Origin of the sequence: Rhodococcus aetherivorans, assembly GCF_011058165.1 — a bacterium.
GTDB lineage: Bacteria > Actinomycetota > Actinomycetes > Mycobacteriales > Mycobacteriaceae > Rhodococcus > Rhodococcus aetherivorans.
In genome coordinates, this window is the sequence record NZ_JAALEG010000045.1 from 1 (window position 1) to 47,517 (window position 47,517).

At 71.1% G+C, this 47,517-nt stretch carries 31 protein-coding genes; 13 read left to right on the top strand and 18 right to left on the bottom strand.

Annotation, left to right across the window (positions count from 1 at the left end):
* Together G6039_RS17785 and G6039_RS17790 are read right to left on the bottom strand one after the other, a co-directional pair.
* Positions 1–10,131: non-ribosomal peptide synthetase (locus tag G6039_RS17785; protein WP_164528091.1), on the bottom strand; the 10,131-nt coding region annotated here is incomplete at its 3' end.
* Positions 10,132–10,265: 134 nt separating this feature from the next.
* A complete protein-coding gene (locus G6039_RS17790) occupies positions 10,266–10,757 on the bottom strand; it encodes a TIGR00725 family protein (protein WP_029544130.1) in 492 nt (163 codons plus the stop codon).
* Positions 10,758–10,863: 106 nt separating this feature from the next.
* Between G6039_RS17790 and G6039_RS17795 the strand changes: the two genes are divergently transcribed.
* Entirely contained in the window at positions 10,864–11,766 is a 903-nt protein-coding gene (locus G6039_RS17795; protein WP_029544132.1) for an alpha/beta fold hydrolase, read from the top strand.
* An 8-nt stretch (positions 11,767–11,774) separates the two neighbouring features.
* Here the strand turns inward: G6039_RS17795 and G6039_RS17800 are convergent, their stop codons facing one another.
* The 3 genes from G6039_RS17800 to G6039_RS17810 form a co-directional block, all read right to left on the bottom strand.
* Positions 11,775–12,395, bottom strand: coding sequence for an FHA domain-containing protein (locus G6039_RS17800; protein ID WP_006943787.1), 621 nt, complete (start codon positions 12,393–12,395; stop codon positions 11,775–11,777).
* A gap of 21 nt (positions 12,396–12,416) precedes the next feature.
* Positions 12,417–12,737: a chorismate mutase gene (locus G6039_RS17805; protein WP_006943785.1), complete on the bottom strand. Its 321-nt coding sequence runs from the start codon at positions 12,735–12,737 to the stop codon at positions 12,417–12,419.
* Positions 12,738–12,830: 93 nt separating this feature from the next.
* The gene (locus tag G6039_RS17810; RefSeq protein ID WP_029544134.1) at positions 12,831–13,820 is read right to left on the bottom strand and encodes a magnesium transporter; all 990 of its coding nucleotides are present in this window, start codon (positions 13,818–13,820) and stop codon (positions 12,831–12,833) included.
* A 93-nt stretch (positions 13,821–13,913) separates the two neighbouring features.
* Between G6039_RS17810 and G6039_RS17815 the strand changes: the two genes are divergently transcribed.
* Complete coding sequence (locus G6039_RS17815; protein WP_082120248.1) at positions 13,914–14,321, top strand: YchJ family protein; 408 nt, start codon at positions 13,914–13,916, stop codon at positions 14,319–14,321.
* Between the two features lie 32 nt (positions 14,322–14,353).
* On the opposite strand, the gene G6039_RS17820 is transcribed toward G6039_RS17815, so the two are convergent.
* From G6039_RS17820 to G6039_RS17830, 3 genes are all read right to left on the bottom strand, one after another.
* A complete protein-coding gene (locus G6039_RS17820; RefSeq protein WP_006943781.1) occupies positions 14,354–14,584 on the bottom strand; it encodes a DUF6480 family protein in 231 nt (76 codons plus the stop codon).
* 101 nt (positions 14,585–14,685) lie between these two features.
* Positions 14,686–14,937 (bottom strand): hypothetical protein, encoded by a 252-nt coding sequence (locus G6039_RS17825; protein WP_006943779.1) that lies wholly within the window; start codon positions 14,935–14,937, stop codon positions 14,686–14,688.
* Between the two features lie 850 nt (positions 14,938–15,787).
* A complete protein-coding gene (locus tag G6039_RS17830) occupies positions 15,788–16,846 on the bottom strand; it encodes an alpha/beta fold hydrolase (RefSeq protein ID WP_235194107.1) in 1,059 nt (352 codons plus the stop codon).
* Here G6039_RS17830 and G6039_RS17835 point away from each other — a divergent pair.
* Positions 16,751–17,725 (top strand): AraC family transcriptional regulator, encoded by a 975-nt coding sequence (locus G6039_RS17835; protein WP_051446154.1) that lies wholly within the window; start codon positions 16,751–16,753, stop codon positions 17,723–17,725. The genes G6039_RS17830 and G6039_RS17835 overlap by 96 nt on opposite strands.
* A gap of 15 nt (positions 17,726–17,740) precedes the next feature.
* Here the strand turns inward: G6039_RS17835 and G6039_RS17840 are convergent, their stop codons facing one another.
* Positions 17,741–18,409, bottom strand: a complete 669-nt coding sequence (locus G6039_RS17840) for a TetR/AcrR family transcriptional regulator (RefSeq protein ID WP_006943771.1) — start codon at positions 18,407–18,409, stop codon at positions 17,741–17,743.
* A 23-nt stretch (positions 18,410–18,432) separates the two neighbouring features.
* Between G6039_RS17840 and treZ the strand changes: the two genes are divergently transcribed.
* Positions 18,433–20,244 (top strand): malto-oligosyltrehalose trehalohydrolase, encoded by a 1,812-nt coding sequence (gene treZ, locus G6039_RS17845; RefSeq protein WP_080688615.1) that lies wholly within the window; start codon positions 18,433–18,435, stop codon positions 20,242–20,244.
* Positions 20,245–20,308: 64 nt separating this feature from the next.
* Here treZ and G6039_RS17850 read toward each other — a convergent pair whose 3' ends face one another.
* The gene (locus G6039_RS17850) at positions 20,309–21,832 is read right to left on the bottom strand and encodes an MFS transporter (protein ID WP_043801900.1); all 1,524 of its coding nucleotides are present in this window, start codon (positions 21,830–21,832) and stop codon (positions 20,309–20,311) included.
* A gap of 94 nt (positions 21,833–21,926) precedes the next feature.
* On the opposite strand from G6039_RS17850, the gene G6039_RS17855 reads away from it, so the two are divergent.
* Positions 21,927–22,463 carry a TetR/AcrR family transcriptional regulator gene (locus G6039_RS17855; protein ID WP_006943765.1) on the top strand — a complete coding sequence of 179 codons (537 nt, stop codon included), beginning with the start codon at positions 21,927–21,929 and terminating at the stop codon, positions 22,461–22,463.
* 135 nt (positions 22,464–22,598) lie between these two features.
* On the opposite strand, the gene ilvA is transcribed toward G6039_RS17855, so the two are convergent.
* The 3 genes from ilvA to G6039_RS31120 all read right to left on the bottom strand — a co-directional run bounded on the left by ilvA (position 22,599) and on the right by G6039_RS31120 (position 24,658).
* Positions 22,599–23,921, bottom strand: a complete 1,323-nt coding sequence (ilvA, locus tag G6039_RS17860) for a threonine ammonia-lyase IlvA (RefSeq protein WP_037200948.1) — start codon at positions 23,919–23,921, stop codon at positions 22,599–22,601.
* A gap of 115 nt (positions 23,922–24,036) precedes the next feature.
* Positions 24,037–24,471 (bottom strand): nitroreductase family deazaflavin-dependent oxidoreductase, encoded by a 435-nt coding sequence (locus G6039_RS17865; protein ID WP_006943762.1) that lies wholly within the window; start codon positions 24,469–24,471, stop codon positions 24,037–24,039.
* Between the two features lie 55 nt (positions 24,472–24,526).
* The gene (locus G6039_RS31120) at positions 24,527–24,658 is read right to left on the bottom strand and encodes a hypothetical protein (protein WP_255326746.1); all 132 of its coding nucleotides are present in this window, start codon (positions 24,656–24,658) and stop codon (positions 24,527–24,529) included.
* Between the two features lie 1,477 nt (positions 24,659–26,135).
* On the opposite strand from G6039_RS31120, the gene G6039_RS17870 reads away from it, so the two are divergent.
* The 7 genes from G6039_RS17870 (at position 26,136) to G6039_RS17900 (ending at position 35,592) form a co-directional block, all read left to right on the top strand.
* A complete protein-coding gene (locus G6039_RS17870; protein WP_029544144.1) occupies positions 26,136–27,809 on the top strand; it encodes a thiamine pyrophosphate-binding protein in 1,674 nt (557 codons plus the stop codon).
* Between the two features lie 20 nt (positions 27,810–27,829).
* Positions 27,830–28,486, top strand: a complete 657-nt coding sequence (locus G6039_RS17875) for a hypothetical protein (RefSeq protein ID WP_006943756.1) — start codon at positions 27,830–27,832, stop codon at positions 28,484–28,486.
* Between the two features lie 2 nt (positions 28,487–28,488).
* The gene (locus G6039_RS17880) at positions 28,489–29,544 is read left to right on the top strand and encodes a 3-oxoacyl-ACP synthase III family protein (RefSeq protein ID WP_029544146.1); all 1,056 of its coding nucleotides are present in this window, start codon (positions 28,489–28,491) and stop codon (positions 29,542–29,544) included.
* Positions 29,541–30,572 (top strand): aminotransferase class I/II-fold pyridoxal phosphate-dependent enzyme, encoded by a 1,032-nt coding sequence (locus G6039_RS17885; protein ID WP_037201743.1) that lies wholly within the window; start codon positions 29,541–29,543, stop codon positions 30,570–30,572. The genes G6039_RS17880 and G6039_RS17885 overlap by 4 nt, the downstream gene beginning before the upstream one ends.
* Positions 30,573–30,582: 10 nt before the next feature.
* The gene (locus G6039_RS17890) at positions 30,583–31,983 is read left to right on the top strand and encodes a cytochrome P450 (RefSeq protein ID WP_029544150.1); all 1,401 of its coding nucleotides are present in this window, start codon (positions 30,583–30,585) and stop codon (positions 31,981–31,983) included.
* Positions 31,984–32,236: 253 nt separating this feature from the next.
* Entirely contained in the window at positions 32,237–34,432 is a 2,196-nt protein-coding gene (locus G6039_RS17895) for an MMPL family transporter (RefSeq protein ID WP_029544152.1), read from the top strand.
* A gap of 875 nt (positions 34,433–35,307) precedes the next feature.
* Positions 35,308–35,592 (top strand): chorismate mutase, encoded by a 285-nt coding sequence (locus tag G6039_RS17900; RefSeq protein ID WP_029544154.1) that lies wholly within the window; start codon positions 35,308–35,310, stop codon positions 35,590–35,592.
* Positions 35,593–36,359: 767 nt separating this feature from the next.
* Here the strand turns inward: G6039_RS17900 and G6039_RS17905 are convergent.
* A complete protein-coding gene (locus G6039_RS17905) occupies positions 36,360–39,188 on the bottom strand; it encodes a helix-turn-helix transcriptional regulator (RefSeq protein ID WP_080688616.1) in 2,829 nt (942 codons plus the stop codon).
* Between the two features lie 1,856 nt (positions 39,189–41,044).
* Positions 41,045–41,557, bottom strand: coding sequence for a transposase (locus G6039_RS31290; RefSeq protein ID WP_306430601.1), 513 nt, complete (start codon positions 41,555–41,557; stop codon positions 41,045–41,047).
* A gap of 431 nt (positions 41,558–41,988) precedes the next feature.
* On the opposite strand from G6039_RS31290, the gene G6039_RS17915 reads away from it, so the two are divergent.
* Positions 41,989–42,216 carry a hypothetical protein gene (locus G6039_RS17915; RefSeq protein WP_006933441.1) on the top strand — a complete coding sequence of 76 codons (228 nt, stop codon included), beginning with the start codon at positions 41,989–41,991 and terminating at the stop codon, positions 42,214–42,216.
* 52 nt (positions 42,217–42,268) lie between these two features.
* Here the strand turns inward: G6039_RS17915 and dnaE are convergent, their stop codons facing one another.
* From dnaE to G6039_RS17930, 3 genes are all read right to left on the bottom strand, one after another.
* A complete protein-coding gene (gene dnaE / locus G6039_RS17920) occupies positions 42,269–45,805 on the bottom strand; it encodes a DNA polymerase III subunit alpha (protein ID WP_043801910.1) in 3,537 nt (1,178 codons plus the stop codon).
* Between the two features lie 101 nt (positions 45,806–45,906).
* Positions 45,907–46,830: an EamA family transporter RarD gene (gene rarD, locus G6039_RS17925; protein ID WP_006933438.1), complete on the bottom strand. Its 924-nt coding sequence runs from the start codon at positions 46,828–46,830 to the stop codon at positions 45,907–45,909.
* Positions 46,831–46,876: 46 nt separating this feature from the next.
* A complete protein-coding gene (locus G6039_RS17930; RefSeq protein ID WP_043801901.1) occupies positions 46,877–47,440 on the bottom strand; it encodes a LemA family protein in 564 nt (187 codons plus the stop codon).
* Positions 47,441–47,517: the final 77 nt, after the last annotated feature.

Sequence of the window (47,517 nt, forward strand, 5' to 3'; positions counted from 1 at the left end):
GTGATAGCCCCGCGCCAGCCCGTCCCCGGCCAGGTACAACTCCCCCACCACGCCCACCGGGGCCGGCCGCAACCGCCCGTCGAGCACCAGCGGCGTCACTCCGCGCACGGCCGATCCGATCGTCACCGCCCGTCCCGGCGCCAGCGGTCCCGCCGTCGCCCAGATCGTCGCCTCCGTCGGCCCGTACAGGTTCAGCATCGTCCGCCCCCCGGCGAACCGCTCGACCAACTCGGCTCCGACCGCCTCCCCGGCCACCGCCAGCACCTCGACCGACGTCAATGCCGCCGGCTCCAGCGTCGAGAGCACCGACGGCGTGAGGACCATGTGCGTCACCTGCTCGGCATCGAGCAGCGTGGCGAGTTCGGCGCCGCCGACGACGCCGGCCGGAACCGACACCAGGCAGCCCCCGGAGCCGAACGCGGCCAGTTGTTCGAAGATCGCCGCGTCGAAGCTCGGCGAGGCGAAGCCGAGGACCCGCGCGTCCGGTCCGACCGCGAGCGAATCATCCTGGGCGCGAACGATGTTCGCCAACCCGCGGTGGGTGACCGTGACGGCCTTCGGGGTGCCGGTCGAGCCGGAGGTGTAGATCAGGTAGGCGGCGTGGTCGGGATGCAGCGGCCGGGTCCGGTCCGCGTCGGTCAACGGCGCGGCGGATTCGGCGGCGGATGCGGCCCGCAGCGCCGGGTCGTCGAGCTCGAGCCAGGTGAGCGCGCCGGGCAGCGCGGACCGGTGCGCGGTCGTGGTCAGCCCGAGCGTGGCACCGCAGTCGCCGAGCATGTGCGCGATGCGCTCGGCCGGATACGCCGGGTCGACGGGCACGAAGGCGCCGCCGGCCTTGGCGACCGCCCACACGGCGAGCACCGACTCCGCCGAGCGGGGCAGCGCGAGGGCCACGCGCACGTCCGGGCCCACCCCGGCGGCGACGAGCAGGCGGGCGAGCCGGCCGGCGGCGGCATCGAGTTCCCGGTAGGTCCAGGTGGTGCCGTCGGCACGCACGGCCGGGCGCTCGGGGTGCGCCGCGGCGGCGGCCCCGAGCAGCGTGGGCAGCAGCCACGGCCCGACACCGGCGGGACCCGCCGTCGCGTGCAGGGCGGCGGACTCGGCGGCGTCGAGCAGATCCACGTCCCCGACGGGCACGGCCGGGTCGGTGGTGACGGCGGTGAGGAGCCGCACGAACCGCGCGGCGATCGTGCGCGCGGTGGCCTCGTCGAACAGGTCGGTGGCGTAGGTGAGGGTGGCGTCCAGCCCGGCGGGCCGGCCGTCGTCGCCGGTGTGTTCGCGCAGCTCGAGCCCGAGGTCGAACTGCGAGGAGCCACGCTCGACGTCCTCGACGGCGATCTCGAGCCCGTCGATCTCGAGGGTGGGTGCCGCGAAGTCGGCCAGCGCGAGGGAGACCTGGAACAGCGGGTGGTGCGCGGTGGACCGGGCCGGGCGCACCGCCTCGACCACCTGATCGAAGGCGACGTCGGCGTGGGCGAACGCGGCCAGGTCGGCCTCGCGCACCTGCGCCACCAGGTCGGCGAACGTGGCGTCGGGCCGCACCGCGGTGCGCAGGACCACGGTGTTGACGAACATCCCGACCAGGTCGTCGAGTTCGGCGGCGCCGCGGCCGGCCACCGCGGTGCCCACCGCGATGTCGTCGCCGGCGCCGAGACGGGACAGCAGCGCGACGAGCGCGGCGTGCAGGGTCATGAACACGGTGGCGTTCTCGGCGCGGGCGAGGCGGCGCAGCGCGGCGTGGACGCCGGCGTCCACGGTGAAGGCGACGTCGGCGCTCGCGCCGGACTGCACCGCGGGTCCGGGCCGGTCGGTGGGCAGGACGACCCGATCCGGCAGGCCGGCCAGGGTGCGGGTCCAGAAGTCCAGTTGCCGGGCGGTGGTCGAGTCGGGGTCGTCGGGCTCGCCGAGCACCTCGCGTTGCCACAGCGTGTAGTCGGCGTACTGCACCGGCAGCGGCGCCCACGCCGGGGCCGCACCCGCGGTCCGGGCGGCGTACGCGGCGATCAGGTCCCGGGCCAGCGGCGCCACCGACACCCCGTCCGCGGCGATGTGGTGCAGCACCAGCACCAGCACGTGCTCCTCCGCGCCCAGGCGCAGCACCCGGGCCCGCACCGGCAGGTCCACGGTCAGGTCGAAGCCGGCCCCGGCGAAGCCCGCCACGGCGGCATGCACGGCGTCCGCGGGGACGTCGACAAAGTCCGGACCGGTGGGCGCCGCGTCGACGATCACCTGGCGGGGGCCCTCCGCGTCGGCGGGGAACACGGTGCGCAGGCTCTCGTGCCGGGCGGTCAGGTCGCCGAAGGCGGCGGCGAGCGGGGCGATGTCGAGCCGGCCCCGCAGGCGCAGCGCCACCGGGATGTTGTAGACGCCGGACGCGGGGTCGAGCTGGTTGAGCACCCACATCCGGTGCTGCGCCGGGCCGAGGGGCAGGCGGGCCGGCCGCTCCCGTCGCCCGAGTGCGACGGCGGCACCGGTGCGGCCCGCGGCGCGGGTGGCCAGCGCCGCGGGGGTGGGCGCCTCGAACAGATCGCGCACCGCCAGGGCGGAGCCCGCGGTGGCGTTGATGCGGGCGATCACCCGGGTCGCGTCGAGGGAGTTGCCGCCCAGGTCGAAGAACGAGTCGTCGGCGCCGAGCCCGTCCAGGCCGAGGACGTCGGCGAAGGCGGCGGCGGCGGCGGTCTCGACCGGTCCACGCGGTGCGCGGGCCGGGCGCCGGCTGCGGCCGAAGTCCGGCTCCGGCAGCGCCGTCCGGTCCAGCTTGCCGACCGGGGTGAGCGGAACCTCGTCGAGGACGACGACCGCGGCGGGCACGAGATGGGCGGGCAGCTGTTCGCCGAGCCGGTCCCGCAGCCGGTCCGGGTCCAGCCCGCGGCCCGGCACGGGCCGCACGTAGGAGACGAGGACGGCCGAGCCGGTGGGACCGGGACGGCCGAGCGTGGCCGCGAAGTCCACGTCGGCGACGGCGGCGAGGGCCGCGTCGACCTCCCCGAGCTCGACGCGGATGCCGCGCACCTTGACCTGGAAGTCGGTGCGGCCCAGGTATTCCAGCACCGGGCCGCCGTCGGCGGCGCGGGTCCAGCGCACGAGGTCACCGGTGCGGTACATGCGCTCCCCGGGCCGTCCGGGATGCGCGACGAACCGGCTCGCGGTCAGCTGCGGACGGCCGTGGTAGCCGCGCGCCAGCCCGGGACCGGCCAGGTACAGCTCTCCGGCGGTGCCGAGCGGCACCGGCCGCAGCCAGCCGTCGAGGACTTCGGTTTCGGTGCCGGGCACACCGGCGCCGAGGGTGACGGGCGCATCGGCGGTGAGGGGGGCGACGGTGGCCCAGATGGTGGTCTCGGTGGGGCCGTAGAGGTTGAACATCGTGCGGCCGGGCGCCCACCGGCGCACCAGGTCGGTGGGGACGGCCTCACCGCAGACACCGACGACCCGCACGGTGTGCGCGGCGGCCGGGTCGAGGGTGGCCAGCACCGCGGGGGTGAGGACGAGGTGGGTGACGCCCGCGTCGGCGAGCCGGTCGGTCAGTTCGTCGCCGCCGACGACCGTCGGGGGTACGACGACGAGCCGGGCGCCGGCGGCGAACGCGGCGAGCTGTTCGAACACGGACGCGTCGAAGCTCGGCGACGCCACGTGCGCGACCCGTGCCGACGGGGTCGGCTCCAGCACGGCGAGCAGTGCGTCGACCAGGTTGCCGAGGCCCCGGTGGGTGACCGTGACGGCCTTCGGCGTCCCGGTCGAGCCGGAGGTGTAGATCAGGTAGGCCGGGTCGTCGAGCCGGGCCGGTGACGGCACCGCGGGGCCGGCCGGGGTGCGGCGGGCGGTCGCGGGATCGTCGAGCACCAGCCACGTCGTCGCGGAGCCGGGCAGCCGGTCCCGGTGGGCGGTGACGGTGACGCCGAGGCGGGCGCCGGAATCGGTGAGCATGTGCTCGATCCGGTCCAGGGGGTGGCGCGGGTCGACGGGGACGAACGCGGCGCCGGTCTTCGCGACCGCCCACACGGCGAGGACCGATTCGAGCGAGCGGGTCAGCGCGAGCGCGACCAGCGTGCCGGGTCCGGCGCCGTGCGCGGCGAGCAGCCCCGCCAGGGCGGCGGTCCGGTCGTCGAGTTCGCGGTAGGTGAGCTCGGCGGTGCCGGCGACGACGGCGACCGCATCCGGGTGACGGGTGGCGGTGCCGGCGAGGATGTCGGCGAGGGTGACGGCCCGGTCGCGGGCCGGCACGAACGGGGCGTCGACGCCGGGGGCGCCGAGCGCGGCGATGCGGCGGTCCGGGGTCCGGGCGAGCGCACCGAGCAGCTCCGCGCACCGCTCGAGGATGCGGCGCGCGACGCCGTCACCGACCGAGGCGGGGCGGTAGCGCACGCTCAGCTCCGGCCGGGCGCCCGGCTCGACGATCAGGCTCACGGGGTACGGGGTGGCTTCGGCGCCGGTGACGCCGAGGACCCGCATTCCGGCGCCGTCGGCGGTCGCGGACAGGGCGTCGCGGTCGAGCGGGTAGGACTCGACGACGGCGAGGGTGTCGAACAGTTCGGTGACGCCGGCCGCCCGGTGGATCTCGGCGAGCCCGAGGTGCTGGTGCTCGAGCAGCGCCGCCTGTTCGGCCTGGAGGCGGCGCAGCAGGTCGGCGCCGGTGTCGGTGGGCTGCAGGCGCACCCGCACCGGCACGGTGTTGACGAACAGGCCGAGCACGGCGTCCACGCCGGGCAGCTCGGGCGGGCGGCCGGAGACGGTGGAGCCGAACACCACGTCGGTGCGGCCGGTGAGCTCGGCCAGGGTCAGCGCCCACGCCGCCTGCACGACGGTGGCGAGGGTGACGTCGTGGGCGCGGGTGGCAGCGTCGAGGGCGGCGGCGGTTTCGGCGCTCAGCGCGACGGTGTGGGCGGCGCCGCCGGTGTCGGCGGGGTCGTCGTGCGGGGCGACGAGGGTGGGGGCGTCGATGCCGTCCAGGGCGCGGGCCCACGCGGTCCGCGCGGCGACGAGGTCCCGGCCGGCAAGCCAGGCCAGGTGGTCCCGGAACGACGGCGCCGGTCCGGGCACCGCCGCGCCCGCCGCGTAGGCGGTGAGCAGTTCGGCGACGAGCAGCGGGGTGGACCAGCCGTCGAGGACGAGGTGGTGGTTGGTCAGCAGCAGCCGGTACCGGTCGGCGGCGGTGCGGACCAGGTGGACGCGCAGCAGCGGCGCGGCGGCCAGGTCGAACCGGTCGGCGCGGTCCGCGTCGAGGATGCGCGCCAGCTCGCCGTCGGTGTCGGCACGGCCGCGCAGATCGGTTTCCCGCCAGGTCACGTCGGCCGTGCGGAGCACGACCTGGAGCGGGCCGGCGGCCGTGTCGCGGAAGGCGGCCCGCAGGCTGTCGTGCCGGTCGACCACGGACTGCGCCGCGGCGCGGAGCCGGGCGGGGTCCACGGTGCCGGCGAGTTCGAGCACGGTCTGCACGGTGTAGTCGTCGGGGGCGTCGGTGGCGGCGTACCCGGTGTGGAACAGCAGCCCGGCCTGCAGCGGGGACAGCGGCCACACGTCGGCCAGGCCTCCGCGGTCGCGCTCCCACGCGTCGATCCGGTCCTGGTCGACGGCGACCAGCGGGAAGTCGGAGGGGCTGTGACCGCCGGCGGCCGGGTCGCCGACGTGCCAGGCGAGCGCGGCGAGCGCGGCCACCCACAGCTGCGCGAACTCGTCGACGGCGTCCTCGTCGAGCAGGCCGGTCGCGTAGGTGAAGGTGGCGGCGAGGCCGTCGGCCTCGACGGCGGCGTCGATGTCGAGCACCGCGGGCAGCGGCATCTGCGGTTCACGGGTGGCGGCGGTGCCGAGCGGCAGCCACGGTCCCTCGACCGTGGTGTCGATGCGGCCGAGGAAGTTGAACGCGATCTGCGGGGCCGGATGCGCGGGCAGGGTGCCGGCGACGTACCGGAGCAGGCCGTAGCCGATGCCGTGGTCGGGAACGGCGGCGAGCCGTTCCTTGACCGACCGGATCGCCGCGCCCGCCGCGGCACCGCCACCGAAGGCGTCGTCGACGTCGATGCCGGTGAGGTCCACGTCGAGGGGGTGCACGGTGGTGAACCATCCGACGGTGCGGGACAGGTCGGCTCCGGGGACCGCCGCCTCCTCGCGGCCGTGGCCCTCGACGCCGACGAGCGTCGCGGGGGCGGTGCGGCCGCGGTTGCGGCGCCACCGCTCGGCCGCCAGGCCGAGCGCGGCGAGCAACGCCTCGGCGGTGCCGCAGTGGAAGCGCTGGGGCACGGCGGTCAGCACGGCGTCGGTGACCTCGGCGGGCACGTGCACGCGCAGCCGGGCGGAGGTGGCGACGGTGTCGCGCGCCGGATCGAACGGCCGCTCCCCCAGTGCCGGGTCGGGCGTCGCGAGAATCCGCTCCCACAACGGCAGTTCGTCGCTGCGGTCGGCCTCGGTCAGGCCGTGCGCCCACCGGCGCAGCGACGTGCCGACCGGGGCGAGGGCGGGCGCGGCACCGCCGGCGAGGTCGGTGTAGGCGGCGGCCAGGTCGGGCAGCAGGATGCGCCAGGACACCGCGTCCACGGCGAGGTGGTGGACGACGGCCACGAGCAGGTCGTCGCGGCCGTCGGGCGAGGCCAGCCACTCGAACTGCGCGACGATCCCGGCGGCCGGATCGAGTCGGTCCGCCGCGGCCTCCAGCGCGGCCGCGGCGGCGCCGCGTGGCTCGTCGACGGCGGCGCGGCGCAGCACCGCGTCGGCGGCGACCGCGCCGACGGGGAGCACCTCGAGCGTGCGGGCAGCGGTCAGCCGCATCCGCAGCGCGTCGTGCCGATCGAGCAGCGCCTGCACGGCCCCGGCCAGGTGCGCCGGGTCGGGATGCTCGGGCAGCCGGATCAGCACGGCCTGCCCGTACCGGTCGACGGGCCCGCCGCCGGCCAGCAGTTCGGCGACGATCGGGGTGGTGTCGACCGGACCGGTGCCGCCGCCGGGGAGTTCGGCAAGGACTGCGCCGGCTCCGGTGTCCGCCACCGCGACGGCGGCCAGAGCGGCGACGGTGCGGCGCTCGAAGACGTCGCGCGCGGTGAACCGCAGTCCGGCGGCGCGGGCGCGGGAGACGAGGGTGATCGCGACGATGCTGTCGCCGCCGAGGGCGAAGAAACTGTCGTCGGCGCCGACTCGTTCCACGCCGAGCACCTGGGTGAACAGGGCGGCGATCACTTCCTCGCGGGCGCCCTCGGGGGCGCGGCCGGCGGTGGGGGTGCCGAAGTCCGGGGCGGGCAACGCGGCGCGGTCGATCTTCCCGACGGGGGTGAGCGGCAGTTCGGGCAGCACGGTGATCGCCGCGGGCACGAGGTAGGCGGGCAGGGTGTCGGCGAGTTCGCCGCGCAGGGCGTCGACGTCGACGGCGGCGCCGGCGTGCCCGACGACGTAGGCGGCGAGGACGGTCGCGCCGGCGGGCGTGGTGGCGCCGACGGTGACGGCCCGGGCAACGGTGTGGTGCCGGAGCAGCGCGGCGTCGACCTCGCCGAGTTCGACGCGGAACCCCCGGATCTTGACCTGGTGATCGGTGCGGCCGGCGAACTCGAGCGCGGCGGCTGCGCCGCCGGTGTGTCCTTCGGGCTCCCCTGGCAGCCCAAAGGACGCACCGCGCCAGCGCACCAGGTCACCGGTGCGGTACATGCGTTCTCCGGGCGCGTACGGGTCGGCCACGAAGCGGGCGGCGGTCAGGTCGGGGCGGCCGAGATAGCCGCGGGCGATCCCGGCGCCGGCCAGGTACAGCTCGCCGGTGACCCCTGCGGGCACGGGCTGCAGCCGGCGGTCCAGGACGAGGGCGCGCATGCCGCGGATCGGGGTGCCGACCCCGACCCGGTCGCCGCGGTGGTGCGGAGCCGCGAAGGTGGCGGTGACGGTGGCCTCGGTGGGGCCGTACGCGTTGAGGAACGCCCGGCCCACCGACCACCGATCGGCCAGGTCGGGCGGGCAGGCGTCGCCACCGACGACGACCGTGCCGATCTCGGGGTGGTCGTCGGGGTCGAGGGTGGCGAGCACGGCCGGGGTCGCGTCGAGGTGGGTGACTCGTCCGGCGCGGAGAACCTCGGCGAGCTCGGTGCCGCCATAGGCCTGCGGCGGCACCACCACCAGGGTGGCGCCGGCGGTGAAGGTCACCAGCAGCTCCTCGATCGAGGAGTCGAAGGCCGGCGAGTACAGGTGGGTGGCGCGCGAGCCGGCGGCGACGGCCAGACGCGCGCGGGCGTCGTCGGCGAGGTTCGCCAGGCCGGCATGGGTGACGACGACCCCCTTGGGGGTGCCGGTGGAACCGGAGGTGTAGACGACGTAGGCGGCGTGCTCGGGCCGCAGCGGGATTCCCCGCTCCGCGTCGGTGACCGGGCCGGCGTCCGCCGCCGTGACCGCGGCGACGGTCGCGGGGTCGTCCAGGGCGATCCAGTCGGTGTCGTCGGGCAGTCCGTCCCGGTGCGCGGCGACGGTCAGGCCGATGCGGGCGCCGCTGTCGCGCAGGACGTGCTCGAGCCGGGCCCGGGGGTGACCGGGGTCGACGGGCACGAACGCGGCTCCCGTCTTGGCGACGGCCCACACGGCCTGCACCGATTCGACGGACCGCGACAGCGCCAGCGCCACCGTGGTCTCCGGGCCGGCGCCGCGGGCGAGCAGCAGCCGGGCGAGCCGGTCGGTGGCGGCGTCCAGGTCGGAGTAGGTCACGGTGCGCGCACCGTCGATCACCGCGACGGCGCCGGGGTCGAGGGCCGCCCCGGCGGTGAGCAGGTCGGCCAGGGTGCGGGGCGGCACCGGATCGGCGCCGCGGGCCGGGACGAGGGCGGCGCGCTCGTCGTCGCCGAGCAGGTCCAGGTCGGCGAGACGCCGGTCGGGTGCGGCGGTGGCGAAACGGTGCAGGAACGCGAGGAACCGCCGGTGGTGCGCGGCGAGCTCGTCCCGGTCGTACAGGTTGGGGTTGGCCTGGAAGTCGAGGTGCGTGCTGTGGCCGCCCGGATAGAGGTTGACGAACAGGTCCTCGATGAGCCCGGAGGTGAGCACGTGGACCCGCCCGGTGAGCGCGCCGAGCCGGACCCGGTGGTCGAACAGCATGAGGTTGACCGAGGGGCCGAACCCGGCGGCGTGATCGCCGGTGAGACCGAGGTCGCGGGCGATGTCCTCCTGCCGGTACCGCTGGCGGCGCAGTGCCCCGGTCAGCTCGAGTTCCGCCGCGGCGATCACGGCGGCGACGGTGGCGGCGTCGGTGCGCAACCGCAGCGGCACCACGTTGGCGAGCATGCCCCCGGAGCGGCGCAGCGTGGCGGTGGTGCGGGCCGAGACGGGCAGGCTGAGCATCACCTCGTCGTGGCCGGTCATCCGGGCGAGGTAGGTGCCGAACGCGGCGACCACCAGCGGTGCGAGGCTCGACCCGCGCCGGGCCGCGGCGTCGCGCAGGGCCTGCTCGGTGTCGGCGGGCAGCTCCGCGCCGACCAGCAGCGGGTGCGCGTCGGCGGGGGCGGCCCGGCCGGCCAGCGACACGGGATCGCTCAGCCCGGCCAGGTGCTCGGTCCAGTACGCACGGTCGGCCTCGAACCGCGGGGAGCGGCGGTAGGTCTCGTCCGCGGCGACGATGTCGGGCAGCGCGGCGGTGCGCGGCGTGTGCACCGCGGTTCCGGTGACGGTGGCGGTGTAGAGCTCGGCGGTGCGCGCGACGAGGGTCATCGCGCCGACGCCGTCGAGGGCGATGTGGTGGATCCGGGCGTACCAGAACCAGCGGTCCTCGGCGATGCGGAGCACGGCGGTGACGGCGAGCCGGTCGGTGCACATGTCGACCGGGGCGGTGTAGTCGCGCTCCATCCATTCGCGGGCCGCGGCCACGGGATCGGCCTCGCCCCGCAGATCGACCACCGTCAGCCGCTCGCCGGTGTGCACGACCGTCTGGAACGGGTGGCCGTCCTCCTCGACGATGCGCAGGAAGCCGGTGCCGAACTCGCGTCCGACGGCACGGGCGGCACCTTCGAGGGCGTCGAGGTCGAGGTCCCCGGCGATGTCGACGTACTGGGCGATGTTGACGGGCGTGGCGCCGGCCAGGTGCTGTGCGAACCAGATCCCGCGCTGGGCCGCCGAGAGCGGGAACGCGCCGGCGGGCTGCGGGGCAGCGAAATGTTCTTGGGCGACCGGGCTTTCGTGCAACACGGGGGTACTCCTGACGACCGGTGGACTGTGCTGCTTCCACGGTCGTCCGCAGACCCCGGTGCCGATACCGACCCCAGCGGTGGGCGCGGCACCCGCAGGGGTGGTCGAGAATCACCCTCGGGTGCGAGAACTCCTCAGCCGGTCCAGCCCGCGGTGGGATCGCGCCGCCACAACAGGTCGTGGATGGCGTCGACGGCGTCCCCGGCGGAGGTCACGGCGAGCACCCCGGCGGCGGGCAGCGGCCACCCCCCGATCGAGATCACCGGGACGCCGGTGCGGACGGCGAGCGCGATCTCGCTGAGCGTGCCCCAGCTGCCGCCGACCGCGATGAGCGCCTCGCAGGTGCGTACCAGCAGGGCGTTGCGCATCTCGCCGAGACCGGTCGGGATCGACACGGTGAGGTACGGGTTGGCCTCCGCGCGGTCGTCGCCGGGCAGCAGGCCGAGGGTGGTGCCGCCGGCCTCCGCGGCTCCGCGCGATGCCGCGGCCATCACCCCGCCCAGTCCCCCGGTCACGACGACGGCGCGTCGCGCCGCGAGCAGCCCGCCGACCTGACGGGCGATCCGGCGTTGTTCGGCCGTGGCCTCCGCGGGCCCGACCACGCCGACATACCGCTGCGCATCCATGACGCGATTGTCCACCACCCAGGGTGCAGAAGTGGCCCCCTGAGGTGAAATCCACCACCACCGGGGTTGCTCGCCCGGCACCGGCATCCGGCGGATCCTTGTCCGCATGTCCACCCTCCGCACCGAGCGTCTCGTACGCCGCCATACGGTGATCGCCGACGACGGCGTGCCGCTCGCGGTCCACGAGATCGGCGCGGCCGGCGCACCGCTCACCGCCGTGTTCGTCCACGGGCACTGCGGCCGCACGGAAACCTGGTCGCCTCTTCGGGATTCGCTGCTCCGGCGCCGCGGAGCGACGCTGCGGATGGTGTTCTTCGACCACCGCGGTCACGGCGCGTCCGGCACCGCCGGGCCGGAGACGTACACCGTCGAGCAGCTCGGGCGCGATCTCGCGGCGGTGCTGCGCGCGGTCTCCGCCGGTCCGGTGGTGCTGGTCGGCCACTCGATGGGCGGCATGACGATCCTGTCCTACGCCCGTCAACATCCGCACGAGATCGGCACCCGGGTCGCCGGGATCTGCCTGATCGGCACCGCCGCCGGTGATCTCGGCCGGTCGGGGCTCGGGCGGTACCTCGAGAGCCCCGCGGTCGAGTTGTTCCACCGCGCGGTGCAGCACGCACCCGGCGCCGTGCAGCACGCGCTGCACCTGGGCGGACGGGCGGTGCGGCCGCTGAGACGGGCGGCGCAGCGACGCGCCCCCGGTTCCCGGTGGGCGGCCCTGCTGGCGGTGCTCGCGAACGACACGCCGGTGGTGACGATGGCGGCGTTCCTGCGATCGTTCGCCGTGCTCGACGAATCCGCCGCGTTGGCGGTGCTCGCCGCGGTCCCCGCGCTCGTGCTGTGCGGGTCGGCGGACGAGTGGACCCCGTTCGAGCTGTCCGCCGGTCTCGCAGCGCGGCTGCCGCGCGCCGAGCTGGTGCGGGTCGACGGCGCCGGGCACTCGGTGATCGCCGACCGCCCCGCGGAGGTCGCGCGGGCCCTCGGCAGGTTGCTGCAGCGGGTGGGGTGAGCCGCAGGTCAGAGGTCGCGTTCGGTGATGACGCCGCTGTGCAATGCGAGCTCGGCGAGCCGGACCCGCTTCTGGTTCTGCGGCAGATCCTCGACACCGAACTTCGCGAACAGCGCCCGCAGATGCGTCTTGACGGCGTCGACGCTGAGGAACAGCTCGGTGGCGATGTCCTGGTTGGAGGCGGGGGTGGCGAACGCGGCGCCGTGCTTGTAGGGCCGGCACAGCGCGAGCAGGATTCCGCGTTGCGTCTCCGTGAGCGAACGCACCGTCGGCAGCTCCGACGCGACGCGGGTCGCCTCGTCCGGTCCGGCACCGATCTCCTGGAAGGTCAGTCGGATCGAGCCGATCCGGATGCTGTCGCCCTCCCGCAGGCGGCGGCGTCCGGTGATGCGTTCCCCGTTGAGGAACGTGCCGTTGCGGGAGAGCCCGTCGTCGAGGATGGTCCAGTGGGTGCCGATCCACTCCACGACGGCGTGCAGGCGGGAGACCTCGTTGTCGCCGGTGAACGCCACGTCGGAGCTCGGAGCACGGCCGATGGTGACGCGCGGCGACTCCGGCGACAGCTCGAACCGATGCTGCCGCCCCTGCTTGTCGACATACGACAGACGCGATTCGGTGACGACGCTCATCACAACCTCCAGGGCGCGGACTCAATCCTGCCCGTAGGTTGCAGCGTCGGCAAGGGGGTCGCGTCCCAACCGCAGCAGCGTCGCCGCCAGCGCCGAACCGTCCCGCCCCAGTGCCGCGGTGAACCGCGCGAGCACCGCCATCTCGCGACGCGTGTGCGCCGGCACCGTTCCGTGACCGGCGCGGCGCAGCCGGCCGGCGTGGTGCGCGAGACCGGTCCGGCGCCGGATCGCGGCGACGATCTCGGCGTCGACCCGGTCGATCTCGTCGAACACGTGATCCAGTTCGGCCGTGCCGGCGAGGGCGGTGGGGTTCGGGGTGAACGTTTCCGACGTTACGGTCACGGGGCCTCCACGGGATTGGCGGTCGGTCGCCCCATCGTGGCTCGGGAACGCCTTGTCCCCCAAGGACCCCTGGGGTGGGGAACACCCCACCCCTCAGCCGAGCAGAAGCGTCACCGCCACGAAGTAGATGACGATGGAGAGCAGGTCCTGGATCACCGTGGCGAGCGGGCCGGACCCGAACGCCGGGTCCTTGCCCAGCCGCTGCAGTGCCCACGGCAGGACCATCGCGACGGTGGTCGCGATGGTGCTGGCGGCCAGCACGGCCGATGCCACGGCGACCGCGAGATCCCGGTTTCCCGTCATGAGCAGCACCGCCGGCAGCATCGTCGCACCCAGCAGCGCCCCCACCGACAGGCCGGTCAGCACCTCGCGGCGCACGATCCGGCGGATCCCCACACCCACCGAGAACCCGCGGATGACCAGCGCCTCGGTCTGCGTACCGACCGCGTCCGCCAGGTACACGATGCCCGGCACGAAGTAGGCGACGGCGAGGTCGGCGTCGAGCTCGGCCTCGAAGACCTGCATCAGGCGGGCCGAGACCATGGCCCCGACCAGACCGACGACGAGCCACGGCAGCCGGTGCCACAGGCGTCGACGGATTCCCTCGACGCTCGAGGCCCGTGCCGCGTCCACCGAGTGCACGAAGCCGCCGAGCCGGGCCATGTCCTGGTCGTGCTCGTGCAGCAGCACGGCGAGCAGCTGCTGGGGCGCGATGAGACCGCGGAACCGGCCGCGGCCGTCCACGACGGCGAGGCCGGGTTCACCGTGCTGAACAGCCTTCCACGCGGCCCGTTCCTGCGCGGTGTCCGGACGCACCACCGGCGGATCCGGATCCATCACGTCGCTCATCCGGGTGGTGCCGGGGGCTGCCAGCAGCCGTTCGATCGTGACGAGACCGACGAGCACCTCACCGGCGAGCACGGCGACGACGGCGGCGCTGTCGAAACTGTGCTCCCGCATCCGGTCGAGCACCCCGGCAACCGTGTCGTCCGGCCCGGCAACCGGGACGGCCGCGAAGCTGTGCCGCAGCGCGGTGCCGGGACTGCCCTGCTCCCATGCCTGTGTGTCGGCAGATTCGACCATGCCCCACCGTTCCTCCGGCCGCGCTCGTCCCGAGGTTCGATCGTGCCACGGCCGGCACCACCGCCCGATCCCGGCCGTGGCGATAATGTGCCGGTGAGTCCACGCGAGCGCGCCCCCCGACCCGGCCCCACCACACCCTGCCCGTGCGGCCGGGGCCTGCCGTACGGCGAATGCTGCGGGCCGTTCCTCGCCGGCGGGCACGCGCCCACCGCCGAACAGCTGATGCGTTCGCGGTACACCGCCTTCGCGGTGGGCGACGAGGCGTATCTGCGCCGCACGTGGCACCCCGGGACTCGCCCGGTGCGGCTGGACCTCGATCCGGCGCAGCGGTGGACCGGGCTCGAGGTGCTGCGCACGAGCGGCGGCGGGTTCCTGCACACGGAGGGAACGGTCGAGTTCCGCGCCCACTACAGGTTCGGCGGTCACGCGGACGTGCTGCACGAACACAGCCGGTTCGTCCGCGAGGACGGCCGCTGGCTCTACGTCGACGCTCTCGGCTGACCTGGCGGGCGCGGTTCGGTCGTTCGGCGTACTCAGTCGAAGAGGGCGAACGCGCGCGCCACGAAGAACGCCGCCACTCCGAGCACGATCAACGCGATGAGCAGGATCGCGAAGACGGGCATCACCCGGCTCGGGTTGGGTTGGGGATGCGACAGACCGGAGGTCTGTCCGGCATCGGGCGGCGTGTCCCCGGGCTGTACTCCCCCGCCGGCGTCGAGGCCGGGGGTGTCTTCCGGCTGAGGTCCGGGGTTCTGGGTACTCACGTGCGCTCCTGGTGTCGGCGGTGCGGGAACGGTGCCGAGAGCAGCGCCTCGGCCCCGACGACATACCCGGTTTCCGGCCGCGTAATCCTCGGGCGCGAGCGTCAGCCGAACGGTCCGGGCAGATGACGCGAGAACCAGACGGCCTCGCCGAGCGGCTCCGTCGCCGCGTCGAGGTGCCCGCTCACGTCGGTGAGAGCGTCGACGAGCCCGGTCACGGCGATCTCGTCGGCGAGCGGCAGGGACTCCCGGTCGAGTGCCTCGGCGGCCTCCACGATCGCGGCGATCTCGCGGGCCAGGTCGAACAGCTTGTCGCGAGTGGCACCGACCCGGGACGCGAAACTGGCGTGACTCATGGGGTCCTCTCGGGCAACGTCGTGGGTTCGCGGTCCCCGTCGCCGTCGAGGCGACGTATGTCACCGTCCGCCCCCGGGCGGGGCGCGGACGGTGAGGCCCTGTCTCAGCTCAACCAGCCGAACAGGTCACGGAACAGATGCATGAACCAGTTGAACTCAGGTCGGAAGTTCCACATGACCGATTTCCTCCTTCCCTGCCTCGACGTCCCGACCCACTGTCTCGGATATCCGGCGGAATGTGATCCGAAACACATTCGAGCGCCCCACCGCCGGGACCCCTCACGATTCCGCCGGCCCGGCGGTCTCGGGGACGTGCAGCGGCCGGTTGTGGCCACTCGCGACGACCCGGGGCGCGAGCCCCGCGATCCGGGACATCGATTCGCGCGCGTAGGCCCGGTTCCAGGTGGTGAGGCGGGGCGGACCGGACGTCCCGCGCCTGCGGCGCAGCAGGCCGGGGCAGCGAGCTCACGTCGACCGTCAGCACGGCGCCGCCGGTGATCGCCACCCGGCCGGACCTGCGGAACAACGCGAGGTGCCCCGGGGTGTGCCCCGACCGCACGAGGTAGACGTTGGCCTCGGTCAGGCCGCGGCCGGCCCCGAGCCGGTACACGCCCGCGGCGACCTCTTCCGGATGCGGCCCGTTCCGGGCGGTCGTTCCCGAGCCCGTGCCCGCCGCGGTGCGCCCGCGCCGGGAGGGCGCCCCGTCTTCGGTGCAATTCTCGGACGCGAGGAACCGCGCGGACCTGGTTCGGTAAATTCCATTTTTCCGTAGGCCGTGGATTCCACATACCGGGTGCGCCGGTCTCCGCGGCGCACGCTGGGGCGCCACCCCGGCTGCCGCGGCGCGCCGTCACCCGCCGGATCGGTCCCGCCCGGCCGGGGCGAAGTGCTCCGAGAGATGCCTCGCGACCTCGTCCGGTTGCTCGAGCGCCACGGAGTGCCCCGCGGCGTCGACCGTGACGTGCCGGCCTCCCGCGGCGTCGGCGATGTTCACCGACGAGATCGGCGGCGGGTAGGCGTGGTCCTCGTGGCCGGCGACGGCGAGGACCGGCACGCGGCAGCCGGCCAGCTCCTCGACGATCCGTCCGCGGTGGATGACGCCGTGGGCCGCGTCTCCGATGCGCGGCCCGAGCCGGGCGATCGCCGCGCGCCAGGTGCTCGTCATCGCGCTCTCCTGAGCGAGGCTCGAATCGCCGAACATGATGTACATGATCGTGTCGACGACGTCGGCCGTGCCGTGCTCGGTGAGGTGGCCGACCAGCGGAGCGAACTCGTCGAGCTTGTACTCCTCCTCCGCCGACGAGCCGAGTGCGGCGGCCGTGCGGAGCAGTTCGGGCCGTCGCGCGGCGAGCCGCAGCGCGACGAATCCGCCGAGGGAATTCCCCACGACGTGACAGGGTGCGAGATCGAGGTGCTCGATCAGGGCCGCGGCGTCCTCGGCGAGAACGTCGACCGCCAGTTCGTCCCGCGCAGCCGGGGCGCTCTCACCCTGCCCACGATGGTCGTAGGCGACCACCCGGTACCCGTCGTCGGCGAATTTCTGCACGAGCGCGTCGAACATCGTGTGATCGAAGAAGAGCGAGTGGCTGAACACGATCGGCACCCCGTCGCGCGGACCGACGTCGACGAAGGCGAGTTCCGTCCCGTTGACCGATGCTCGAAGCATGAGAAACCTCCTGGATCCGGGCCACCGCACCGCGCTGTGGCGCTCGTCACTACACTGCCGACGAGCGTAGGGAGCGGTCCGGTCGCAGCACTCGTCGATCCGCGCAGGACCGTGCCCGTCCCGCGCACGGCCGGTGAGGAGGTCACGGTGACAGCGGACTACCAGGTGCAGTTCACGACGACCCGCCGCGTGCCGCGGCGCGACCGCGCCGAGTTCTGGACCGACCACGTGCGGTTCAACCACGGCACCCTGGACTACTTCTTCCCCGCTCAGGGCGAGCGGTCGCCGGCCGACTTCGCCGGCGCCACGCACGTGCAGCGCTGCGGGAATCACCAGCTCGTCGAGTTCTGGTCCGATCGGATCACCTACGCGCGGACCGCGCGGCACGTCCGGGCGGACGACGACCGGAGCATGCGACTGTTCGTGCCGAAATCCGGCACCCTCACCGTCGCGCACGACGGGGTCACGCTGCCGGTGCCGGTCGGCCGCGCGGCCCTCGTGTCGATGGCCCGCCCCTTCGAGCTCCTCCATCGCGCGCAGACCCGGGCGTGGGTGCTCACCGTGCCCGAAGGGTGCCTGCCCGACCGTGCCGTCGCCGACGGGCCGAGCGTGCTCGACCTGCGCCGCGGCGTCGCGTCGGTGGCGGAGACGATGACGCGGGCGCTGGCCCGGGAACGGAAGTCGTTGTCCGGTCCCGCATTCGTCACGATCAGCGCGCGGGTGATCGAACTCGTGGCCGTCGCCCTGGCCGACCTGCGCGACGGCATCCGCCCGGGCGGCCTGGAGGCGGTGGCCGCGGCCGCCCGGGCCTACGTCGACGAACGTTCGGACGATCCTGACCTGACACCGGCGTCGATCGCGCGCGACCTGGGCTGGTCGCTGCGGCAGCTCCAGCTCGCGTTGCGGACGGCCGGCACCACGCCCGCCGAACTGCTCCGCAACCGGCGGCTGGACCGCGCCCGCAGCCGCCTCGAGGACCCCCGCTGGAGCGCGGTCGCCGTGGGCGACATCGCGTTCGCCTCCGGCTTCGGATCGCTCAGCGCGTTCGGGACGGCGTTCCGTGCCCGCTTCGGGACCACCCCGCGGGCGGTGCGCGTCCCGGCCCCGGCGGCCTGGCCGTGAGGAGGCGGCACCGGCTCAGCGCAGCAGCGTCGCCCGCAGGGTCGCCGTGAGCCACGCCCGGTACTCGTCCACGTCCCAGCCGCAGTCGCGGCGCAGCAGCGCATGCACCTGCGGAGAACCCAGCGTGTAGAGCACGTGTGCCGCGTGATCGACGCTCACGTCGTCGCGCAGCAGCCCGTGCCGGTGCAGCCCGACCGCGATCGTGCGCGCGTTGTCCGCGGTGGCGCGGGCGTCCTCGTCGGCGAACCGGCGCATGTCCGGGTCCGCGCCCGACGACTCGACCGAGGTCATCAGCAGCCCGCCGGCCCGCTCGAGCAGGTCCGCGCCGTAACGGACCACCTGCTCGACGATGCGTTCGGCGTCCGATCCCGCCGGGCCGGAGGCGACCCGCCCCGGGCGCGAACGCTCGGCCGGAGCCGGATCGTCGCCGGCCGAGTCCGCGGACCCGCCCGCGACCGCGGCGTCGAGCGCCTCCCGGAACAGTTCGGACTTGCCGCCGGGGAACGCCGTGAAGACGGTTCGCACGGCGACCCCGGCCGTCTCCGCGATCTGCTTCACCGTGGTGCTGACGTACCCGCGATCGACGAAGAGCCGGGCGGCAGCGTCGACGACGGTCGCCCGGGTACGGCGCGCGGCCTCCTCGCGCAGCGGCGAACTGTAGGTCCTCTTGGCATGCTGGGACATCGATCTCAGCGTATCAGCATCGGTTGCATCGAAACTGCAACAGATTTCGGAGGCCTGCAGGCGCGACGACGACCGGGCATGCTGGTCGGGTGCATACCTTCGAGGTCTGGGCTCCGACCCCGCAATCCGTCCGGCTCCGCGTCGACGGCACGGACCACCCCATGCGCCGGGACGACGGCGGCTGGTGGCGCGCCGAGGTCGACGCCTCCCCCGGTGCCCGCTACGGGTACGTCCTCGACGACGACGAGACCGTGCTGCCCGACCCGCGCTCGCCGCGGCAACCCGACGGCGTGCACGGCCTGTCCCAGCTGCACTCGCTCGACGAGAGCGCCTGGACCGACGCGTCCTGGACCGGTCGGCAACTCGCCGGCGGAGTGGTCTACGAGCTGCACGTGGGCACCTTCACCGATGGCGGCACCTTCGACGCGGCCGTCGACCGCCTCGACGACCTCGTCGAGCTCGGGGTGGACCTCGTCGAGCTGATGCCGGTCAACGCCTACAACGGCACCCGCGGCTGGGGCTACGACGGGGTGCTCTGGTATGCGGTGCACGAGCCGTACGGCGGCCCGGACGGCCTGCAGCGCTTCGTGGACGCCGCCCACGCCCGCGGCCTCGGGGTGATCCTGGACGTGGTCTACAACCATCTCGGACCGTCCGGCAACTACCTGGACCGCTACGGCCCGTACCTGTCCGGCGGGCAGGGCACGTGGGGCGCATCGGTCAACCTCGACGGGCCGGACTCCGGCGAGGTGCGCCGCTACATCCTCGACAATGCCCTGCGGTGGATGCGGGACTTCCATATCGACGGGCTGCGCCTGGACGCGGTGCACGCACTGGTCGACCACACCGCCGTGCACCTGCTCGAGGAACTGGCCGTCGCGACGTACCGGATGTCCGCGCACCTCGGCCGGCCGCTGAGCCTGATCGCCGAGAGCGACCTGAACGATCCGAAGACGATCTCGCCCCGCGCCGCCGGCGGCTACGGCCTGCAGGCGCAGTGGGACGACGACATCCACCACGCCGTGCACGCCGCCGTCTCCGGCGAACGACAGGGCTACTACGGCGATTTCGGTTCGCTCGACTGTCTCGCCCGCACCCTGCGGCACGGGTTCTTCCACGCCGGGACCTATTCGAGCTTCCGCGGGCGCACGCACGGGCGCCCGCTCGACGTCGGGCGCATCCCGGCGAGCGCCCTGCTCGCCTACACGTGCACCCACGACCAGGTGGGCAACCGGGCGATCGGCGACCGGCCCGGTCACTACCTCGACCACGGTCAGCTCGCCGTCAAGGCCGCGCTGGTGCTCACCTCCCCCTTCACGCCGATGTTGTTCATGGGCGAGGAGTGGGACGCGAGTTCACCGTTCCAGTACTTCACCTCCCACCCGGAACCCGAGCTGGCCCGGGCCACCGCCGAGGGACGCCGGCGCGAGTTCTCCGAGCACGGATGGGACGCCGAGGACGTGCCCGACCCTCAGGATCCGGAGACGTTCCGGCGGTCGACCCTGAACTGGGCCGAGCGCGCCGAGCCGGGCCACGCGCGGGTGCTCGACTGCTACCGGCAGCTGCTGGCGCTGCGCCGCGAACGCGCCGAGCTGACCGATCCGTGGCTCGAGCACCTGCACGTCGACTACGACGAGGACGAGCGCTGGATCGTGATGCACCGCGGCGGCCTTCATGTGGCGTGCAACCTCGGGCCCGACCCGGTGACCGTGCCCTTCGGTGGTGCTCCCCTGGTGTGGTGGGAGCCGGTTGTGGTCAACCGGACCGGGTCCGCGACGCTCGTGCCGGGGCACTCGTTCGTCGTGCTCGACTCTGCCGTCACACCGCGGGCCTGAGGCCGCGCAGGGTCACCGCAGGCCGGAGGCCGCACAGGGTCACCGCAGCCGGAGGCGCACAGGATCACCGCCGGCGGAGCATGCGCAGGGTCAGCGCGGCGGTGGCCGCCAGGATCACCGCCGTGGCGGCCGCGGCCCCGTGCGTGCCGGCGACGAACGCGGCCCGCGCCGACTCGAGCAGGGCCTCGGCCTCCGCCGCCGGGAGTCGTCCGGCCGCGGCCACCGCGCCGCCGAGGGTGTCGAACTCGTGGCCGGAGCCCGGAATCCCGAGCCGGGAACGGTAGACGGCCGTGACGACGCTGCCGAGCACCGCCACCCCCAGCGCGACACCGAGTTCGTACGCCGTCTCCGACACCGCCGACGCGGCGCCGGCCCGGTCCGCCGGGGCGGCCCCGACCACCAGGTCGGTGGTGAGGGTCAGCGCGACGCCGACCCCCACGCCGATGAGGGTGAAGCCGACGACGAACAACCCCGCCCCGTGGGTGGTGCCGAGAGCCAGCAACATCGCCGCACCCACGGCCGCGATGGCCAGAGCACCCGACAGGACGGTCCCGACGGGCAGGCGCCGCACGAGCCATGCCGCTCCGAGCGAGGACAGAGCGCTGGTCGCGGTCCCGGGGAGCATCAGCAGACCCGCCTGTAGTGGTCCGATCCCGAGCACCAGCTGCAGATACTGCGACCCGAAGAACAGCACCCCGGCGAGGGCGAAGATCGCCAGCAGATTCGTCAGTACGGCCGCGGAGAACTCGCGCCGCCGGAACAGAGTGAGATCGAGCAGCGGGTTCTTCGCGACCCGCTGACGGTGCACGAACGCCGCGGCGGCCGTCAGACCGCCGCCCAGCGCGACCAGCGCGGCGGCATGCGGGCCGTGCAGCGCCGTTTCCTTGACCGCGTAGACGATCGGAACCACGGCCAGCAGCGACAGCGCGGCCCCCGGCAGGTCGAAGCGGCCCGGGTGCGGATCCCGCGATTCCGGGACGAGGAACGGCCCGGCGAGGACGAGCACCGCCATGATCGGCAGGTTGATCAGGAAGACCGACCCCCACCAGAAGTGTTCGAGCAGCCAGCCGCCCACGAGCGGGCCGAGCGCGGCGCCGCCGCCGGCCATCGCGCCCCACACGCCGATGGCGACGGTCCGCTCCCGCGGGTCGGTGAACATGTGCCGGATGAGCCCCAGGGTCGCGGGCATGAGGGTGGCGCCGGAGATTCCCTGCAATGCACGCGCCAGGATCAGCATCTCGGGGCTCACCGCCCACGCCGCGACGGCCGAGGCCGCGGCGAAGCCGACGGCGCCGACCAGCAGGAGCCGGCGACGGCCGACGCGGTCGCCGAGCACGCCCATCGTCACGAGCAGGCCGGCGACGGCGAACGAGTACACGTCGATGATCCACAGCAGCTGCACCCCGCTCGGGGCCAGATCGGCACTGAGGAAGGGCAGGGCGAGGTCGAGAACGGTCGCGTCGACCGCGATCAGCAACACGGCACAGGCGAGTACCACCAGCCCCGCCCAGGTGCGCACACCCGCGGGCGCAGGCCCGGTCCCCGCGGCCGCCGGGCGGAGCCCCGGCATCTGCCCGGTGTTCGTCATCCGTCTTCCCTCCACACTGAACCGTCCAGCCGGTACAGAAATACGGTAGCACCGACCGTCCGGACGGTACAAAGACAATCGGTAGAATCGGCCCATGGCCTCCGACACCCGCGACCGCATCCTCGACGCCCTCGAACGCACCCTCGTCGACGTGGGGGTCGCCCAGGTGACGCTCGAGGGCGTCGCGGCCGCCGCGGGCGTCTCGAAAGGCGGCCTGCTGTACCACTTTCCGACCAAGGAGTCGATGCTCGCCGCGATGGTGCGGCGCCTCGGCGAACGGGGCGACGCCCGGCTCGCCGATGCCGTCGCCGGCGGCACCCCGGTCGCGGAGTGGTATCTCGCCGATCCGGACGAGACCGGCGACGCCGCGGAGATGGCCCTGTTCCGGTCCACGGTGGCGGCGCTGCGCAGTGCCGACGGCCAGCACGACGACGTGCAGCGCGCGGTGGTCGAGGTGATGCGCTCGTGGGACGAGGGCCTGCGCGCCGAGATCGACGATCCCGTCACCGCCGAGATCGTGCGCCTCGTGGGCGACGGCATCTACCTCGGTGCGATGCTCGGCCTCCCGAAGCCCGATCCGGAACTGCACAGACAGGTGGTCGCCCGCCTGCTCGGCTCCGCACACCCCTGATCGCCGGAACCGCCGCCACACCCGCACCGATCGGAATCACCCGGGCGGCGCACGCGGTTCACGGGCGCCGGCACACACCGGACGGGCGGGCCCGGCGGGGACAACACACCTCCCCCGCCGGGAATCCCGTGCGGCTCAGGTGAGATAACGGTAGGCCGGCGAGCCCGGCTCGAGCCGCTGCGCCTCGATCGGCGAGGCCGACATGCGCGCCAGCAGCGGCGACAGGCCGTCCGCCGCCCCGAGTTCGATGCCGACCAGCGCCGCCCCGAATTCCCGGTTGTTGCGCTTGACGTACTCGAACAGCGTGATGTCGTCGTCGGGTCCGAGCACCTCGTCGAGGAACCGCCGCAACGCACCCGGCTCCTGGGGGAAGTCCACCAGGAAGTAGTGCTTGAGGCCGCGGTGCACGAGGGAGCGCTCGATGATTTCCCCGTAGCGGGAGACGTCGTTGTTGCCCCCCGAGATCAGGCACACCACCGTCGAGCCCGGCGCGATGGTCAACCCCTCGAGAGCAGCGACGGACAGCGCGCCCGCGGGCTCGGCGATGATGCCCTCGTTCTGGTACAGATCCAGCATCGCGGTGCACACTGCACCCTCGTCGACCTGGGTCATCCCGAACGGTCCGGTGCCCAGACCGTCGTTGCGGAGCGCCGCGACCAGCGGCAGGTTCGCGTGGGAGACGATCTCGGCGCCGAGCCGGGAGACCACCGCGTAGGGCACGTCGCCGACCCGCTTGACGGCGGCACCGTCGACGAACGGATCCACCTCGGGCAGGGTCACCGGTCCGCCCGCGACGAGGGCCGCGGTCATCGACGCCGCGCCGGCCGGTTCCACCCCGACGATGGAGGTGGACGGCGACTTCTCGTGCAGGTACGCCGCGATGCCGGCCAGACAACCGCCACCGCCGACCGGAACCAGCACCAGGTCCGGCGCCGCGGGCAGCTGGTCGAGCACCTCGCGGGCGATGGTCCCCTGCCCCGCCGCGGTGCGCGCGTCGTCGAACGGCGCGACCATCGTCGCGCCGGTACGCGCGACGTCCTCGGCGGCGGCGGCCGCCGCCGCGTCGAACGTGTCGCCCGTGGGGATGAGTTCGACGAAGGCACCGCCGTGCGCACGGATGCGGTCCCGCTTCTGCTTCGGGGTCCGGGTGGGCACGTAGATCCGGCCCATCACCCCCATCGCCCGGCAGGCGTAGGCCACACCCTGCGCGTGATTGCCGGCGCTGGCCGTCACCACACCCGCCTCGCGTTCGGCGGGAGAGAGCTGCGCCATGACGTTGTATGCGCCGCGCAGCTTGTAGGAGCGGACGCGGGTGAGGTCCTCGCGCTTGAGATAGACGTTCGCGCCGGTGAGGACGGAGAGCCGCTCGCTGTGCTCGAGCGGGGTGGGCGCGACCACCGCCGAAATTCGCTCCGCCGCGGCCTCGATGTCGGCCACGCTCAGGGCGGGCAGGTGCATCGGATCGGCGGCTCGCGAGGTAGTGGTCACCTACCTATGCTGCCACTGCCCGCCCGGAACCCCCAACGCGGGTTTCGTCACCCCGCCGGCCACACCCGGCTCCCGCGCTCGCGCGTCAGCGCGGTTCCAGGATCAGGAGCGGGATCTCCCGGTCCGTCTTCTTCTGGTACTCCGCGTAATCGGGGAAGGCCTCGACCGCGCGCCGCCACCACAGATCCTTCTCCTCGCCGTGGACCTCGCGGGCGGTCATGTCCCGGACCGTCGGCCCGTCACGCAGTTCGACGTGCGGGTCCGCCAGGACGTTGTAGTACCAGACCGGATGCTTCGGGGCACCGCCGAGGGAGGCGACCACCGCGTAGACGCCGTCGTGCTCGACCCGCATCAGCGGGGTCTTGCGCAGCTTGCCGGTCCTCGCTCCGCGGCTGGTCAGCACGACGACGGGCCGGCCGTTCAGGGTAGTACCCTCGGTACCGCCGGAACTCTCGTACAGCGCCACCTGGTCGGCGGCCCACTGGGACGGACTCGGTTCGTATTCTCCGGTGAGAGGCATGGCCCCGATTCGACCACGCCCGGCCGCCCCTCGCTGCCAAAACACGGCTCATCTGTCAAACCACCAGCGAAAAAGGGTCGCCAGGCAACCGACGTGCATTCAACGTCTCGACCAGCCGCCGGATCACTGGCTTCGGCTCGGACTCCCGATGCAGCCGCAACGCGCGTTCACGCAGCTGGCTGGGCACTTCCACATTCTCACGTGTATGGGTGCCAGAATATGATTAGCGTGACTAATTATCGGTTACATTGGTAGTTCGGGGCGTGGACACTCGAGAAGGACCGGTCTTGCTGTATTCGCCGAAGCGCGTCTGCCGGCCGGTCGGCCGCGACGATCGCGCCGACGGCAAGACGAAAGGATGCTGGTCCGAGTCCGTCACAACGGTGGCAACGTACTGATCGCATGGAAGCCCAACGGTTTCATTCCGGGGTGTCCGCGCACCGCCGCGCCTACCTGCGCAAAGGATGCAGGTGCGGGCCTCGACCTCACCGACCACGCGGTTGACCGGCGCCGGGGTGGGGCGACAGTCAGCCAGGTCGAACCAGTCCGAGAGGGACTCGAGCAGCCAGGGGTGTCGAGCAGACCGCCGACCAGCAGGACGGGCAGTCCTCCCGCCTCCAACGGTGGGGCCGTAACTCCTCGGACCAGGTTGTGTGCCTGCTGCCGCTGCCGAAGGGCACGTGCCTCCTCGTACAGGGGCACGTGCAGCGCGGTGGCGAACCGGTCGGCCGCACGCAACAGATCAACAGCCATGTGACAACTCTTGCGTGGATGACCTCGGTCACTCGACGGGGAAATCCCTCGAACTCGCCGTCCACCCGCTCCGATCGGGGACAACCCGGCGCGTCCGGTCCAGGGTTTCCCCCGTCGCCGGTCACCGTGCCCGTGCCGAATGCTGTTCTACGTCAACCATTCGTGCCGGCGGCTCATCACCCGCCCGCCGCACACTGCGAGGGAGAACACCTTGACCAAGAACGTGTGTCGTGCAGCGGTGGCCGCCCCCAAGGCGATCCATCCCGTCAGGCTCGGCCCGCTTGCTCCCGCATCCGCGTCGATGTTCAGGGTGCCGGTCGTGGGCGGGTCGTGGGCGCGGCACTGTCACGTCGAGCGCCCACCTATCGGGAATCGGCAGGTCAGGTAGTCGACTACTCGTTACCGCCGCAGGACGAAGTGCGAGGCCTTCTGCACGGATGCTCTCCCCAGACCCGATATGGGACTTGCGAGTGCGTCGCAGGATGTGCCGATGAAGTGAGGGCGTCATGACCGAAGACGCAGCGATCGCCGAAGCCACGGGACGGTTCACCTCCGCCCGGCGCCGAAGCGGCTCGCCCGGCAGCGTGTCCGCCGTCGTCCGGTCCGGCCGCTGACTGCACGGTTCGTCCTGTCCCCACCCGTGGTATTTCCTCTCGGGGTAGAGATTTGCAACCTGGGGTGCCTACTGGGGGCAGCGGCGCCGGCACATTGTGGTAGGCGATCAGCTGCGCACCAGGCGGAGCGCAACGATGCAGAGATTCCGGGTAGGCCCGGCGCTCCCGAATCTGACCCCAGCCCCTACGTGTGGGGTCGCCCAAGGGCACCCGTGACGGTGACCCGATCGGGCCAGACCTCACCACATCGGGAAGCGACAAGAAGAGCAGGGACCGAAGTCCCGGGAGGAGCACGGCATGGTAACGAGCGGTCGAAGTCATGGACGCGAACAGCGGCGGGTCGTCGACTACCTGGTCGATGCGGTGGCCGCGCTGGGCGTGCGGAACATCTTCGGGGTGGACGGCGCCAACATCGAGGACCTCTACGACGCGGTCTTCGATGCCGACGTGGATGTGACCGGGGTGGTTGCCAAGCACGAGTTCTCCGCGGCCACCATGGCCGACGGGTACGCACGCTCGTCGAGTGGGCTCGGTGTTGTCGCCGCCACCTCGGGTGGTGGCGCGATGAACCTGGTCGCCGGACTGGCCGAGTCCTACACCTCGCGGGTGCCGGTGCTGGCCCTGGTCGGTCAGCCACCGACCACGTTGGAGGGCGGCGGGGCGTTCCAGGATTCCAGCGGCCGGGCGGGTTCGATCGACGCTGCGCGGTTGTTCTTCGAGATCTCCCGCTACTGCACGCGGGTCGAGCGGCCCGAGGACATCGCCGAGCACCTGGAGCGGGCGGTGTCCGCGGCGCTGTGCGGTGGGCCTGCGGTATTGCTGTTGCCCAAGGATGTTCAGCAGGCCACCGTTACGGGGCCCCGGTTCACCCCGCCGACCCGCCGGGTGGTTCGCGATCACATCGGGCTGGCCCGGGTCGCCGAGATGATCGCCGCGGCCCGGCGGACCGGCAAGATCGTGCTCATCGTCGGCGATCAGGTGGCGCGCAACGATGCCCGCGCGCAGGTGCGGGCGTTGGCCGTCGCGTTGGACGCGGCGGTCGGGGTGGCACCGGATGCGAAGGATTGCTACGCCGCCGACGAGCATGGATTCTGCGGTGTGGCAGGCATAATGGGCCACGCCGAACTCGTCGACGCCGTGCAGCAGGCGGCGTTGTGCCTGCTGGTGGGCACCCGGATGCCGATGACCGCACGAGCCGGGCTCGACGGTGCGCTGGCCGGAGTGCCGGTGGCCAGCATCGGCGCCGAACCACCCTATGCGCCCACGGTGCACGCGGTGAGCATGGACCTCGGGTCGACACTGGACGAGCTCACGGCGCTGTTCGACGTCGACGGCGTACCGGAACCGGCAGGCCCGCAGGCCCTGACGACGCTGGAGGTACCCGACTCCTCGGGTCCGGGGCTGCGCTACCGCGAGGCCGTGGAGGCGATCACAGCGATGCTGCCGGCGGGAGCGGACGTGTTCGCCGACGCCGGGAACACGGGCGCATCGGTGGTGCATCATCTTTCGGTGCCCCGCGGCGGGCGGTTCGTGGTCGCCCTCGGGATGGGCGGCATGGGCTACAGCTTCGGCGCGGGGATCGGCTCGGCGTTCGCGCGGAACAGAAGGACGTTCGTGATCGCCGGGGACGGCGCGTTCTTCATGCACGGCCTGGAGATGCACACCGCGATCGAGCACGACCTGCCGGTGACATTCATCGTGTTCAACAACAACGCGCACGCGATGTGCGTGACCCGCGAGCAACTGTTCTACCGCGATCGATACAGCTTCAACCGATTCCGGCCGGCCCTGCTCGGCGAGGGGATCGCGGCGATGTTCCCGACGCTGCCGGCATTCGCCGCGCGAAGTGTCGGCGAGCTGACCGACGCGCTGGCACGCAGCGCGCACACCGAAGGCCCGTCGTTCGTAGCGGTGGACTGCGATCCCGACGAGATACCACCGTTCCTGCCGTTCCTGACCAGCCCCCGATAAAGAACCGAAGGAGAGAAATCGTGACCATCAGTCTTCCCGCTCTGAGCGACATCGCCGAGGATCTGATCCCGGGTGTGCTGCGGATCGAAAATTCCGACAAGGAGGCCACCACACCGATCATCGTGGACATGCTGCGGTCGGTGTACCCGCACGACCAGGTGTTCGGTCAGTTCTGCCCGGTCAACGCCTACATCGCGGCGCCGCCGCGTGAGGTGTACGAGTACCTTGCGGACACCCGGTGTCTGGAGGAGTGGACCTACAGCCTGCGCGGGTTCACCGAGACCGACGAGCCCGGGCTGTGGCTCTCCTACGACCGACTCGGCGACCAGACGAAATGCTATGTGCGCACCGTCGCGAACCCCGACGCGATGACGGTGGACTACCACTGCGCGTGGGACCAGGGCCGACACCTGTGGATGATCTATCTGATGCGGGTGGTCGATGCGCAGGTGGTGCTCAACAAGCCCGGATCGGTGGTGCTGTGGACCAACTGCCGCCACCCGTTCTACGACGAGAACCCTTACCCGGAGACGGCACCGGCGAACCGCCCGGTGTGGGTCGGCGACTTCTGGGACATGTTCTCCGCCGGACATCAGTTGGAGATGGACAACCTCAAGGCCATCTGCGAGTACCGCGCCACCCACGGTCTGCCGATCAAGCCGGAATGGATGAAATGAGCATGACAGTGCACGCACCGATGACAGCGGCCCGGCCCACGGTCAGCCTGGTCGACGTCGCCAGCTATCTACCGGAGAATCGGGTTCCCACCGAATATTTCACTCAGTTCTCCCGCTCGGACCGGATGGCGAAGAACGTCATGTTCCGCTCGCCGAAGTATCGGCACCACGTGGCCCGTGACGAGACTGCGGTGGACATGGTGGAGCGGGCGGTGGCCCCGCTGATCGACAGGCACGGCGCGGACACGATTTCGAACGTGGATGTGCTGCTCACCCACACCCAGCTGCCCGACAACCCGGTGCTCGGCTGCGGCCCGGAGGTGGCCCGCCGGTTGGGATTGCGCCCGGACTGGGTGATCGACGTGCACAACGGCGGCTGCGCGTCGTTCGTGCACATGATGGCGCTGGCCCGGACCATCCTGCAGAGCTCCGATGCGACCACGGCGCTGGTCGCCACGACCCAGAACAGTGCGGGACAGGTCTTCACCCAGAGCGAGATCCGAGGGTTGGCGCATGCCTCGGTCCCCGGCGACGGCTGCGGGGTCGGCCTGTTGACCAAATCCGACGACGCCCCGATCCTGGGCATCGAATGCCGCACCTATCCGGAGTTCGGCGGGGACATGACCTTCGAGGGAGTTCCGGTCTCCGATCGCAAGTACTGGGAGCCGGGCCTCGGGCAGGTCTGCGTGGGGTTCACCGAGTCCAAGATCACCAAGGTGTTCGCCCGCGGCAACCGGCTGGTGCCGGAGGTGGCGCTGGCGGTCTGCGATCGGATCGGCGTGCAATCCGCCGAGGTCGACACCTTCGTCACCAACCAACCCAACCGGCTGTTCCTGCGGAACTGGCGCGAGGCCATGCAGCTGACCCCGGAGCAGCACCCGGACACCTTCGACGAGTGCGGAAACCTGTTCGGCGCCGGCATTCCGGTGACGCTGGATACCGCCAACCGGGACGGGCGCATCGGCAACGGGTCACTGGTGGTGCTGGCCGGATTCGCCCACGCCGGCGACTTCGCCGGTGCGGCCGCCGTCCGATGGGGAGCGGGGCCGACGCCATGACCGGCGAGATCGCGGAGGCGACGACACCGTCGGCGGGGAGCGGCGTGACCAGGCCGGTGCCCCACTTCGAGCTCGGGCTGAGCGAGAACCCGTTCCCGCCGTTGCCGTCGGTGCTGGCGGCGCTGTACGAACAGATGGCCCGGGCGAATCGATATCCGGAGTTTCTGCCGCAGCGGCTTCCCCGGATCATCGCCGACCGGGTCGGTGTGGACCCGGAGCAGGTGGCGGTCGGTTCGGGCGCGACGGGGGTGGCGATGCAGATCATGCAGGCCGTGCTGCGAAGCGGCGAAACCATGGTGTTCGCGAACCCGACGTTCGACGGTTATCCGATCATGGCCGACATGTTGGGCGTGGAAGCGGTGGCGGTGCCGCTCGATCATGGTGGTCGCCAGGATCTGTGTGCGATGGGCGAGGCGGTCGACGACCGGACCGGGCTGGTGGTGGTGTGCCGGCCGCACAACCCCACCGGCACCCTGGTCTCCGCGGCCGACCTGGAGGTGTTCCTGTCCTCGATTCCGCCGCAGGTGGTGGTGATCCTCGACGAGGCCTACGTCGAGTTCATCGACGCCGCCGACGCGGTCGATGTGCTCGGCCTCATTCGCCGCTACCCCAATATGCTGGTGCTGCGGACGTTTTCGAAGGCATTCGGGCTGGCCGGGCTGCGCATCGGGTACGTATTCGGAGGGCGGGAGCTGGTGGCGCGGGTGCGGCGCCGGCAGCTGCCGTTCGGGATGAGTTGCGCGGCGGTGGCGGCGGTGACCGCCTCCTATGCGGCGGAGGACGAACTGCGGGACCGGGTCGCGCGGATCACCGCCGAACGCGAACTCTTGTGGGTGGCGTTGCGGCAGAACGGGGTGCATGTTCCCCGCAGCCATGCCAACTTCCTCTACCTGAACGGGTCGCGCATCGCACCGGCGCTGCAGTGTGCCGGCATCGTGGCAAAACCCTACGCCGACGGCAGCGCCCGCATCGCGGTGGGCGATCCCGCCGCCGGCCGCGCGGTGCTGCGGGCACTGCAGGCGATCTGAGGGCCGCGGTATGTCGACGATGTTGCCGCGTGCCTCGCAGTTACGTGCGGCCGGGCGCGGTGCTGTTCGCACGCTCACCGCCGGGGCCGATCCCGATCGCTATTTCCGGTGGCGGCGCGACCGCGACGGTGACCCGTTCGAGGTCCGGTTTCCCGGCTTCACGCCGATCCTGTTCACCGGACATCCCGAGGGTGCCCGAGATATCTTCCGTGCGCCCGTCGATCTGGTCGAGCCCCCGACCCCGAATCCGATCGCGCCGCTGGTCGGGGACGCGTCGCTGATCTTGATATCCGGAGAGCGGCACCGCCGGGAACGGAAATTGTTGACACCACCGTTCCACGGGGAGCGGATGCGGGCATACGGCGAGATCATCCGCGTTTCGACCCTCGATGAGATCGCCGACTGGACTCCGGGACGCACCGTCGACTCGCGGTCTGCCCTTCGGGCCATCACCCTGCGCGTGATCCTGGAGGCGGTGTTCGGGCTCACCGGCACCGAACGCCCGGCCGAATACATCCGGGTGGTCGCCGATTTCCTCGCCGCCTACACCGGCCCGCTGATGTTGGTTCCACCGCTGCGCCGCGGTGTGTTCGGACACGCGCCCTGGGATCGGTTCGTCCGCGCACGCGACGAATTCGATGCGTTGCTGACCGAGGACATCGAGCGCCGGCGCGCGGAGCCCGAGGACGGCCGGGTGGACATCCTGAGCATGCTGCTCGCCGCGACCTACGAAGACGGGTCGCGGATCGACGACGGCGAACTGCGCGAGGAACTCCGCACATTGCTGGTGGCCGGGCACGAGACCACCGCGACCTCGGTGTGCTGGGCGTTGTTCCATCTGCACCGCCACCCTGAGGTCCGCGAGCGGGTGATAGCCGAGGTGCGGGACCTGGGCGCGACGGCGGCGCCCGAGGACCTCGCTCGGTTGCCGTACCTGGACGCGGTGTGCCACGAGACGCTGCGGTTACACCCGCCGGTGCCGATCGTGCTGCGCCGGCTGACCGGGCCGCTGCACGTGCGCGGCGTCCCGGTAGCCGCGGGCGCAACGGTCGGTATCGCCCTGCCGCTCCTGCATTCGCATCCGGATGTCTGGGAACGACCCGACCGGTTCGATCCGGAGCGTTTCGTCGGGCGGCGCTACAGTCCGTTCGAATTCGCGCCGTACGGCGGCGCGCATCGACGGTGCATCGGGTTCGCCCTGGCGGAGTACGAGATGCCGATCGTGCTGGCGACCATCCTGTCGCGGGTCCGGCTGGCTCTGCCGGAGCGGGCCCTACGCCGGCCGCCGCCGGTGTCGGTCCCACACAACATCGCGACCGGGCCGCGTCGGCCGATCATGTTCGAAGTGTTGGGCCCGCGGCACCAGGACGACCGTTCGGACGGGTCGTCGGTCCCGCACGGTCCGGGGTGATGTCGAGCGCGGCGGCGCCCGGTGTTCCGGGCGGGGATGAATCCGATTGCCGACGATCGAGAGCAGGATCGAGATGAGCACCACCACCGACGGCTACCCGGCCGGGCCCGGGTCGCAACGCCCTCGCCATGGTGCAGACTGCGGCGCTCACGGCGGCGCCGGTAAACGCGACGACGAGCCGCGACACGCGGCATCGGAGGAACAACAGCTCACCACCGCGCATGGCAAACGATCGCGAAGGAGCGACGACGTCATGGTGACACGGCTCGCCACCCTCATCGTCGACCGTCCCCGCCGGGTTCTCGCCGGCGCCCTGGCCTTCCTGGTGCTCGCCGGTGTGTTCGGCACGGGTGTCTCCGCCGAGCTGAAGGTCGGCGGTTTCGACGACCCCGACTCGGAATCGTCTCTGGCCGAGGCCTTCCTCGACGAGCGCTTCGGCGGCTCCACACCCAACCTGGTGTTGCAGGTCACCGCCCGCGCCGGCGATGTGAACAGCCCCGAGGTGATGGCCGCGGCGCAGCGGCTCGAGCGGCGGATCGCGGCGGAGCCGGAGGTGACCGAGGTCGGCTCCTACTGGACCACGCGGCTGCCGGATCTGCGCAGCACCGACGGCCGGTCCGGGCTGGTGCTGCTGCACGTCGGCGGCACCGCGGAACAGGCCGCCCGGCACACCACGACGATCCTCGCGGAGCTGCCCGAGGACCCGGCGGTGCGGGTGGCGGCCGGGGGCAAGCTGGGGCTGACCGACGCCCTCGAGACCCACGTGGCGCAGGACCTGAAGCTGGCCGAATCGATCGCGCTGCCCGCGACGCTGCTGCTGCTGATCATCGTGTTCGGCAGCGTGGTGGCCGCGCTGCTGCCGCTGAGCCTGGGCGTGGCCTCGATTCTGGCGACGATGCTGGTGCTGTTCGTGCTGGCCCAGGTCACCGACGTGTCCGTCTACGCGCTGACCGTGGCCACGGCATTCGGGCTCGGCCTCGCCATCGACTTCGGGCTGCTGCTGGTGTCCCGGTTCCGCGAGGAGCGGGCCGCCGGGCATCCACCACGGGAAGCGGTGATCGAGTCGGTCGCGACGGCCGGCCGCACCATCCTGTTCAGCGCGGCCACCGTGACGGTGGCGATGGGCGGGATGCTCGTGTTCCCCATCTACTTCCTGCGGTCGGTCGGGTTCGCGGCGATGGCGGTGGTGGTGACGGCGGCCGTGAGCGCAGTGGTGGTGCTGCCGGCGATTCTGGCACTGCTCGGTGGGCGAATCGACTCGTTGGCGGTGCGGCGCCGACGCGACCGGCTGGCGGCGGATTCGCCGTTCTGGCGTCGCACCGCGGCGGCGGTGACGCGCCGACCGGTGCGCGCCGCGCTGCCGGTGCTGATGCTGTTGCTACTGATGGGCCTTCCGGTCCTGCACGCCCGGTTCGCGACCCCGGACGAGCGAGCGCTGCCGGTCGATTCGGCCGCGCGTCAGGTCACCACCGCGATCCGGGACGACTATGCCGCCGACAGCTCGGACGCAGCGATCTTGGTGGCGCGCAACGACGCGGCGGCGCTCGAGCGGGTGGCCCGCGAGGTGTCCGCGCTCGACGAGGTGGCCCGGGTGGACGGCGCCTTCGGCCGCTACCAACACGGGATGCTGGTGGCCGGTCCGGGACCGCAGAGCGCGCGCTTCACCGCCGACGATGCCGGGTACGTGCTGGTCGAACCGACGGTGGACGCGCAATCGGAACCGGCCCAGGACCTGGTGCACGAGATCCGGGCGCTGCCGGCGGTGGCCGAGAACCGCGTTGCCGTCGGCGGCCCGACGGCGACGCTGATCGACAGCAATTCCGCGATCGCCGGCCGTCTGCCGTCGGCACTCGCACTGCTGGCCGTGTCGACCTTCGTGCTGTTGTTCCTATTCACCGGAAGCATGATCGTGCCGATCAAGGCGCTGCTGCTCAACGTGTTCGTGCTCATCGCGGTGATCGGCGCGATGGTGTGGCTGTTCCAGGACGGGCACCTGGCCGCGATCACCGGCGTGACGCCCGCACCGCTGAACATCGGCATGGTGGTGCTGCTGTGCTGCATCGCGTTCAGCCTGTCGGTGGACTACGAGATCTTCCTGCTCAGCCGGATCAAGGAGGCGCGCGACGGCGGGGCGGGCACCACCGAGGCGACCATCGAGGGCCTGGGTCGCGTCGGGCGGATCGTGAGCAGCGCCGCCGCCCTGCTCACCGTGACCTTGCTGTCCTTCTCGACCGGGCTGTCGTTCATGCAGATGTTCGGGATCGGCACCGCGCTCGCCGTGCTGATGGACGCCACACTGGTGCGCGGTGTGCTGGTGCCGGCGTTCATGCGGGTGGCCGGCGAGTTCAACTGGTGGGCACCGGGACCGCTGCGCCGACTGCACGCGCGGATCGGGGTGCGCGAGTCCCCGAGGTCGTCCGCTCCCGCAGGGTCGCGGCCAGGCAGCTGAACGTTCGGGTCGGCTGCGGCGTGCACGGGCTGCGCCACCAGCGGGGGCTGTCCAGCGGCAGCGTGCCGAACAGCGTCCCCATCACGATGGGCCAGGCTGTCCGTGTGCCGCCGCGGGATTTCGCAGTCCGGGCACGCGAGCCGGGAGGACAGCGCGGTGGCGACCTGGTGTTCGACCACGGTGTCCTGCACCGCGGCGAACAGGTGCTCGGCCCAAACATCGCGGTCGAGGGTTTTCCCCGTCGCCGGTCACCGTGCCCATGCCGAATGATGTTCTCCACGTCAACCACTCGTGCCGGGTGCAACACCCGCCGAAACACACCACGAGAAGAACACCTTGGACAAGAAAGTGTTTCGCGCAGCGATGGCCGTTCCCGAGGCGATCCATCCCGTCAGGCTCGGCCCGCTTGCTCCCGCATCCGCGCCGTTGTTCAGCGTGCCGGTCGTGGGCGCCGTCCCGCCCGACGTGGCGAGGTTGCCGCGGAAACAGGAGTCGACTACTCGTTACCGCCACGCGGTGAAGTGCGACGGCTTCGTCAAGGATGCTCTCCCCATACCCGATATGAGACCGGCAAGTGCGTCGCAGAATGCGCCGATGAAGCGAGGCCTTCATGATCGAGGACGCAGCGATCACCGAAGCCACGAGACGGTTCACCCCCGGCTCGTCGCCGAACAGGCTCGCCCGGCAACGTGCCCGCCATCGCCCGGTCCGGCCGCCGACTGCACGATCCGTCCCGTCCCCACCCGTGACCCTTTCCCTCGGTGTGGAGATTTGCACCCGTCGGTACTTCGTGGAATCCATGGTGTCGGTCTCGGTTCCACGGTGAACCGCCGACAACCACCGACCTGATACGCGATAGTTGCCAGGAGCTGGAGATGAACCCACTCGCGTTCCCCCAATCGGACGAGCGATCGATCACAATCGAGTTCGACGAGCTGCACAACGAGATCGACCACATCGACGCGGAAATTCTCGCGGCGGTCGTCCGGCGCACGGAACTCTCTCGGAGAGTTACCGCGGTCGAGCGGGCCTGCGGCGTCACCGGCACCCCGTACAAGCGCGACCTCGCGGTGATCCACCGCTTCGGAGTGCTCGGTAAGGAAGGCCACTCGCTCGGCAGCCTGCTGATCCGGCTGGCGCATCCGCGCAACCACCGCTGAACTTGCCACCCCAAACCCGACAAGAGGAGGACTTCCGATGAGAAACATCCGACTCAGAAACATCCGACGTGCCGGGTCGGTGGCAGCGGCAGCGGCGCTCGGTCTGCTGGCAGTCGGCACTGCGTCCGCGACCCCGCCGGTCGCCACACCCGAACCCGGCGGGGTCATCCGCATGGACCTGGCACCAGGGGAAACGTGGGAGTGCGAGGGATGGAGTCTCGAGCCGCCGTACCTACAAGTGGTCCCGGACTTCGACAAATTCGAGACCGGACCGAACCCGATCTTCTTCCGATACACACCCGGTACCCGAGCGTTCATCCAGTGCATCGGCACGGGTGCACCGTACTACTACGTCGGCCCAATCGTGACCGCCATCCCATAAGTTCGCGCACGCACTGTCAGCTTCGCTGATGGCCGGCTGCAGCGGATGATCTCGCCGCTCGTGCTCATCGATGTCCTCGATGAGCACGAGGCCCGGTTCTTCGGCCAGATCGGTGCCGCCGCCCTCGCGACCTACCAGCCCGGTACCGCAGGAACGGTGAGAGCGGCGCCCCTGCCCGAGGTGGCTGACGAGCTGACCCAGTGGGGTGTCTCGAGAAGGACGAGGTCCGTGCAGGTCGAAGGGCCGGAGCCGGTAGCGCGAAGCCGGGGCCGTCCCCCGCCTGGAATCGGGTGCTGTCCCGGCAACCGCGTCGCCAGGGGAGGCAGTCGAAGCGCCCTTGACGACGACCACGGGCGGGGGGATCGCGTACAGCGCCCGGCGGTGATCACACGCAGTCCTTCACGCTGTCCCGGAAGGAGTTGGCGAGCTGCGTCCGGGAGCGGACACCAACCTTGCGATAAACCCGTCCCAGGTGCATCTCGATCGTCTTGACACTGAGGAACAGCTGCGTGGCGATCTCACGGTTCGTGCCACCGTTTGCAGCAAGCTGGGCCACCTCCAACTCCTGTGCGGTGAGCGCGTCGGCAACGCTTCCACTTCGCGCCTTGGCTGGTTGCCCGGCGGCGGTGAGTTCGGTGGCCGTCCGCGCCGCCCACAGGCGAGCCCCAATGCGCTCGAACCCGTCGAGTGAGCAACGAAGATGCTCGCGCGCGTCGCGCCGACGACCCGCCCGACGGAGCCGTTCGCCATAGCACAATCGCGTGCGGGCCGCATCGAACGGCGACGGGCACCGAGCGTGGAAGGCGACTGCCCGCGAAAAGAACTCGTCGTAATCCCCATCGCCAGCTACCAACGCCATAGCCCGCCAGATCAAAGCACTGAGCGCCGGAGGCAGCGTCAATCCTGCGAATCCCCCCAGCTGATCTCGCATTGTGGCGCTGATGTCCGCACCGACCCGAACGTAGGCCTCGATGAGATCCAGGGACGAGACTCGCACCACCATCGGGTCGCGTACATCCGGCTCCGGGCCTCGATTGACCTCTTCGAGGTATGGAATCGCCCGATCGGGTCGGTTCAGGCTCAGCTCGAGCAGGCCCAATCCCTCCAGCGCCACGTGATGCATCACGCCCAAGCGGGTGACCTCACGCTGTCGCAGCGATTCCGCAGCATGAGCACGGCATGACTGTTCGTCACCAACTTGCGCTTCGAGCAGCGCAAGGCAGCCCAGCGCCGGACACAGCGTGAAGACGTCACCGATACCGGCCGCCAGTTCGGCCGCCTCCGCAGCCGCGGACCGGCCCGACTGCAGCCGTCCTCGCCTACTGTCGGCGAGCGCTGCAACATGCAGCGCCAGCGGTAGATGGCCCAGCGCGCCGCTGCGCCGTAGCTGATGAAGCAACGGATCGAGGAACCCCCGCGGATCGATCTCCTCGCCGTACCAGGTCACACCACTGAGCGCGCCGACAAGGACCCACTCGAGGTCGGGCTCACCTGCCGCAGGCTTCCGGGTCGACGCGGCCGCCTCCCGCATCCACCGCATGCCGTCCGACTCCTGGCCCATCAGTGTCAGAGCGTTCCCGATGACGGTCTTGCTCAGGAGTTGGGTGTTTCCGTCGGCCGGGGAAGCTGAGTGGGCGGCCTCCCGCGCGAGCGCACAGGCGCCCGCGGGATCACCCGCTGCCAGCGCTCCAATGGCAGCCGTGGCCCGCAACGAGGCCGCCCGCGCGGGGTCTACCTCGCTGACCGCAACCGCGCCGGCCTGCCACACCATGCGGGCGACGCTGGCCCGTCCCGTGTGAAGTTCAATTCGACCGCGCATGTCCGCGATGTCGGCATGCAGGACGGGATCGACCGTGTACTCTTCGGACTTCCTCAGCAGTCGCAGCGCAGTGTCAAGCTGTCCCGCGGAGTGCGCCGCGTTCGCGGCGGCACAGAATCGGCGCGCCTTCGAGGGGCCGTCCGTGGAGAGTTCAGCGGCGCGCTCGAGCGCCAGAGCGGCGCCGGCATAGCCGCTGCGTCTCAGCGCATGGTCTGCAGCCTGTTCGAGGGCTCGAGCGGCGGCCTCGTCAGGCCCCAGAGCGGCCTCGGCGAGGTGCCAGGCCCGGCGTTCCGCCTGTGACGGCGCCGTCATGACGGAGGCAACAGTTCGGTGGAGTGCCCGTAATTGGCCCGGTGTCAGATTGGTCAGTACGGCAGTACGCAGCAACGGGTGCACGAAATGAACATCGGCGACCTCGACGGCGACCAGCCCGTTGTTCTCGAGCGATTCCAGCGCGGCACAATCTCCAGGTTCCGCCGCCAGCGCGGCGAGCACCACCTCGAGGCCATCACCGGCGGCGACCGCGGTGATGCGGAGCGCGTGCAGCGATGCACGGTCGAGGGCGGAGATACGCGGGCCGAAGATGCGTGATGCGGCGTTCTCCGCCGAGAATGGCGCTCGGAGCGGGTCGGTGCCGGTCAGCTCAGCGCGGGTGAGGGTGCCGCTGACCTCATGCAATGCCAGTGGGTTGCCTCCGAGTTCCGCGGTAAGCGCGCGCACGACCTCCTCGGCGGGTGCAGCCGCGAATCGGGCGGTGAGCAACTCCGCGGCGGAATCCTCGTCGAGCGCGCCGATGTTCAGCTGCTCGATGTCCGCGAAGCCTCCGACGTCGCGCGTGGCGATCAACAGCACGAGTCCCTCGGCCCGCAGTCGGCGTGCAGTGAAGGCGAGTGCCTCGGCGGTGGAGACATCCAACCATTGCGCGTCATCGACGAGCACGAGAGTCGGGGATCTCTCGGCCGTCGTCGCGAGCAACTGAAATGCCGCCGCGCACACAGCGAAGCGGTCACGGGGTCGTTCCGCGCTGAGCGTGAGCGCGCAGCGCAGGGCGTCCGCCTGAACGGCGGGCAGCGAACCGAGCCGATCAAGGACGGGCGTGAGCAATCGTCCTAGCGCTGCGAACGGGAACATGGTCTCCGCCTCGACCCCGCTCACGGACAACACTTTCAGTGTGCGAGCGCCGTCGCGGGCGTAGCGCAGCAGGCTTGTCTTACCGATCCCAGGATCCCCGGTGATGACGAGCGCGGCGCTCGCCCCCGTCAGGGGTTCCGCCAACAACTGATCAATTCGTGCGCATTCCGGCCGCCGCCCGAAAAGCACATTGGAATCGTTTGGGGTGCCGCTCGAGGCGTCGTCGAACACCCGATTGTGCCGCACCATGGTCGATTCGTGCATTGCTCCTTCTCGCTCCTTTATGAGTTCTAGGAAGTTTTCAAATCGACTCGATCAAGTCGTTCCCGGAGCGTTTTCGGTTCGAGGACTCCACCGGAATGGCAGCACCGTCACGCCAGCCGGATCGGTCCGCAACATCTTGTAGCAGTACATCCTTTCGCGGCCCACGGCCGGATATCCGAGCGGCCGCTCGAGGAGACCGTCATGCACGGATACCGACATCAATTGATGGACTTGTTCGACATAGAGGCCGTTCGGACCTCCACATGGGGCCGTCCACCCAGGTCACGAGCGCGTAACCGACGTCGTCCACGCCTCCCCGATGGCCGTTCATTTGTTCCAAACTGAGATTTGCCTCCTTGTCTATCTTCCGCTCGCTCGACCACCCGGAAACCCACCCTGGGTGGGCAATCGATCCACCCTCGGTGTTCCGTGCGGTCCGGCGCAGTCGCCAGTGAGCGATGTCATCTCTGCCCGATCGTGTGCTGGCGCAGTCGCCACCAACGATTTGCAGCATGTTCATCCAACTCGCGCGTCGTACAATCTTGCAGATTGCGCCGAAAAACGGCGCGCTGTCCGGTGCACTACTCGCGCAGCGGGCGCACCGCTTCTGCCGAGGCGTTCCAGCACTCGATTCGAATTCGAAGATTATCGAGCTCATACATCAGTCAGTGATCGCCGCAACGGACTCCGATTGCACCGCGCGTCTGCTACTTCGTCCGCCGTGGTTGTTGTGCGCTGATCGTGTAGTTACTGCACCACCTGATCGTCTTAGCTCGGGAGACAGTAAGCCCGAGTAGTCGGCTACTCCATTCCCTGAGCTTGATTTTTGACCTGTGCGGTTTACACCGGCCGGTTCCTGCATGTCGGTTCTGACGCGTTTGCCCGCGTGGAAATACGGAGCGGGACGGGTGTTCTTCGAGCCGAAGGGTCGTCCGGGACCGGGCCGGGAGGGTCTCGGCGCACCGGCCGGAGTGGGCATCGTCCGGCAGATGCACCGACACCCGCGACGGACCCGGGCCAGGGTCAGCCGGCCCGGAGGCCGCGGTCGCTCCCAGGGTCGGCGCAGGTCCTCGGCCAGGGGCCGGGCGAGCCGCAGCTGGGCATGCGCCACGATGACGATCCAGGTCCAGCGATCGGCCGTCTCGGGACGGCGGATCGTCGGCGCAGTCCACTCCGACGCCTGCTGGAACTTCTTCGAAGGTGTGCACGAGGAAAGAAGCGGCGCAGAAACATCTGCCACAGTCCGTCGACGTGGTCACCTCCTACGGTGGGGTCCGAGTACCACAGCCATACCGGGGCCGGGTGCCGGTTCCGGGCAGATGGCCGACGGTCAGTGGGATTACCGTGCCCTCGACGATCGGCAGTGCTCCGGGATGCTCGGCCCACACCCCTTGGTGGATGAGCCTCGGGTTCAGCTGATTCCATGCGGAGGCCGTCGCCGTTCCGTACCGGCCGGTGACCGTGCTCGTGGTGGCCGCGGGTGTGGGCCAGCTGCTCAGGTCGGCGAACCGGAACTGCGGGCCGTGCCGGGGTGGCGCCGGTGCGGCCCGGCGGCAGCGCCGGGAAGCACGACACGCGGTCCCCGCGCATTCGGCCCAGGATCCACCCCGGAAGGTCGGTGAGGGCGACCGCCAGCCGAGGCAGGTCGTAACCAGCGTCGAAGATCAGGAGGATGTCCGGGTCACCGTCGCGGTGCTGCCCGGCCGCTCGCAGACGCTCGACCACGCTGCGCACTTGTCTTGCGGTGACGAGTGTTTCATCGTCGTCCGGCTGCAGGCGGACTGCGTCGAACACCGCCGTCCACGAGGTGCGACCCGGCTCGAGCGCGGCGACGAACGAGTACTGCCGGCCGGGGATCAGCTGCGCCCGTCCCGTGCCGCGCCCGTACACGTGGCGGAACGTACGCTGTGGGCTCGTCGGGCATCCGGGCGCGGCCAGGCCCTGACATCGACGGCCAACACGATCGCGCCCTCGCGGTCGCGTGGGATCGACTCGGCGGCAATCATGTTCCGTAGACGATCGATGTCGAATCCGCCCAGGCCGTCGTACAGGGCGCCGTGACCGCGACGGCGTTCGGGTGTCAGGGGCAACTTGACGAGGGTACGGACCGCACCGCCGGAACACAGCACCGCGTCAGTCAACTCGAACAATGCGTCACGACGAGTGGTCAGGCAGTCGTAGAACCGGCCCCGGAACGCCGCCAGGTCGATACGCGTATCGATTGCTCGGCTGCTCGCCGACGGCCCGCACGTCGGGCACACTGATGCCCACGGCCACCATGTGTCCTCGTCTCGGATGTTTCTGTGGAAGGAACCCCAAGATGATCGGGTGGTAACCGTCGCGAGTCGCCGCGACACGCCGAACAACACCGGCCCCTACAGTCGCAGCAGGTCGCCGAGGTGAAGAATCGAGCTCAGAGTGCATCCGAGAACGCTACGAGCCGGTGGCGAGGCATGTGAAGTGTGGGAACAGGTGAACTCCTGGTAAGTCAAGAGTGCTTACGTCACGACCCGACCAAGAGTTCACTGGCCATCATCGCTCATCGCGCCGTGCCCGGCATGCCCCACCCCGGACACGGCCCCCGGACACCAGTGCGCGGTGTACCGTCGTCGTCGCTCACCGACGCCCAGTGGGCGCTGCTCGAGCCGCCCGTGCCGCCGCCGGGCAACATCGACGGCGAGGGCGACGACCCGACCGCCGGGACCCGGCGTCACCGCGCCGATCGGCAATGTTCGGTAGACCGAAAACAAGTCTGCGAGTAGCCTGGCGGACGGGTTCCCCGAGGCGCACGGAGGTCGAGATGACGACGATGGATTCGCCCACCCCCACCCGCCGCCGGCCCGCGTCCGTCGACGTGGCCGGAACCGCATGGCCGCTGTACAAGCTCGAGGCACTCGTCGCGGCCGTCCTGGTCCTCCTGGCGCTGTTCGCGATCACCGCGGATGCGCAGACCGCCGTGCTCACCGCCGCCGCGACCGCCACCGTCGTCTGGTGGGCCCGCCTGCTGCACTACCGCCGCGACACCTGACCGCAGCGACACCCGACCGCAGCGTCGTCCGACTGCAGACACCGTCGGCGGGTCAGGTCGCCAGGCAGGCCGGCCCGAGCAGAGCCTTGAGATCCCCCATCAGCGCCGACGACGGCTCCACCCGCAGGCTGTCGTCCACCTTCAGCACGGTGACCTTGCTGCCGGAGATCAGCCGGACGTGCACGTCCGAGGTACCGGGGTGGCGGGTGAGCACGCTCTTGAGCGCCCCGACCTTGTCGGGGGTGCACAGCCGGGTCGGCATCGACACCGACAGCGGCTTGGCCACCCCGACCTGCGACAGGTCGGGCACGGCGAGATCGTTGGCGATCAACGAGATCCGGTCGTCGCGGATCGACACCCGCGCCTTGACCAGCACCACCGAGTCCTCGACCACGTCCATGCCGTACACCGAGTAGGACTGCGGGAAGAAGAGCACCTCGATGCCGCCGGCGAGATCCTCGAGCTGCGCCGACGCCCAGGTCAGACCGTTCTTGTTGATGCGGCGGTTCACCGACGCGAGGATGCCGCCCACGGTGACCTGGGTGCCGTCCTTGATCGCGCCCTCGAGGATGGTCGGGATCGCGGTGTCCGACTGCTGGGCGAGCACGTGCTCGACGCCGTTGAGCGGATGCCCGGACACGTACAGGCCCAGCATCTCCCGTTCGAGGGCGAGCTTGTGCTTGGTATCCCACTCCTCCTCGGGGATCTTCACGTTGAACACCGAGGTGACCGACTCGTCGGCGTCCGCGCCGCCGAACAGGTCGAACTGCCCGATCGCCTCGGCCTTCTTGGTGCCCATGACCGCGTCGATCGCGTCGGCATGGACCAGCATCAGGCCCTTGCGGGGATGGCCGAGCGAATCGAACCCGCCGGCCTTGATCAGCGACTCGATGACCTTCTTCGAACATGCGAGCGCATCGATCTTGTTGAGGTAGTCGGAGAAGTCGGTGAACCGGCCCTTCTCCTCCCGCGCCCGGATGATGGACGCCACGACGTTGATACCGACGTTGCGCACCGCGCCGAGGCCGAACCGGATGTCCTCCCCCACCGACGCGAAGTCGACCCGCGACTCGTTGACGTCGGGCGGCAGCACGGTGATGCCCATCTTGCGGCAGTCCGACAGGTAGACCGCAGCCTTGTCCTTGTCGTCGCCGACGGACGTGAGCAGGCCCGCCATGTACTCGGCGGGGTAGTTCGCCTTGAGGTACGCCGTCCAGAACGAGACGAGGCCGTACCCGGCGGCGTGCGACTTGTTGAACGCGTATCCGGCGAACGGAAGCACCGTGTCCCACAATGCGGTGATCGCGGGCTGGGAGAAGCCGTTGTCGAGCATGCCCTTCTGGAAGCCGCCGTACGCCTCCTCGAGGATCTCCTTCTTCTTCTTGCCCATGGCTCGCCGTAGCAGGTCTGCCTGTCCGAGCGAGTAACCGGCCACCTTCTGAGCGATCTGCATGATCTGCTCCTGGTAGACGATCAGGCCGTAGGTGTCGGCCAGGATGTCCTTCAGCGGCTCCTCGAGCTCGGGGTGGATCGGCTTGACCTCTTGCCGGCCGTTCTTGCGGTCGGCGTAGTCGTTGTGGGCGTTCATGCCCATCGGGCCGGGCCGGTACAGCGCGAGCACGGCGACGATGTCCTCGAAGCCGGTCGGCTGCATCCGGCGCAGCAGATCGCGCATGGCGCTGCCGTCGAGCTGGAACACGCCCAGGGTGTCGCCGCGGGCCAGCAACTCGTAGGTGGGCGGATCCTCGAGCGGCAGCGTGTCCAGGTCGAGGTCGATGCCGCGGTTGTTCTTGATGTTCTCGATCGCGTCACCGATGACGGTGAGGTTTCGCAGACCGAGGAAGTCCATCTTCAGCAGGCCGATGGCCTCGCACGACGGGTAGTCCCAGCCGGTGATGATCGCGCCGTCCTGCGCCCGCTTCCACAGCGGGATGGCGTCCATCAGCGGCTCGGAGGACATGATCACCGCGCAGGCATGCACGCCGGCGTTGCGGATCAGGCCCTCGAGGCCGAGCGCGGTGTCGTAGATCTTCTTCACGTCCGGGTTGGATTCGATCAGCGCTCGGACCTCGGCGGCCTCCTTGTACCGCTCGTGGTTCGGGTCGGTGATGCCCGACACCGGAATGTCCTTGGCCATGATCGGCGGCGGCAGCGCCTTGGTGATCTGGTCGGCGATCGCGAAGCCCGGCTGGCCGAACTGCACGCGCGCCGAGTCCTTGATCGCGGCCTTCGTCTTGATGGTGCCGAACGTGATCACCTGGGCGACCTTGTCGTTGCCCCACTTCTCGGTCGCGTACCGCACCATCTCGCCGCGGCGGCGATCGTCGAAGTCGATGTCGATATCGGGCATGGACACGCGCTCGGGGTTGAGGAACCGCTCGAACAGCAGGCCGTGCGGGATCGGATCGATGTTCGTGATGCCCATGGCGTAGGCGACGAGCGAACCGGCGGCCGAGCCCCGACCCGGACCGACCCGGATACCCACCTCGCGGGCGTGGTTGATCAGGTCGCCGACGACGAGGAAGTACGCCGGGAAACCCATCTCGCAGATCACGTCGATCTCGTAGTCGGCGCGGCGCAGGTATTCGTCGGGCGCGCCGTTCGGGAAGCGGCGGTCGAGGCCGCGCATGACCTCCTTGCGCAGCCAGCTCGCCTGCGTCTCCCCCTCGGGCACGGGGAAGATCGGCATGCGGTCGCGGTGGGTCCATACCTCCTCGTAGGACTGCACCCGCTCGGCGATGAGCAGCGTGTTGTCGCACGCGCCGGGCACCTCGCCGTCCCACAGCGCCCGCATCTCCGCGGCGGACTTCAGGTAGTAGCCGTCGCCGTCGAACTTGAAGCGGGTCGGATCCGACAGCGTCTTGCCGGTCTGGATGCACAGCAGCGCCTCGTGGTTCTCGGCGGCATCCTTGGTGACGTAGTGGCAGTCGTTGGTGGCCAGCGGCGGGATGCCGAGCGTGCGGCCGATCTCGAGCAGGCCCTCCCGGACGCGGCGCTCGATGGACAGGCCGTGATCCATCAGCTCGAGGAAAAAGTTGTCCTTGCCCCAGATCTCCTGCCACTTCGCGGCCGCCTCGAGCGCCTCGCGGTCGTGGCCGAGACGCAGCCGGGTCTGGATCTCCCCCGACGGGCAGCCGGTGGTCGCGATGATGCCCTCGGCGTGGTGGGCGATGAGGTCCTCGTCCATCCGGGCCCACTTGCCGAGCTGGCCCTCGATGGAGGCGAGCGAGGACAGCTTGAACAGGTTCCGCAGTCCGGTGGCGTTCTCGGCCACCATCGTCATGTGCGTGTACGAGCCGGAACCGGAGACGTCGTCGGACTTCTGGCTCGGATCCCCCCACTGCACGCGCTTGGTGCTGAACCGCGACTCCGGGGCGATGTAGGCCTCGATGCCGATGATCGGCTTGATCCCGAACTTCGTCGCGGCGTTGTAGAACTCGCTGGCGCCGTACATGTTCCCGTGGTCGGTCATCCCGACCGCCGTCATCCCCAGCCGCTCGGCCTCCTTGAACAGGGGACCGACCTTCGCGGCGCCGTCGAGCATCGAGTACTCGGTGTGGTTGTGCAGATGAACGAACGAGTCAGCCACGCGTGCCTCTCCCGGAAGGTCTGTGAGCATCCCGAGTGTAGGCCTCCCCGGCGACGGGATCGGACCGCCACACCGGCGCCGGCGGCGAGTCGTGACCGGTGTTACTCCGGTGTACTCGAGGTGACCGGTTCGAGGCGTCCGCGCGCCGTGCGGGCCCGCAGGACGGCGTCGACGGTGAACACCGCCAGCGCGGTCCAGATCAGCCCGAATCCGATCCACCGCGAGGCGGGCATGTCCTCGTGCAGCACCAGCACGCCCCACGCCATCTGCAGGCCGGGGGTCAGGTACTGCAGCATGCCGAGGGTCACCAGCGGCACCCGCTGGGCGGCCGCCCCGAACAGCAGCAGCGGCAGCGCCGTGACGAGCCCGGCCGACACGAGCAGCAGCGAGTGCCCGGCCCCGTGGCCGGTGAAGGTGCCGGTGCCGGTGACGGCGAGGAAGACCAGGTAGCCCGCCGCGAACGGCACGGCGACGATGCCCTCCCCCGTCAGCGACGTCCGCGGATCGAGCGGCACGATCTTCTTGACCACCCCGTACAGCGCGAACGAGAACGCCAGGGTCAGCGCGATCAGCGGCGGCCGGCCGTAGTCCACGGTGATCACCGCCACCGCGGCGGTCGCCACGAACAGGGCCGCGACCTGGGCGCGGCGCAGGCGCTCCCGGAAGAACAACACCCCGAACAGCACGCTGACCAGCGGGTTGATGAAGTAGCCCAGCGCGGTCTCGACCACCCGGCCCGACACGACGCCGTAGATGTACGTACCCCAGTTGACGGCGATGGCCACCGACGCCGCCGCGACCAGGGCCCACACCCGCACGCCCAGTCCCCGCAGCGAGCCGAGCCGGCCGAGCACGGCGAGCAGCAGCAGCATCGCCAGCAGCGTCCACAGCACCCGGTGGGCGAGGATCTCGACGGGTCCGGCGGGCTCGAGCAGCCCGAAGAACGCCGGGAAGAGTCCCCACGTCAGATAGGCGCCGAGCCCGCACACGATGCCGGCGTCGAAGCGCGATGCGGTGCTGCTCACCGCTCAACGGTAGGGCCCGGTGGCGCGACCGCGCGCGCCGGGTGGATCAGAACGACACGGTCGGCGGCAGTTCCGTGCCCGCCGGAGCGGTGTAGAACTCGCGCTCGCGCACACCCGCCGGTCCCGCGAAGAACATCCACGGGATCGTCTTCAGCGACGTGTTGAGCCGGCCCGCGGCGTCGTTGTAGTACTGGCGGGCGAAGGCGAGCTGGTCCTCGGTCTCGCCGAGCTGGCGCTGCAGATCCAGGAAGTTGGCCGAGGCCTTCAGGTCCGGGTAGTTCTCGGCGACGGCGAGCACGTCGAACACCGCCTTCTCGAGCCGGGCGTCGGCCTGGGCCTTCTCTGCGACCGTGCCGCCGGAAGCCGCCCGCGACGCGGCGGTGCGCGCGGCGGTGACCTCCTCGAGCACGCTCTTCTCGTGCGCCGCGTAGCCGCGCACCGTCGCCACGAGGTTCGGCACCAGGTCCGCGCGCCGGCTCAGTTGCACGTCGATGCCGCCGAGGGCCTCCTGGGCCAGCACGTCGGCGCGGCGCAGCCGGTTGAAGCCGACCACGAACACAGCACCGAGCACCACCACCAGCACGACGACGATCACGATTGCGGTCACCATGGAGCCGCCCTCCTTCCGTAGCCCGGCACCGGTGCGGACGCGCCGGTGCCTCGTTCACTGCGGCGATCGGTCACCAC

What these genes read in the sequence shown, in the direction of transcription:
- G6039_RS17915 (WP_006933441.1), top strand. Translation starts at nt 41,989, where the DNA reads ATGACGACGATGGATTCGCCCACCCCCACCCGCCGCCGGCCCGCGTCC.
- G6039_RS17870 (WP_029544144.1), top strand. Translation starts at nt 26,136, where the DNA reads ATGGTAACGAGCGGTCGAAGTCATGGACGCGAACAGCGGCGGGTCGTC.
- G6039_RS17900 (WP_029544154.1), top strand. Translation starts at nt 35,308, where the DNA reads ATGAACCCACTCGCGTTCCCCCAATCGGACGAGCGATCGATCACAATC.
- G6039_RS17930 (WP_043801901.1), bottom strand. Translation starts at nt 47,440, where the DNA reads ATGGTGACCGCAATCGTGATCGTCGTCGTGCTGGTGGTGGTGCTCGGT.
- G6039_RS17810 (WP_029544134.1), bottom strand. Translation starts at nt 13,820, where the DNA reads ATGGTCGAATCTGCCGACACACAGGCATGGGAGCAGGGCAGTCCCGGC.
- G6039_RS17890 (WP_029544150.1), top strand. Translation starts at nt 30,583, where the DNA reads ATGTCGACGATGTTGCCGCGTGCCTCGCAGTTACGTGCGGCCGGGCGC.
- G6039_RS17800 (WP_006943787.1), bottom strand. Translation starts at nt 12,395, where the DNA reads ATGAGCGTCGTCACCGAATCGCGTCTGTCGTATGTCGACAAGCAGGGG.
- G6039_RS17885 (WP_037201743.1), top strand. Translation starts at nt 29,541, where the DNA reads ATGACCGGCGAGATCGCGGAGGCGACGACACCGTCGGCGGGGAGCGGC.
- G6039_RS17850 (WP_043801900.1), bottom strand. Translation starts at nt 21,832, where the DNA reads ATGACGAACACCGGGCAGATGCCGGGGCTCCGCCCGGCGGCCGCGGGG.
- G6039_RS17865 (WP_006943762.1), bottom strand. Translation starts at nt 24,471, where the DNA reads ATGCCTCTCACCGGAGAATACGAACCGAGTCCGTCCCAGTGGGCCGCC.
- G6039_RS17825 (WP_006943779.1), bottom strand. Translation starts at nt 14,937, where the DNA reads ATGAGTCACGCCAGTTTCGCGTCCCGGGTCGGTGCCACTCGCGACAAG.
- G6039_RS17855 (WP_006943765.1), top strand. Translation starts at nt 21,927, where the DNA reads ATGGCCTCCGACACCCGCGACCGCATCCTCGACGCCCTCGAACGCACC.
- G6039_RS17905 (WP_080688616.1), bottom strand. Translation starts at nt 39,188, where the DNA reads ATGCACGAATCGACCATGGTGCGGCACAATCGGGTGTTCGACGACGCC.
- G6039_RS17795 (WP_029544132.1), top strand. Translation starts at nt 10,864, where the DNA reads ATGTCCACCCTCCGCACCGAGCGTCTCGTACGCCGCCATACGGTGATC.
- ilvA (WP_037200948.1), bottom strand. Translation starts at nt 23,921, where the DNA reads ATGCACCTGCCCGCCCTGAGCGTGGCCGACATCGAGGCCGCGGCGGAG.
- G6039_RS17880 (WP_029544146.1), top strand. Translation starts at nt 28,489, where the DNA reads ATGACAGTGCACGCACCGATGACAGCGGCCCGGCCCACGGTCAGCCTG.
- G6039_RS17895 (WP_029544152.1), top strand. Translation starts at nt 32,237, where the DNA reads ATGGTGACACGGCTCGCCACCCTCATCGTCGACCGTCCCCGCCGGGTT.
- G6039_RS17840 (WP_006943771.1), bottom strand. Translation starts at nt 18,409, where the DNA reads ATGTCCCAGCATGCCAAGAGGACCTACAGTTCGCCGCTGCGCGAGGAG.
- G6039_RS17790 (WP_029544130.1), bottom strand. Translation starts at nt 10,757, where the DNA reads ATGGATGCGCAGCGGTATGTCGGCGTGGTCGGGCCCGCGGAGGCCACG.